The sequence below is a fragment of the Nostoc sphaeroides genome, from assembly GCF_003443655.1.
Lineage (GTDB): Bacteria > Cyanobacteriota > Cyanobacteriia > Cyanobacteriales > Nostocaceae > Nostoc > Nostoc sphaeroides.
Genome location: NZ_CP031941.1, coordinates 3258528 through 3316198, shown reverse-complemented (window position 1 = coordinate 3316198; position 57671 = coordinate 3258528). Strand labels below are relative to the sequence as shown.

54 protein-coding genes and 4 tRNA genes (2 of these 58 cut by a window edge) are annotated in these 57671 nt (G+C 40.4%); 36 read left to right on the top strand and 22 right to left on the bottom strand.

Going from position 1 to position 57671, the window contains the following annotated elements:
- A protein-coding gene (locus tag D1367_RS14620) for an aldo/keto reductase (RefSeq protein WP_118167090.1) crosses the window boundary here: on the top strand, nt 1–565 show its 3' portion. The gene continues 302 nt to the left of window position 1, outside the view; only the last 565 of its 867 coding nucleotides appear in the window; its start codon lies beyond the left edge, outside the window; it ends in the stop codon at nt 563–565.
- Nucleotides 566–693: 128 nt separating this feature from the next.
- On the opposite strand, the gene D1367_RS14615 is transcribed toward D1367_RS14620, so the two are convergent.
- Nucleotides 694–1152 (bottom strand): type II toxin-antitoxin system VapC family toxin, encoded by a 459-nt coding sequence (locus D1367_RS14615; RefSeq protein ID WP_118167089.1) that lies wholly within the window; start codon nt 1150–1152, stop codon nt 694–696.
- The gene (locus D1367_RS14610) at nt 1149–1415 is read right to left on the bottom strand and encodes a FitA-like ribbon-helix-helix domain-containing protein (protein WP_118167088.1); all 267 of its coding nucleotides are present in this window, start codon (nt 1413–1415) and stop codon (nt 1149–1151) included. Before D1367_RS14610 ends, D1367_RS14615 begins: the two co-directional genes overlap by 4 nt.
- Before the next feature lie 296 nt (nt 1416–1711).
- Here D1367_RS14610 and D1367_RS14605 point away from each other — a divergent pair, with 296 nt between their 5' ends.
- Nucleotides 1712–3052 (top strand): tetratricopeptide repeat protein, encoded by a 1341-nt coding sequence (locus tag D1367_RS14605; protein WP_118167087.1) that lies wholly within the window; start codon nt 1712–1714, stop codon nt 3050–3052.
- 39 nt (nt 3053–3091) lie between these two features.
- Here the strand turns inward: D1367_RS14605 and D1367_RS14600 are convergent, their stop codons facing one another.
- From D1367_RS14600 to D1367_RS14585, 4 genes are all read right to left on the bottom strand, one after another.
- The gene (locus D1367_RS14600) at nt 3092–3337 is read right to left on the bottom strand and encodes a type II toxin-antitoxin system RelE/ParE family toxin (protein WP_244945020.1); all 246 of its coding nucleotides are present in this window, start codon (nt 3335–3337) and stop codon (nt 3092–3094) included.
- Nucleotides 3338–3390: 53 nt separating this feature from the next.
- Entirely contained in the window at nt 3391–3579 is a 189-nt protein-coding gene (locus tag D1367_RS14595; RefSeq protein WP_118167086.1) for a hypothetical protein, read from the bottom strand.
- Nucleotides 3580–3667: 88 nt separating this feature from the next.
- Nucleotides 3668–3752 (bottom strand) — tRNA-Ser (locus D1367_RS14590).
- A 131-nt stretch (nt 3753–3883) separates the two neighbouring features.
- The gene (locus D1367_RS14585) at nt 3884–4804 is read right to left on the bottom strand and encodes a TIGR04168 family protein (protein ID WP_114084788.1); all 921 of its coding nucleotides are present in this window, start codon (nt 4802–4804) and stop codon (nt 3884–3886) included.
- Nucleotides 4805–4953: 149 nt separating this feature from the next.
- On the opposite strand from D1367_RS14585, the gene nadA reads away from it, so the two are divergent.
- From nadA to D1367_RS32225, 5 genes are all read left to right on the top strand, one after another.
- Nucleotides 4954–5928, top strand: a complete 975-nt coding sequence (gene nadA, locus D1367_RS14580) for a quinolinate synthase NadA (protein ID WP_118167085.1) — start codon at nt 4954–4956, stop codon at nt 5926–5928.
- Nucleotides 5929–6053: 125 nt separating this feature from the next.
- Nucleotides 6054–6139: transfer RNA gene (locus D1367_RS14575), tRNA-Tyr, on the top strand.
- A gap of 88 nt (nt 6140–6227) precedes the next feature.
- Nucleotides 6228–6299: transfer RNA gene (locus tag D1367_RS14570), tRNA-Thr, on the top strand.
- 153 nt (nt 6300–6452) lie between these two features.
- Nucleotides 6453–7358 carry a DNA-methyltransferase gene (locus D1367_RS32230; protein WP_118167084.1) on the top strand — a complete coding sequence of 302 codons (906 nt, stop codon included), beginning with the start codon at nt 6453–6455 and terminating at the stop codon, nt 7356–7358.
- Nucleotides 7355–8146: a PmeII family type II restriction endonuclease gene (locus D1367_RS32225; protein WP_118167083.1), complete on the top strand. Its 792-nt coding sequence runs from the start codon at nt 7355–7357 to the stop codon at nt 8144–8146. Before D1367_RS32230 ends, D1367_RS32225 begins: the two co-directional genes overlap by 4 nt.
- Nucleotides 8147–8201: 55 nt before the next feature.
- On the opposite strand, the gene D1367_RS14555 is transcribed toward D1367_RS32225, so the two are convergent.
- Together D1367_RS14555 and D1367_RS14550 are read right to left on the bottom strand one after the other, a co-directional pair.
- Nucleotides 8202–8855, bottom strand: a complete 654-nt coding sequence (locus tag D1367_RS14555) for a group I intron-associated PD-(D/E)XK endonuclease (protein WP_118167082.1) — start codon at nt 8853–8855, stop codon at nt 8202–8204.
- A gap of 72 nt (nt 8856–8927) precedes the next feature.
- Nucleotides 8928–9000: transfer RNA gene (locus D1367_RS14550), tRNA-Arg, on the bottom strand.
- 357 nt (nt 9001–9357) lie between these two features.
- Here D1367_RS14550 and D1367_RS14545 point away from each other — a divergent pair.
- From D1367_RS14545 to D1367_RS30850, 3 genes are all read left to right on the top strand, one after another.
- A complete protein-coding gene (locus D1367_RS14545; RefSeq protein ID WP_118167081.1) occupies nt 9358–10017 on the top strand; it encodes an Npun_F0813 family protein in 660 nt (219 codons plus the stop codon).
- Nucleotides 10018–10142: 125 nt separating this feature from the next.
- Nucleotides 10143–10994 carry a hypothetical protein gene (locus D1367_RS14540; protein WP_118167080.1) on the top strand — a complete coding sequence of 284 codons (852 nt, stop codon included), beginning with the start codon at nt 10143–10145 and terminating at the stop codon, nt 10992–10994.
- A gap of 21 nt (nt 10995–11015) precedes the next feature.
- A complete protein-coding gene (locus D1367_RS30850) occupies nt 11016–12017 on the top strand; it encodes a helix-turn-helix domain-containing protein (RefSeq protein ID WP_181984839.1) in 1002 nt (333 codons plus the stop codon).
- A 69-nt stretch (nt 12018–12086) separates the two neighbouring features.
- On the opposite strand, the gene D1367_RS14525 is transcribed toward D1367_RS30850, so the two are convergent.
- Complete coding sequence (locus D1367_RS14525) at nt 12087–13028, bottom strand: ADP-ribosylglycohydrolase family protein (RefSeq protein ID WP_118167077.1); 942 nt, start codon at nt 13026–13028, stop codon at nt 12087–12089.
- Between the two features lie 393 nt (nt 13029–13421).
- Here D1367_RS14525 and D1367_RS14520 point away from each other — a divergent pair, with 393 nt between their 5' ends.
- The 5 genes from D1367_RS14520 (at nt 13422) to D1367_RS14500 (ending at nt 19116) form a co-directional block, all read left to right on the top strand.
- On the top strand, nt 13422–13961 hold the full coding sequence (locus tag D1367_RS14520; protein ID WP_118167076.1) for an outer membrane beta-barrel protein: 540 nt from the start codon (nt 13422–13424) through the stop codon (nt 13959–13961).
- A 239-nt stretch (nt 13962–14200) separates the two neighbouring features.
- Entirely contained in the window at nt 14201–16117 is a 1917-nt protein-coding gene (sir, locus tag D1367_RS14515; RefSeq protein ID WP_118167075.1) for a sulfite reductase, ferredoxin dependent, read from the top strand.
- A 466-nt stretch (nt 16118–16583) separates the two neighbouring features.
- A complete protein-coding gene (locus D1367_RS14510) occupies nt 16584–17228 on the top strand; it encodes a Uma2 family endonuclease (RefSeq protein WP_118167074.1) in 645 nt (214 codons plus the stop codon).
- 13 nt (nt 17229–17241) lie between these two features.
- Nucleotides 17242–17991 (top strand): 16S rRNA (uracil(1498)-N(3))-methyltransferase, encoded by a 750-nt coding sequence (locus D1367_RS14505; protein WP_118167073.1) that lies wholly within the window; start codon nt 17242–17244, stop codon nt 17989–17991.
- A gap of 60 nt (nt 17992–18051) precedes the next feature.
- Nucleotides 18052–19116 carry a tetratricopeptide repeat protein gene (locus D1367_RS14500; protein ID WP_118167072.1) on the top strand — a complete coding sequence of 355 codons (1065 nt, stop codon included), beginning with the start codon at nt 18052–18054 and terminating at the stop codon, nt 19114–19116.
- Nucleotides 19117–19439: 323 nt separating this feature from the next.
- Here the strand turns inward: D1367_RS14500 and D1367_RS14495 are convergent, their stop codons facing one another.
- Nucleotides 19440–19973 (bottom strand): hypothetical protein, encoded by a 534-nt coding sequence (locus D1367_RS14495; protein WP_118167071.1) that lies wholly within the window; start codon nt 19971–19973, stop codon nt 19440–19442.
- A gap of 496 nt (nt 19974–20469) precedes the next feature.
- Here D1367_RS14495 and D1367_RS14490 point away from each other — a divergent pair, with 496 nt between their 5' ends.
- The gene (locus D1367_RS14490; RefSeq protein ID WP_118167070.1) at nt 20470–21105 is read left to right on the top strand and encodes an esterase/lipase family protein; all 636 of its coding nucleotides are present in this window, start codon (nt 20470–20472) and stop codon (nt 21103–21105) included.
- A gap of 167 nt (nt 21106–21272) precedes the next feature.
- On the opposite strand, the gene D1367_RS14485 is transcribed toward D1367_RS14490, so the two are convergent.
- On the bottom strand, nt 21273–21704 hold the full coding sequence (locus tag D1367_RS14485) for a VOC family protein (protein ID WP_118167069.1): 432 nt from the start codon (nt 21702–21704) through the stop codon (nt 21273–21275).
- A 550-nt stretch (nt 21705–22254) separates the two neighbouring features.
- Here D1367_RS14485 and D1367_RS14480 point away from each other — a divergent pair.
- The 4 genes from D1367_RS14480 (at nt 22255) to D1367_RS14465 (ending at nt 29593) form a co-directional block, all read left to right on the top strand.
- Nucleotides 22255–23052, top strand: coding sequence for a TIGR00297 family protein (locus D1367_RS14480; RefSeq protein ID WP_118167068.1), 798 nt, complete (start codon nt 22255–22257; stop codon nt 23050–23052).
- 669 nt (nt 23053–23721) lie between these two features.
- Nucleotides 23722–24504 carry a peptidylprolyl isomerase gene (locus D1367_RS14475; RefSeq protein WP_118167067.1) on the top strand — a complete coding sequence of 261 codons (783 nt, stop codon included), beginning with the start codon at nt 23722–23724 and terminating at the stop codon, nt 24502–24504.
- Entirely contained in the window at nt 24453–27155 is a 2703-nt protein-coding gene (locus D1367_RS14470) for a type I secretion system permease/ATPase (RefSeq protein ID WP_118167066.1), read from the top strand. Before D1367_RS14475 ends, D1367_RS14470 begins: the two co-directional genes overlap by 52 nt.
- 608 nt (nt 27156–27763) lie before the next feature.
- Nucleotides 27764–29593: a S8 family peptidase gene (locus D1367_RS14465; protein ID WP_118167065.1), complete on the top strand. Its 1830-nt coding sequence runs from the start codon at nt 27764–27766 to the stop codon at nt 29591–29593.
- A gap of 398 nt (nt 29594–29991) precedes the next feature.
- On the opposite strand, the gene lysS is transcribed toward D1367_RS14465, so the two are convergent.
- Entirely contained in the window at nt 29992–31677 is a 1686-nt protein-coding gene (gene lysS / locus D1367_RS14460; protein WP_118167064.1) for a lysine--tRNA ligase, read from the bottom strand.
- A gap of 233 nt (nt 31678–31910) precedes the next feature.
- Between lysS and D1367_RS14455 the strand changes: the two genes are divergently transcribed.
- Nucleotides 31911–32468, top strand: coding sequence for a Uma2 family endonuclease (locus tag D1367_RS14455; RefSeq protein WP_118171442.1), 558 nt, complete (start codon nt 31911–31913; stop codon nt 32466–32468).
- A gap of 309 nt (nt 32469–32777) precedes the next feature.
- Here the strand turns inward: D1367_RS14455 and D1367_RS14450 are convergent, their stop codons facing one another.
- On the bottom strand, nt 32778–33203 hold the full coding sequence (locus tag D1367_RS14450) for a hypothetical protein (protein WP_118167063.1): 426 nt from the start codon (nt 33201–33203) through the stop codon (nt 32778–32780).
- Between the two features lie 387 nt (nt 33204–33590).
- Nucleotides 33591–34553 carry a M48 family metallopeptidase gene (locus tag D1367_RS14445; RefSeq protein ID WP_118167062.1) on the bottom strand — a complete coding sequence of 321 codons (963 nt, stop codon included), beginning with the start codon at nt 34551–34553 and terminating at the stop codon, nt 33591–33593.
- A 153-nt stretch (nt 34554–34706) separates the two neighbouring features.
- On the opposite strand from D1367_RS14445, the gene D1367_RS14435 reads away from it, so the two are divergent.
- From D1367_RS14435 to D1367_RS14420, 4 genes are all read left to right on the top strand, one after another.
- Entirely contained in the window at nt 34707–36278 is a 1572-nt protein-coding gene (locus D1367_RS14435) for a helicase C-terminal domain-containing protein (protein WP_118167060.1), read from the top strand.
- A gap of 166 nt (nt 36279–36444) precedes the next feature.
- Nucleotides 36445–36666: a DUF2839 domain-containing protein gene (locus D1367_RS14430; protein WP_118167059.1), complete on the top strand. Its 222-nt coding sequence runs from the start codon at nt 36445–36447 to the stop codon at nt 36664–36666.
- Between the two features lie 343 nt (nt 36667–37009).
- Nucleotides 37010–39103, top strand: a complete 2094-nt coding sequence (locus D1367_RS14425; protein WP_118167058.1) for a prolyl oligopeptidase family serine peptidase — start codon at nt 37010–37012, stop codon at nt 39101–39103.
- Between the two features lie 169 nt (nt 39104–39272).
- Nucleotides 39273–39749 (top strand): Uma2 family endonuclease, encoded by a 477-nt coding sequence (locus D1367_RS14420; protein WP_118167057.1) that lies wholly within the window; start codon nt 39273–39275, stop codon nt 39747–39749.
- Between the two features lie 56 nt (nt 39750–39805).
- Here the strand turns inward: D1367_RS14420 and D1367_RS14415 are convergent, their stop codons facing one another.
- The gene (locus tag D1367_RS14415) at nt 39806–40078 is read right to left on the bottom strand and encodes a YlcI/YnfO family protein (protein WP_338042120.1); all 273 of its coding nucleotides are present in this window, start codon (nt 40076–40078) and stop codon (nt 39806–39808) included.
- A gap of 587 nt (nt 40079–40665) precedes the next feature.
- Between D1367_RS14415 and D1367_RS14410 the strand changes: the two genes are divergently transcribed.
- Entirely contained in the window at nt 40666–43467 is a 2802-nt protein-coding gene (locus tag D1367_RS14410) for a M16 family metallopeptidase (protein ID WP_118167055.1), read from the top strand.
- A 100-nt stretch (nt 43468–43567) separates the two neighbouring features.
- On the opposite strand, the gene D1367_RS14405 is transcribed toward D1367_RS14410, so the two are convergent.
- The gene (locus D1367_RS14405) at nt 43568–44659 is read right to left on the bottom strand and encodes an exostosin domain-containing protein (protein ID WP_118167054.1); all 1092 of its coding nucleotides are present in this window, start codon (nt 44657–44659) and stop codon (nt 43568–43570) included.
- Between the two features lie 1211 nt (nt 44660–45870).
- Here D1367_RS14405 and glyA point away from each other — a divergent pair.
- From glyA to D1367_RS33335, 6 genes are all read left to right on the top strand, one after another.
- A complete protein-coding gene (gene glyA / locus D1367_RS14400; protein WP_118167053.1) occupies nt 45871–47154 on the top strand; it encodes a serine hydroxymethyltransferase in 1284 nt (427 codons plus the stop codon).
- A gap of 132 nt (nt 47155–47286) precedes the next feature.
- A complete protein-coding gene (locus D1367_RS14395; RefSeq protein ID WP_118167052.1) occupies nt 47287–48537 on the top strand; it encodes a competence/damage-inducible protein A in 1251 nt (416 codons plus the stop codon).
- 47 nt (nt 48538–48584) lie between these two features.
- The gene (locus D1367_RS14390; RefSeq protein ID WP_118167051.1) at nt 48585–48845 is read left to right on the top strand and encodes a CopG family transcriptional regulator; all 261 of its coding nucleotides are present in this window, start codon (nt 48585–48587) and stop codon (nt 48843–48845) included.
- A complete protein-coding gene (locus D1367_RS14385) occupies nt 48832–49248 on the top strand; it encodes a type II toxin-antitoxin system VapC family toxin (protein ID WP_118167050.1) in 417 nt (138 codons plus the stop codon). The genes D1367_RS14390 and D1367_RS14385 overlap by 14 nt, the downstream gene beginning before the upstream one ends.
- 26 nt (nt 49249–49274) lie before the next feature.
- Nucleotides 49275–49886 (top strand): hypothetical protein, encoded by a 612-nt coding sequence (locus tag D1367_RS14380; RefSeq protein ID WP_118171439.1) that lies wholly within the window; start codon nt 49275–49277, stop codon nt 49884–49886.
- Nucleotides 49887–49888: 2 nt separating this feature from the next.
- Entirely contained in the window at nt 49889–49984 is a 96-nt protein-coding gene (locus tag D1367_RS33335; RefSeq protein WP_410477579.1) for a type II toxin-antitoxin system HicB family antitoxin, read from the top strand.
- A 201-nt stretch (nt 49985–50185) separates the two neighbouring features.
- Here the strand turns inward: D1367_RS33335 and D1367_RS14370 are convergent, their stop codons facing one another.
- Together D1367_RS14370 and D1367_RS14365 are read right to left on the bottom strand one after the other, a co-directional pair.
- Nucleotides 50186–50833 carry a hypothetical protein gene (locus D1367_RS14370; RefSeq protein ID WP_118167049.1) on the bottom strand — a complete coding sequence of 216 codons (648 nt, stop codon included), beginning with the start codon at nt 50831–50833 and terminating at the stop codon, nt 50186–50188.
- Nucleotides 50833–51618, bottom strand: coding sequence for a tetratricopeptide repeat protein (locus D1367_RS14365; RefSeq protein ID WP_118167048.1), 786 nt, complete (start codon nt 51616–51618; stop codon nt 50833–50835). The genes D1367_RS14370 and D1367_RS14365 overlap by 1 nt, the downstream gene beginning before the upstream one ends.
- Before the next feature lie 60 nt (nt 51619–51678).
- Between D1367_RS14365 and D1367_RS14360 the strand changes: the two genes are divergently transcribed.
- The 4 genes from D1367_RS14360 (at nt 51679) to D1367_RS14350 (ending at nt 54778) form a co-directional block, all read left to right on the top strand.
- Nucleotides 51679–52602: a transposase family protein gene (locus D1367_RS14360; protein ID WP_118167047.1), complete on the top strand. Its 924-nt coding sequence runs from the start codon at nt 51679–51681 to the stop codon at nt 52600–52602.
- 399 nt (nt 52603–53001) lie between these two features.
- Complete coding sequence (locus D1367_RS30845; RefSeq protein ID WP_181985181.1) at nt 53002–53175, top strand: hypothetical protein; 174 nt, start codon at nt 53002–53004, stop codon at nt 53173–53175.
- Nucleotides 53172–54149 carry a DUF4351 domain-containing protein gene (locus D1367_RS14355; protein WP_118167046.1) on the top strand — a complete coding sequence of 326 codons (978 nt, stop codon included), beginning with the start codon at nt 53172–53174 and terminating at the stop codon, nt 54147–54149. Before D1367_RS30845 ends, D1367_RS14355 begins: the two co-directional genes overlap by 4 nt.
- 275 nt (nt 54150–54424) lie before the next feature.
- Nucleotides 54425–54778 carry a hypothetical protein gene (locus tag D1367_RS14350; RefSeq protein WP_118167045.1) on the top strand — a complete coding sequence of 118 codons (354 nt, stop codon included), beginning with the start codon at nt 54425–54427 and terminating at the stop codon, nt 54776–54778.
- A 60-nt stretch (nt 54779–54838) separates the two neighbouring features.
- On the opposite strand, the gene D1367_RS14345 is transcribed toward D1367_RS14350, so the two are convergent.
- The 4 genes from D1367_RS14345 to D1367_RS14330 all read right to left on the bottom strand — a co-directional run.
- Nucleotides 54839–56479 (bottom strand): hypothetical protein, encoded by a 1641-nt coding sequence (locus tag D1367_RS14345; RefSeq protein ID WP_118167044.1) that lies wholly within the window; start codon nt 56477–56479, stop codon nt 54839–54841.
- A complete protein-coding gene (locus D1367_RS14340) occupies nt 56479–57201 on the bottom strand; it encodes a hypothetical protein (RefSeq protein WP_147337369.1) in 723 nt (240 codons plus the stop codon). The genes D1367_RS14345 and D1367_RS14340 overlap by 1 nt, the downstream gene beginning before the upstream one ends.
- A gap of 72 nt (nt 57202–57273) precedes the next feature.
- Nucleotides 57274–57639: a hypothetical protein gene (locus D1367_RS14335; RefSeq protein ID WP_118167042.1), complete on the bottom strand. Its 366-nt coding sequence runs from the start codon at nt 57637–57639 to the stop codon at nt 57274–57276.
- Nucleotides 57639–57671, bottom strand: the end of a protein-coding gene (locus tag D1367_RS14330; protein WP_118167041.1) for a hypothetical protein. Its footprint extends 240 nt past the window's final position; the window shows 33 of its 273 coding nt (coding positions 241–273); its start codon lies off the right edge, out of view; it ends in the stop codon at nt 57639–57641. Before D1367_RS14330 ends, D1367_RS14335 begins: the two co-directional genes overlap by 1 nt.

The following is a 57671-nucleotide window of genomic DNA, read 5'->3' as shown; positions in this document are numbered from 1 at the left end:
CGGCAACCCAGAACATTTACGCGAAACAATTCGAGTTAGCTTTGAGGCGTTGGGTGGTGCTAAACCCATCGATGTTTGGCAATACCATTCACCAGATTCTAAGTACACAATCGAAGAATCCCTTGCACCAGTTAAAGAAGCAGTGGAGGCTGGTTTGATTCGATTTGTAGGAGTTTCTAACTTTTCCGTTGAACAAATTAAACGGGCGCGGGATATCGTAGATATTATCTCGGTGCAGAATCAATACAGCCCTTGGCAACGACAGCCAGAAAATGACGGCGTGTTGAAGTATTGCGAAGAACAAGGATTGACCTTTTTGCCTTGGAGTCCCTTTGGTGGTAGGCGTCGCCATCAAGACTTACAAGATATCCCTGCGATCGCTAACTTAGCTAAAGAAAAAGGCGTCTCAGTATATAATATCGTCTTGGCGTGGTTGCGTTCCAAGTCACCCGCTATTTTGCCAATTCCTGGTGCTAGCAAGGTTTCTAGCATTGAAGACTCAGCACAAGCTATCAATGTAAAATTATCTGATGAAGAAGTGCAAAAAATTGATCGCGCAACTTAATCATTCCAAGCGATTCTTACTTCGCTGTAATACAGTCTGAACCTCATCCCCAACCCTGATGTATCGAGATGTTTAGTCTCATCCAATACTTTGGGGTTGAATATTATAGTGAGGAAAAGCGATCGCTTCTACATTGACTCCAACGGCGGAACCTCGAAGTCATTAAACGAGCAAACATTGTAAGACGAAGCAGCTATTGCCTTTACCAGCTTACCGTCGATAGTCAGCAAACTAGCACCTATTTGCTGTGAAAGTGCTACATAAGAGCCATCGTAGGCAGAGATTCCATAATTTAATGCGATCGCAACTGCATCCGCCATCAAATCAGCCGTGGAGACAACACGCAAAGGGAAAGCTTTGAGACTAGCTAAATTCCCCTGAATCAGAGAAACATCGTAACTACCTGCACGAGCATACTTCCACAAAACGTTTGCACACTCAATGTAAAACAGGTCAGGTACAAAGATTTCTGTCTGGGGATAGGCAAGGTGAGCAAACAGTTGATTAACCTTAGCTGTTAGCGGATCGGGAATAAATTGCTTAACGGACACACTGGCATCCACGACGCACGTAAGAGGAATTGTCATCTGTCCCGATCTTCTCTAATCATGGCAGTGCTATCAGGCCATTCGATATCAGTTGGTAGCTTTTCACGGCGAAGACGGATTTCCTCTAAAAGTTTTGGGACATTCTTTCGTCTTTCTTCTTCTATTTGCTGTGTTTCAGTTTTTAAAGCTTGTTCTAACAGAGTTATAACTTGGGCGTTAATGGAACGGTGTTCAGATGCCGCTAACTCTTGCAGTTTTGCATACAAATCATCGGGTAAATTTCTTACATAAAGGGTAGCCATCGCTTTACCTCAAAGTAGAATTTATCATTATGCTAGCATGATGCAAGCATAAAGGGGGAGTGGGGTTGTAAGTTTTGTAAGTGCGTACAGCAATTTTGGCATAAAACTTTATTTTTTTTACTATCTTTAACCTAGTTATTACTTAGTTAAACTGAAAAAATTATTTTAATAGAATTCCGAGTTTTTACAAATGTAAAAAAATAACCAGTGCAGCTACTATTTCTAAAGTAGAGGCGTATTGTCAATAGTAACAGTCTAATTTTAAATAATATTTACTTTCATAAAATAGAGGACAAATGAGCATAGAAGACTTTGTTTTTGATGTTGCGGAAGAAGCTGTATTCAATGACTTTACGGGGAAAAATAAAGCAGGGGCTATTGCAGGTGGTGTGGGAGCATTATTTACAATAGGTGCTTTGGGTTTGACTGGCCCAATTGCTATCCCTATAGCTATAGCCACAGGAGTTTTAGCTGGTGCAAAAGGTGAATCTTCAGTCAAGAAGACAGCAAAAAATATAGGTTCTGTAGTCGAAAATGTAGCTAATGAAGCAGGTTCTCTTGCTGGCTATGTATCTAAGGGAATAACAGGAGGAATTTCCGGTTTACTTGATGTATTTAAAAGTGATGATGATTTTTTCAAGCGAGGTGTTGAAAGACTTGAAAATAAACAGTACATGGAAGCTATTGAGGATTTTTCTAAAGTTATCGCAATGAATCCTAAATATGCTGAAGCTTATTTTTTAAGAGGTTGCATCTATTCTGACAGGCGAGATTATCAAAGAGCAATTGAAGATTATACTCAGACAATTAAAATTAATCCAGATCATCTTGTGGCTTACCGTAATAGGGGACACATTCTATCTGGACAAAAAAATTATAAACGAGCAATCTTAGATTACACACAGAGCATCAGAATTGAACATAGCAACGACGATATTTACTACAGGCGTGGTATGCTATATATTCAAGTCGCTGATTATACAAGAGCATTAGCAGACTTTTGCCAAGCTATCAATATTAATCCTCAAAATATTGATGCTTGCTTAAACAGAGGTTATATCCGTTCGGGATTTAAAGACTACAAAGGTGCAATAGAAGACTATACTCAAGTACTTGCACTAAGACCTAATGAATGCAATATTTACTTGCATCGTGGCAATGCTTGTTTAGAGATCAAGGACTATGAAGGTGCAATTCAAGACTTTAATCAAGTGATTAACATAAATCCAAATGATCTAATCACTATAATGAATCGAGCAAATGCTTACACACATATCAAAGAATATAATCACGCTATTTCAGATTATAGTCAAGTCATCAATAAAAACTCGCAAAATACTGAAGCATACTTTAAAAGAGGATGTGTTCGTAGCCTAATACAAGATTTTAAAGGCGCTATAGCGGATTATAATCAAGTAATTAAATTAGATTCAGATTACGTTTTTGCCTATGTAAAACGGGGTTGTATTCGCAAAAAGAATGGACAAAAGAAAGAGGCAATAGCAGATTTCAAGCAAGCCTCTGCTATTTTTTCTAAACAATCGATGGTGAGTGAAGTGCAAACTCTTCAACAAGAAATCCAAAATTTAGAAAAGGAAGTTAAAAATACTCCTTGGTGGCAAACACGGCTATTTTAGTTAGATTGGAACTTGCATCAAGTAAAGTGAAACCCAACATTACTCATCCGCATCCGCAGAACTCAATGTAATTTGCTGCGAACCATGTATGACAGCCAGTACATCAACTTGCTCTGGTTTAATGTAATAAATAATTCTATATGAACCTTCAAGAACTTCTCGGATTTGCTCGGTTTCAAATTCTGATACAATTCGACCTGACAAAGGAAAATTAGCAATTTGCTCAGAACGCTTAGTAATCCGGTCAACTATCCTAGCTGCATATTGTGGAGAAGTTTGAGCAATATAAGCATAAATATCTGATAGATGTTCTACTGCCGTTGCTGTTCAGTAAACGTTCACTCTGGTAGCTCAAATTTTTTCCGCACTTCTTGTACAGAAATAACATTACTAGCTTTGCTATCCTCTAGTCCAGCTTCAACAGTTTGTCGAACATAAATTTGGTACATCAAATCATCCCATGTGGAATTATCTGGCAATTTGTCAATCAATTTCCGGGCTTCTTCTTTAATATTTAGATTTTTCATCAGTAGTTAATCAAATACTGTTTTTGCATCTATTTGGATATATTGTAGATGCAAAAAAGGTGCAGTATTTGATAACAACATTCCTAAACGGAGAGGGGGAGATTCGAACTCCCGGAGGTTTTAGCCTCATCCGATTTCAAGTCGGACGCAATCGACCACTCTGCCACCTCTCCAGTAAATCTGTCAAACTTGTGCTTATCCTAGTTTCAGACGCTATTCAGGCGCTTTTGTTGGTTAGCACTAAACTTGACAGATAATACTATACCCTATTATCTACGCAGATTGCACTACTGGATGCGAATGTCTACGACACAATCCGCGATCGCTCGTACAAAATTTCCCCCTTAGCCACCTGAAAGTCATTCCCCACCCAAACTAGGGAAACTTGCGAAACTACACCCGCCTCTAGGGTGACAATGGAAAAATTACGCAACTTCTCGCCATCATTTTCCACAATCCTGGGGACACTAGCCGCATTTAAGTAAATTGTCCCCTCTGGACTTCTAAAGATGGGTTTGCGCTGCACCTTCTTGGTATGGCGTAAATCTCGGTGCATGTGACCAAATGTCACCAGAGGAATGGTTTTACCAGCAGTCAAGGCTTGAGAAATCGCCTCGCCCAAATCTGGATCGCCAAAATCGCCGCCAATTGGATGCCAGTCTTTGCCGCAGGGGTCTTCGGGGCGATCGCCTAACCCACTAGGCCCATTGTGACCCAAAAATATAATTGTCTCGTAAGCGGCGCTTTTAACAGCTTTGAAGATGCGATCGGCGGATTCTTCCAAACTCGTCACACCGTAACGTTCTTTACAGATTTCCGCGAATTTCCACTCTGGGCCACCCCAGGTAAAGGGACGACCCCCCACGACAGTTAAATTCCAAGCGGGAAAATCCAACTTACCGTAACCGACATGGGACGAACCTAATAAATCGAGTTGTTCCTGTACCCAGTCTTCCTTAGAGCGGTCATAAGGAGCCTTTTTGCGTCCCCATTCGGTGGCGGTGTACCAGGCATCGTGGTTGCCCATCACGGCTGCTTTGGGAATATCGAGAGAAGCGATCGCTCTGACCACTTCCACCGACTCGTTGCCAAAATCCCCGACAAACAGCACTAAGTCAACACCCAAATGCTTGAGTGCAACGCCATCTTCCACTTCCCATTGGTCGTGAATATCTCCAACTACAGCAATTTTGAGGTTTATCGATTGAGTTTTCTGACTGGTCATGCCACTTTCCTTGCCGTCTATCTCCAGGATATGAAACTCAGCCCGATTTGGACACAACCCCAAAATATCAACCGTCCACTATTTTTGGTAAAAACTACTATAATTGAATCCACAGCATATACATTTGCAACATAAAGCACCCCTAAACTGTGTTTACTACTGCACTAGCTCAACGAGAAAAAACCCAACTGGGTGAACTACCACTCTTATTATTTGCCGCGATTCAGAGTCTCAAAAAAGAACTCAACGCCGTTATCCTGGCGCATTATTATCAAGAGCCAGATATTCAGGATATTGCCGACTTTATTGGGGATTCATTACAACTAGCAAGAGCCGCCGAAAAAACCAATGCGGATGTAATTGTCTTTGCTGGTGTTCACTTCATGGCAGAAACAGCAAAGATACTGAATCCCGATAAATTAGTAATTTTACCAGATTTGGATGCTGGTTGTTCTTTAGCAGACAGTTGTCCACCAGACGAATTTGCAGCTTTTAAGGCAGCGCATCCAGATCATTTGGTGGTATCTTACATCAACTGCTCTGCTGATATCAAGGCGATGAGCGATATTATTTGTACTAGCTCCAACGCTGTGAAGATTGTAGAACAGATACCGAAGGAACAGCCGATTATTTTTGCCCCAGATCGCAATTTGGGGCGGTACGTCATGGAACAAACTGGGCGAGATTTGGTGCTATGGCAAGGTAGCTGTGTTGTCCATGAAACCTTCTCGGAAAAGAAAATTGTCCAGTTAAAAATTGCCCATCCCGAAGCAGAGGCGATCGCACATCCAGAATGTGAAAGTAGTGTATTGCGCCACGCCAGCTTTATTGGCTCTACAGCCGCTTTACTCAAGTATTGTCAAAGCAGCCCTACGAAGGAATTTATCGTTGCGACAGAGCCGGGAATCATTCACCAAATGCAAAAATTAGCTCCTGACAAGCATTTTATTCCTGCACCGCCGATAAATAACTGTGCTTGTAACGAATGTCCGTTTATGCGGTTAAACACCCTAGAAAAGCTCTACTGGGCAATGAAAAATCGCACTCCTGAAATTACTATGTCAGAGGATATTCGTCTGGCTGCACTGCGACCAATGCAACGAATGCTGGAGATGAGCGTGTAACCAGTATTTTTTATCCCGATGGTAGAGACGCAGTTTTGTTGCGATCTCTACCCACAAAGTTATTTTTTCTAACCACTTGCTAATTATAAAAGGTGGTGCTAAGATTTTAAATCGTGAGACAAATCGGGTCGGTGTCCGAGTGGTTAATGGAGACGGACTGTAAATCCGTTGGCTAGCGCCTACGCTGGTTCAAATCCAGCCCGGCCCACCACTTACGAAGTTATAAGTTATAATGTCTGGGTAAACATCAAAACTCCCAGCATTTTAACTTCTAGCTGAAAAATCGGAATTATAATTTCGCCCGTGTGGCTCAGTGGTAGAGCACACCCTTGGTAAGGGTGAGGTCACGAGTTCAATCCTCGTCACGGGCTTTGATTATTGAAAATCAAACTTTTTGTTCAATAGCGGCTTAAAAGCTCCTAATATTTTTAATAGCTTACAAAATTTTGTTGCTTTATTTTCATGCATTGAGTTTAAAAATCATGCTATTAATAAGTTTCTAAGATTTTGTATGTACTACAAAAATGAGTTTAAGTATTTCCTCAGAAATATCTACAATTTCAGACCAAAATGAATCTGCTCCAAATTTAGAGGAGTGGCGTAATAAAATTATTCTTGGCGACTGTTTGGATATTCTACAATCTATTCCGTCTAATATTGTTGATCTTATTGTCACCTCGCCTCCTTATGCTGATAGTAGAAAAAATACGTATGGAGGGGTTCATCCTGATAAATATGTGGAGTGGTTTTTACCCATATCTCAAGAATTGAAGCGAGTTTTGAAGGATGATGGAACATTTATATTGAACATCAAAGAAAGAGTAGTTAATAGCGAACGCCACACGTATGTTTTAGAACTCATATTGGAGATGAAAAAACAAGGTTGGTTATGGACAGAAGAATTTATGTGGCATAAGAAAAATTGTTTTCCTGGTAAATGGTCAAATCGTTTTCGTGATTCTTGGGAGAGATGTTTACAATTCAATAAGCAAAAAAAATTTAATATGTACCAAGAGGCAGTAATGGTTCCAATGGGTGATTGGGCTAAGTCACGACTGAAAAACTTGAGTGAAACAGATAAAAGGCGGGATAACTCAAAAGTTGGTAGTCCTTTTGGTAAGAAAGTTGCAAATTGGGTAGGTCGTGATTTGGTATATCCCACAAATGTTTTGCATCTTGCAACAGAATGTAACAACAAAAGTCACAGTGCTGCTTTTCCTAAAGAACTTCCTTCATGGTTCATAAAATTATTTACTAAAGAGGGGGATTTAGTGCTTGATCCGTTTGTGGGATCTGGTACTACGTGTGTAGTTGCAACAGAGTTAAACAGAGAATATATTGGTATAGAAATAAAACCAGATTACTATGAGTTAGCCATAGCGGAGGTAAATGCTGTCAATAAGAGTGCTACCCAACTGAAATTATTATGAATAATTCTCTTTATCATAATTATTATGACTATCTTTCAGAGGAAGTTGTTACTCCCTTCTATAACAATAGACTTAATAGCCTAAACAAATTACGTTTAAAAGATGTTCTAAAGCGGAAAAACCCTTATTTATTTAAAGCTAAAAATATTGAATTAGCTGGAGATTTGGTAAAAAGTATTGTCGATGCCTTCCTCTCTTCACAAGAAGAAACAATGTTTGGCAATTTACTAGAAGGATTTGCTATCTATATATCTCAAAGTTTACATAATGGTTTCAAATCTAATTTTAAAAGTGTAGACTTAGAATTTGAAAGAGACGGAATTTATTATATAGTAGGAATTAAATCTGGAACTAGCTGGGCTAATTCTGACCAGATAACCGCTATGAGAAATAATTTTAAAATTGCAAAACAAAATTTAAGACAGAATGGTATTACCAGTGAAATTATTGCGGTAAATGGCTGTATGTATGGAAGAGAAACTGTACATTTAAAAACTAATATAGATATTGATAAAATTTACTACAAATATGCTGGTCAGGATTTTTGGTATTTTATATCTAATGATGATAATCTTTATCAAGAAATAATTGTGCCAATTGATGAAAAAGCAAAAGAGAGAGATGAAAAATTTAAATCTGCATATTTTGCAAAACTTAACGAAATGACTCAAGACTTTATACTCAATTTTATGAAAAACAATCAAATTGATTGGGTTAAATTAATTGATTATGTATCCAAAAGAGGAAAATTTGAACTAGATAACTCTATACAAACCAGTTTATTTTGATTTTGTGGTAAAAGTAGTGAGACTTCTGTACTCTATTTGGGATTTGGGTTTCTTTTCAAGACTCCACTTTTCCATAAACCTTTTTCACCCAATACCCTCTAGGTGGCTTTTCTATCCCATAGACTTTACACCACTTTTCTACAGCCTTGTCAGACACGCCAAAATCTCTCCCAATTTGCGCTGTTGGCTTTTCCCAAACTAGTTTTTCTAGTTCTTCTTTTGATGGTCTTTCTACTTTTCTAGTATGAATTCTAGAATCTGGGTTAACCTTTCTAGTTGTTAAGTCAACCCCAAACTCCTTGTAGGTTCGCTTAAGTGCTACTTCAGTTAAATCTGTAAAATCTTCCCACCAATAAAAAGGATTGGGTGATTTAGGTGGCGTTGTCCTAATACCGCAACCGCCAAACGTGATTGATGGATATACTACTTTGTTTATATCTGGCAAATAAAGACCATAGAAATCAAAGTCATCAGATTTATATTTTTTTTCATGACAACCATTCTTGTCTGCCCAATTGCTTTTATTTTTCAGTGTGCCATCACAACTGTATTTAGCTTGAATTCTATAACATTTGCCATTTTTGTAGGCAATCAAATCAAAGGGTGCATGTTCAGTTACTACTGGTACAAAAACCGAATATTCTTTCTCGACTAAATCTGCTATCACTTTAGCAGCTGCTAGATCACCCTTATCTTTTGTGTGGTGCATTTATATGAACTCTCAAGCCTATTTGGTAAATTACCATGAAAAGGCTTCTTTAAGGTTCGTATTAAGTTAAAACGAGCGCGGCAGGGTTCGAACCTGCGACCAACGGATTAGAAATCCGTGGCTCTATCCACTGAGCTACGCGCCCAACATAAATTAATGGCTCCTTATGGAGTCACCTACACTATTATATCGTCTTTTCTTACCAAGAAGCAATCAAAAATTGCAGATTTACCACTAGCAAGGCTAAGATGCTAGTCGCTAGCTAGTCAATTTACACTAAAAACGAAACAGATGGAGTATTGGTTTAGATATATTGAGTTGTCAAGGGGTTATTTGCCTGTTAACGCCAACGCCCTCTGGGTGGCTACCTTCGGGAAGAATCTGGCGATCGCTAGGCTCATTTCCACAGTATGCTAGGTAATTTCAGCCTTGGCGATGCTGCCAAATGCCATTATATATTCCATATTAAGAGTGCCCCTGTGAGGAGTTATTTGCTAGTGCCATGTTTATTCTCAAACGGCAGGATGTTGAAATATCAAGCATTCAGCACCCAAAAAAGGATCAGCAGGTGCCGATTCTCAGTTATCAAGGGCAGACTTTTCGCTTGATTAGCGTATTTAAAGCTAGTCAAGAAGAAGAAGCTAGAGCCTTATGGAGAGAATTAACGGATAACCGAGGTAAAGCCTGTGTTTTACTCGAAGAACCCGAACGTTTTAGTGTTTGGGGTAAAATCCGTTTAGAGCAACTGGATAATGATACAGGTGGTCATGGCAAAACGGCGATTTTAATCCAAGCCAGTATTTTGCTGTTGCAGGGTGTTTCTATCGACATTGAAGAGTTTTTAGGTGCTAAACAAGCTGCATTATTTGAAAAAGATATTGCCGAAGTATTACAGCAGAAGCAATTTCCCCAAGCATCAACCCTTGAAGCAGTTAAATATTTGGTATCTACTAATCCGTTACCGACAGCCAAAATACCTGATTGGCAAGAAAATCATGTAGTTATCCTGTTACAAGAACTGCATCGATTAGGAAAGGGCTATTTTGGCAATGCTAATTTTACCAAACAAGTGATTTATAAGCTAGAAGATATGCCAGAAGCCGAGCGATCGCTGTTTATCACTTGGCTAAATCAATCGCCACTGGGTAAACTATGGCAGTAACAAAATTATTACCAATGGCACTTGCTTTTGGTGTACGATTGTGCATCACTTAGCAGACACACTGCTAGATATACAGTCCTTTAACTCAAAATACTGCCAGAGAGCATCTACATAAGTCTTGTTTTATGAATAACTCTTACGAAAATTCGTTCCTTTCTAAATCAATTTTCACCACTCAGAACATTGTCTTAGCTAATATTGGCTGGGCCGTACTAGCACTGCTATACTTTTTGTTATTTAGTGCCAAAGTTCCCGGAGCAGATGGCATAGAAAGCCGCGCCGAGTGGTATGTGATTGGCACAAATATTTTTGAAGCTTTCGCTTATTTGGCTGCCGGTATCTTATGCTTGAGGAACTGGCTGAGTCCGCAAATCGTCAGTGGTCGAAATGTTTGGCTCTTGATTGGCTTAGGTATGCTTTCCTATTTCGTCGGGGGGATAATTTTCGGCTATACGGAAATAGTTTTAAAAGATGAACCGGATGTGTCTGTAGGCGATATATTTTTTGTACTGACTTATCTATTACTTGGCGCAGGCATGATTTTAGCTGTGGCTTCCAGGCGAATCAATCTGGAAAAATGGCAGTGGCTAATTGTGTTAGCAATTGCAGTTTTCGGTAGTTTGTTAGCATGGTGGATTTCTATGCAGCAGGGAACACCCTCAGAACTGCTAGTCGCTATTTTGAATTGGTTTTACGTAGTTAGCGATGTGGTTTTGTTAATTATTGCTACCACTCTGCTACTAGCCTTTTGGGGGGGAAGAGTTTCCCAGTCTTGGCGAATGATTGCAGCCGCGGCCTTTTCGCTTTACATTGCAGATATGTGGTTTAAATATGCCCAAGGCCCCAATTATCAAAGTGGAGAGATATTAGAAGTGTTTTGGGTGTTTAGTGGAGTGTTATTTGGTTTGGGCGCTGTCTTAGAATATGACGCATCACTAAGACGAACGCGCCGTACCAGTGGACGAAAACGAGCTTAGTAAAGATTTTTGGTATCTACCGTGAGAAAATTAACAGACTCTGACAAGCAAGAAATTCTGAAGTTATATCGAGAGACTGCCGAAACAACCTCAACTTTGGCAGACCGCTATGGTGTGAGTAACTCGACAATTAGTCGTCTGCTCAAAAGCACTTTGCCAGAAGATGAGTATGAATACTTAGTCTCCTTAAAGCGGGCTGCGAGAACTCCTGAGGGTAGGGCGCAGGTAAGCTACGAGCAGTTACCTCTGCTGACTCAACCAGAGCCGGAGATAGAAGTTCCACCCATCATTGAGAGCCACCCTGTGGAAGTGCCAAAGGTTGAGCCACTACCACGTCGGGTAATTCATGTAGAGCAGGAACTTTACTCAGAGGAAACGGCGGAGTCACTCGCTGCTAGTAGACGGGTGCGGCGACGCCCCTCGGCGACGGAAAAACCAAAGCTGCGAGTTACAGAGAAATTAGAAACTCCAGAGCCAAAGCTGCCAGAAATAGTCAGCATCCCCATCCCACCGCTAAAGGATAAACATCCAGGAGCAGCAGTCATCGCGCAGATGCTGGGTGAAGATTTACTAGACGAATCGGAGGATTTGGACGATTTAGAAGATGATGATTTAGAAGATGATGACTTTGAGGAAGAAGATTTTGATGATGATGACTTGGATGAGGAAAGACCTTTAGTCACAAAACGAAGACCAGGTGAAGCATCAGTTCAAGTTTTACCTCTGTCGATAGCCAATTTGCCAAAAACTTGCTATTTGGTGATTGACCGTTCCTCGGAATTAATTACCCGTCCTCTCAAGGACTTTGGTGATTTGGGGCAAATTCCCAGCCTGGAAACCCAGCAAAGAACTCTACCAGTGTTTGATAACCATCGTGTAGCCAAGCGCTTTTCTACCAAGCGCGATCGCGTGATTAAAGTTCCTGATAGTAAAATGCTCCATAAGGCTCGGACTCATTTGCAAGCTAAGGGCATTACACGACTGCTAATTGATGGTCAGGTCTATTCCTTGTCTACGGTTTAAGAGTTAGGAGTTAGGAGTTAGGAGTTAGGAGTTTCATAATTCTTAACTCTTAACTTATAACTCCTAACTCTAACTGTAGACAGCCCTTGCAAAACGCTCTGCCAAGTAGATAATGTCCTGTCTACGAGCAATTTGATTTATCCATTGTTTGGGAATATTTTCCACGCCGTAATAAATTCCCGCTAACCCACCGGTGACAGCAGCAGTAGTATCAGTATCTCCACCTAAGTTAACAGCTTTCAACACCGCTTCAGAATAAGACGAGCTATTTAATAAACACCACAGGGATGATTCTAAGGTATCAATCACATAGCCACCAGAATTAATCTCTTCTACTGGTACCTTGGCAATCTCACCACTCAAAATTCTGCCAAAATGCGGCTTCTCTAATAAAAATTCCCGCACAGAATAAATTGGTTGGATATCTTGCAACCCTTGTAAATAAGCTGTTTGGGGGTCAGCCCCTTCCAAGAGCGCCACTGCAATACTAATATAAATGCCACAGGCCATCTGCGATCGCGCATGAGCATGAGTAATCGCCGAAACATCATGTACCCGTGCCAACAATTCGCCTAAAGTTAAGTTTCTGTGACAATAAGCCATCGGCAAGATTCTCATCAAGGAACCATTGCCATTACTATTTTCAACCTTACCACCCGCCTGATGGGGAACAACTCCCTGTTTCAGGCGCATAATTGCTGTGTGGGTAGTTTGACCAATATCAAAGACATCGCCACGGGGAGTCCAGTAAGCCTCCTTGTACCAACGCCAGAAGGAATTGGCTATAGCATCCAACGAATACCCCCTGCAAAGGCATTCTGCCAAGCAAAAGCTTAAGGAACTATCATCCGACCAAGTTCCTGGTGGTTGATTCCATGTGCCATAACCCTGCATCGTTGTCACTGGAGATTTTACTCGTTCAGCGCGGCTAGTAAACTCCACCGGCACACCCAACGCATCACCGACACATAAACCCATCAAACCAGACAACGTTTTTGTAGCGGTTAGCATTATTCATTCTCCACAAGAATTGCTCAAAATTAACTTTATAGATTCCCTCTATAGCTTGTTGCAACAGATGCTACAGCCTACTTTTCATCATCTATGAAAAGCTCGGCAAAAAATTGTTAATCGGGTATTTTATTTACCATTTCCCGACTTAGTTTTAGTTCCAAATATTGTGCCAGTTTTAAAAGCGTCTATTTTTGGAACAAATAACCCAGATGAGAAGACATTGAATGTAATTATAACAGCTTATTTATGATTTTTAGGGATAGTTAACCTGTAAGGGTTATGCATCAATAGCAACATTCATTTAATAAAATTTAGGAAACATTTGGAACATTCTCATACAACTTTCGACTTGGAATATACAAGGAAAAAATACAAAATTTGGTAAAAATTATGAACCGCTTACTCAAGTCTTTCATGACAATTTCTGCATTGTCTTCTTTACTAATTGCTCCTCTTGTTCTCTCAGCTAGTCAAGCTTCTGCTGAAACCAAAAAAGGTACTGATGCTAGCTATGTTGGTGCTGGTGTTGCAGCTGGTGTTACCAGTGGCGGACAAGGTATCAATGATGATGCCACATTTGGTGGTAATGTCACAGGTCGCGTGAAATTAGGAACTACGCCATTTTCTGCACGCGGTAATGTCCTCTGGAGTGATAAGACAAGTGCTATTATCCCAGAACTTTCTGTGGATGTGCCTATCGCTAATAGAACTAATGCCTATTTAACTGGTGGTTATTCTTTTGTAGAAAAAGATGGCTCGCCAACTCCCATAGGTAACAAAGATTCAGTAGTGGTAGGTGCTGGTGTTGAATCGGAAGTTGCTAACAATTTCCTCGTCTACACTAACGCCAAAGTCGGACTTCGTGCTTACCAAAATAGCGATACTCCTGCTGTTAGCATCAATGGCGGTTTTGGCTATCGCTTCAAATAAATGATTATTGAGTCCTCAGTCAGTTTATAATTTACTTAAGTACTCAGGACTCAGCACTTAAAACTCACTACTTCAAAAAGCTGGTTTTGTTAAGTGTGACATCACTGACAAAGCCTGCTTTTGTCGTGGTAAAATTAAACTATTCCTCATTATTCCGGCCGGATTACCGGGGATAAAATAGCCGAAGGGTGCTGATTCGGCGTCTACTAATGCTTTATTGAGAATACTATACAAGTCTAATGGTTAAATCTGCTCCTTCCCCGATCGCAACCCGTAAGCCTTCCAAAGTCGAAGGAATCAAGGAAAATAGTAATTTTTTGCGTGAACCTGTAGCTACTGAGATCCTTCAAGACACTACTCATTTTACCGAAAATGCGGTGCAGCTTTTGAAGTATCACGGTTCTTACCAGCAGGATAACCGCGATAACCGCACCAAGGGACAGGAAAAAGATTACCAGTTTATGCTGCGGACAAAAAATCCGGGTGGTTTAGTACCGCCGGAGCTATATCTGGCTTTAGATAAAATAGCTGATGAGTATGGCAACCACACCTTACGAGCGACTACCCGTCAAGGTTTCCAACTGCACGGAATTTTAAAGAAGAATCTTAAATCAGCGATCGCCACAATTGTCAAGAACCTGGGTTCGACTTTGGGAGCTTGCGGCGACATTAATCGCAATGTGATGGCACCACCAGCCCCCTTTAAGAATCGCCCAGAGTACCAGTATGCTTGGGAGTATGCCCAAAATATTGCTGACTTGCTGACAGCGCAAACAGGCGCTTATTACGAAATTTGGTTAGATGGGGAAAAAGCAATTAGTGCTGAAGAAGCCCCAGAGGTTAAGGCGGCGCGACAACGCAATGGAAATGGCACAATTATCCATGACAACGAAGAACCGATTTATGGCACTTACTATATGCCCCGCAAGTTTAAAATTTGCGTGACGGTGCCAGGGGATAATTCGATTGATTTATATTCCCAAGACCTGACGTTGGTAGTGATTACCAATAAGAAGAAGCAATTAGAAGGATTTAATATTTTTGCTGGTGGTGGTTTAGGTAGAACCCACGGTAAAGAAGAAACTTTTGCTAGGTTAGCAGACCCCATCGGTTATGTGGCGAAAGATGACGTTTACGACATAGTGAAAGCGATTGTTGCTACCCAAAGAGATTATGGCGATCGCACTGATCGTCGTCATGCCAGATTAAAATATTTAATCAACGATTGGGGTGTAGATAAATTCCGCACCCAAGTTGAAGAATATTTCGGTAAACCAGTGGAAGCCTTCAAACCACTGCCAGAGTTCAAATATTACGACTTCCTTGGCTGGAATGAACAAGGTGATGGCAAGCTATTCTTAGGTATTTCCATTGACAATGGTCGAATCAAAGATGAAGGTTCGTTTCAACTGAAAACCGCTTTGCGGGAAATTGTCGAGCAGTTCAACTTGTCCATCCGTCTAACAGCGAACCACAACCTGATTTTTTACGATATCGAACCAGATAGCAAGGAAGCGATTCAAGACATTCTCAGCCGTCACGGTATCGTAGACGACCCTAGTAAAATCGAACCGTTAGTGCGGTATGCAATGGCTTGTCCGGCTTTGCCCACTTGCGGCTTGGCAATCACGGAATCAGAACGAGCAATACCAGGTATTTTGGAAAGAGTTCGCGCCCTTTTAGATAAAGTTGGTTTACAAAATGAGCATTTTGTGGTAAGGATGACAGGATGCCCCAACGGTTGCGCTCGTCCCTACTTAGCAGAATTGGGCTTTGTCGGTAGCGCTCCAGAATCTTACCAATTATGGTTAGGGGGTTCGCCAAATCAGACTCGATTGGCACAACCTTACACAGAGAAGCTGCACCATAATGATTTAGACACCTTCCTAGAGCCGATTTTTGTTTACTTTAAAAAATCTCGGAAATCGAAGGAAAAATTCGGTGATTTTTGCGATCGCGTTGGTTTTGATGCCATCCGCGAATTTGCTGCTAGCTACGATCCTAATACCGCTAATGGTGCAAACAAATCGCGCCATCGGGTGAATTTGAAAGAAGAGGTTTATGGCAAGTTGAAGGAAGTAGCAGAAAGTCAAGGTAAGCCGATGACTCAGTTGGTGACTGAAGCGCTAGAGGCTTATTTCCAGAATCTTTCGTAAGCCGAAAAATTGAAGATAATGAAATCAAAGAGAGACACAGATAAATCCATCTGTGTCTTTCTCGCGTAAATCCTAATACAGTTATATTAATAGGACTTACGCATTGACAGAAAAGCCAAAATAGCAGGTATAATTTTCAAGGCTTATAGCTAGATTTTTCAATGATATTTTGGCGATCGCGCCCAATCAAGGGTGATAGACAAAAGCCTGAAACAACGTATTTACGTTGGTACACAAGATAGTTATTTTGTACAGTGCGTAAGTCCTGATTAATTCTGTATGAAGATGCGCTAAACCATATTTAACTACAAAGAAGAAGAACGAACCGCAAAGGACGCAAAGGACACAAAGAAAGAAAGAAAGAAAGAAAGAAAGAAAGAAAGAAAGAAAGAAAGAAGTTAAAAGGGTTTGGCGCAGCCTCACAAAGAAATGGTATTAGGTAACACATCCACAGGAAAACTCAACTATGGTAACGACAGCAAAATTCGCAGAAACTAGGGATGTGCTGCAAAACATCAGCTGGCAGACATTCAAAGCTATGCTGGCAGATATGGGATGTGAGCGAAATAAAAGGCTAGCTTATGACAACGGAATAGTAGAAATTATGACTCCGCTAATGCCGCACGAGAATTCAAACCGTCTCATTGAAGGTTTTGTTCTTGTGCTGTGTGAAGAATTTGGTTTAGAAGTTAAAAGCGCTGGTTCGTTGACTATGACGCGGGATGATTTGGAACGAGGAGCCGAGCCGGACAGTAGCTACTATATCCAAAATGAATTCTTAGTCCGCAACAAAGAAAATATTGACCTGAATACAGACCCGCCACCAGACTTAGTATTGGAAGTAGAATATTCCAGATCCAAGATAGACAAGTTAGCTCTTTATGCTTCAATGGGAGTCCCAGAATTCTGGCGTTATAACGGAAATGTTTTGAGAATCTACGCCCTTAATAATGGACAATACTCGCAAAGCGATCGCAGTCCAACTTTTGCGCCTTTGCTGGTGACGGAGATTCCCCGATTTATCCAAGAAAGCAAGAAAGTTGGACAAATAGCAGTAACTCGTGCTTTTCGTACTTGGGTTAGACAGCAGATATCTACAGCAGGGCAATAATTTATTAAGAAAAATGTCTCAACTGCAACGAATAGCGATCGCACCCTCCCAATTCCAACAAGGGCAAATTTTGCTCACCAAAGAACAGCAACATTATTTGGGGCGCGTGTTGCGCTTGCGTGAAGGCGATCGCTTTATTGCAATGGATGGTAAAGGAAAATGGTGGTTGGCGCAGCTAGTAGGGGAACAAGCACAGGTTTTAGAAGCGCTTTTGGTAGAAACAGAATTACCTGTATCAATTACGCTGATGGTGGCGTTGCCCAAAGGCAATGGATTTGATGAAGTAGTGCGGTGTTGTACGGAGTTGGGAGTAACTTGTATTGCACCAGTATTGAGCGATCGCACTTTGCTTCATCCTAGTCCTCAAAAGCTCGAACGCTGGCGGCGCATCGCTGCGGAAGCCGCCGAGCAATCAGAGCGCTCTTTTGTACCAACAATTTTAGAGCCTGTTACTTTTAATACTGGTTTGTCATTGGTCATTAGTCATCTGTCATTTGCAAACAGCCAGCAATATATCTGTGTGGCGCGTGGTCAATTTCCCCATTTAAAAGATTGCTTACAGCCCAAAGGACAAATGACAAATGACATAGGACAAGAAACAATTGTTATTGCTACCGGGCCAGAGGGAGGATGGACAACACAAGAAGTAGAGAATGCGATCGCATTTGGATTTGAGCCTGTTTCCCTTGGTCGTCGCATCCTGAGAGCAGTTACAGCCCCAGTAGTAGCATTATCCTTAATTACCGCAGCTTGTGAAGTATAAATGATTTATAGCTCACGCAAAAGTGATTTTGCGCGAGACATTGATCCAGTGGGTTGAAACATGATTGAGCAAGTTGCGATCGCCTTTGAGCGTAAAGATTATCAAACAGCTGCTAAATTACTGAAACAGTTGCTAGTAGAATCGCCAGAACATCCTTGGGTACAATTTTATCTCGGTCGTCTACATGAAGTATCTGGAAAGCTCCAGGATGCGGAAAAAGTTTATCGGCAACTGTTGCGAGATACGAGGAATAGTAGAGTAGTGACCCTCGCACGTCAAGGTTTGGGACGGCTACAAGAAATCGAACTAGAAGAAAGACAAAGAGCCATTTCTCAAGCAACAGCCGAAGGGAATAACAGCGAACTGGGCGTACTAGTTTTAGAGCCACTCAGTAACGAACTCAAAACAAAAGCGTCTCGCAAATTTGCCCAGATTATGCAGCTAGACCCCTATACTGCAAGGCTGCTACTACCAAGCCGTGGCTGGAGGTTGTACCGCATTGGCCCAGTGGGAGAACTAAAATTTTACGGGAAACAGTTACAGCAGGCTGGTATTCCTTGCTTTTGGGCAACAATAGCTCAAATTCAACAAATTCAAGTTTATCAAGTCAAATATTTCCAAGAATCTACCCCACAAGCTACAGTTGTTTGCCGTAATGAGACAAATCAACTCGGTTCTCTTACCTTTGACTGGTCAGAAGTTACAGCAAGAGTAGTGGGACTGTTACCTATTTTTGAACAAGTTGTAGATGTTAATGCCCGCCGTAAACTGGAATGGAAAACTCAAACACAAGACTATGCTCAGTTTTGTGATTTACACATACCTGGTAGACGTTGCATTCTCCGACTTTATGATAACGGCTATGAATTTCAGCAAAATTTAGAAATTATTCCCCAGGCTAGCCAAAATACAATCAGAATTAATTGGAATAGTTTATCAAGTTGGATTGACCAGCAACTACCTAAAGTCAAAATTTGGTCAGATTTCACATCTTTTGCAGATACAACATTAGATCAAACAGAAATGCTGGGTCATATTAAGTCTCACATTCATTTGTTGCGTAGGGAACATACTAATTGGGACTCAGCTTTTCATTTATATAGTGGACTGGTATTTGTTAAATAATTCATAATTCGTAATTAATTTACTTATTAAGTAAGCAAGTATAATTAAACATAAAATAAAATCCTAGTTCGTAGTGAGCGATTCATCGCTCAAAACAAGCATTATCAGGACTAAAGTCCTTACTACAAACTTTTATTTATGCCGAGCTACTTACCTAGTTTAAGAAAAACCCAAAAAGATTGCAGTTGTAGTGGAGAAAATTAAGCGATCGCTCCTACTTTGGAGAGTTCTTCCATCTACAACTGGTAAACTTGTCTTAATATTGCGTATTCACAATTAACTCATCGGTAGTATAGAGACGCGAAATTTCGCGTCTCTATGATTTAACCAGGGGTTTTAACCTGACGTGCCATGTCTAAGAAAGCGCTCATATTTGCCCCTGGACGCCGACGGCCATTAGAGCTAGTAGCCGAAGGAGCGAGATATTTAGGCGCAAAGGTAGTTTCTTTTGGCTCCTCTTTGAGGACTTTGGCTGCTGCTGCTTTTGCATTTTTGCCAGGTTCAATTTTAAGACCCTCAGCAGTCTGCACTAGCGTAACATCGGCTGGTTTAGGATTTTTCGCTGATTTTTCCTTAGTTTTAGCTGCGGCGGTTTTTGTTCCGTTCAAAGAAGCTGGCTTGGATGCTTCTGGTGCTTCTGGTGCTTCTGGTGCTTCTGTTGCCGTTACTTTCTTAACATTTGATGCAACTGTCTCTGCTACTTTCTTTACGTTTGATGCTACTTCTTGAGCAGCATCTTTAGCAGCATCTTTGGCTTCGTCCAATTCCAAAAAGTAGCCGTTGCTTTTCTTCTTGCCTGGTAACAGTCCGGTAATGAAACCCAGAATACCCGAAATTAACTTTTTGATAAAATCCATTACAATTACTCCTGCCTTTTACCTTTTATATTTGAAACTCGACCGTAATTGTTAAAAATTACGACAAAATGTTACATTTTCTACTTTGCGTCACCCCATTCTGGTGACAACCCTTATAGGTTTGTGCTTAATCAACATTGTAGTAAAACTATTGGGCAAATGTTCTTTTGCAAGCACTTGCGGCCTGTATACACCGAGAACTAATTATTAAATTTTACTGTAACTAAGAGCAAGATTCTGAAAGCAGGCTTTACAAAAATTAACATTTCTTTGTTTTAAAATTGCTGATTGAAGAAAACAACCAGAGGGGGGAGTGTCATAGTCTGTTGGCAAATAGCGCTGGCTATAAGTTAAATTTTATACGAACTATCTTTGGGAGCATTTCAGTTTTGCAAAAATGTCTTTTAAAGAATCCGAAAAGCAACAGCTTCAGTTTGTAGAGCAGTATGTACCTACAAAAGTGAAATACACCCTAAAATTGAGCCAGATTTTGTAAATGAACATTGAAAATCAACAACGCAATCCTGTTTTGTTAATACATGGAATTGACGACACAGAGGCAGTTTTTCATAAAATGGCGGGTCACTTAGGATTACAGGGTTGGTCTGTATATTCCCTCGATCTCGTACCTAATAATGGTGATGTGGGTCTTGATGAGTTGGCAAAGCAAGTAGCAGATTATGTTACAGCCACCTTTGCACCAGAACAATGCCTAGATTTAGTAGGCTTCAGCATGGGAGGAATTGTCAGCCGTTACTATGTCCAGCGATTGGGAGGAATTAACCGCGTTCAGAGATTTATCACAATATCTTCACCCCATCATGGAACTGTGGTTGCTTATGGTTCCTGGCGTCCTGGTTGCGTGCAAATGCGCCCGGACAGCGTTTTTCTCAAGGATTTAAATTCTGATGCTGTAATGTTGGGGCAGCTAGATTTTACGTCTATCTGGACACCTTATGATTTGATGATTGTCCCAGCCAATAGTTCACAAATGTCCGTAGGAAGCGAAGTCATAGTACCAGTTGCTCTACACCCTTGGATGCTGACAGACCCTAGAAGTCTAGCAGCAGTAAAAGCAGCTTTAACAGAACCGATTAAGTTACCCTTACTGAATAAAAAATCCAGTCAGTAGCTAGTACCGCAAGGCGAAAGTCACGCATTCACGCATAATAATATTTTGAGCTTCTTACGCGATTTGAAATGGTATATTTATTTCCGCGATCGCTCTACTAGAATGCTTGCCACACTGAATTTATTCCTCTTTAAATTACGAATTACGAATTACGAATTACGAATTACTTAACCCCTATCCCCAATTTGCGTATGTTCGTAACTCCCAAAAATCGCCTCTGGGTGACGATAATACTTGAACTCCATGAGGTTATAAAAAGGATCTTCTAAAAAGAAAGTGCGATGCTCAAGAGGAGAACCAACAAAGCGGTTTTTGGTTTCCTCACGAAAAGGTAGCTGTTGTTGTTGTGCCCTTTCTAGTAAGTCTTGCCAGTCACGTTCTTGGGTAAAAATTAGCCCAAAGTGTCTAGGATATATACTGTGTTGCGGTGTCAAGGGTTCTTTGGTAACGTGAGCTACTAATTGATGACCGTAGAGATTAAGAATCAGGGCGTGATGGTTTTCACGACCAGGAATGCAGCCCAAGCCATCCACGTAATATGCTTTTGTTTGGGCAATGTCAGTCACAGGGAAAGCAAGATGAAATAAAGTTTGGCTCATAGGTTGTGTGGAAAAGACTAGTACCGCAAGGCGGAAGTCACCCTTCGGCTGCGCTCAGGGTAAAAAAGTCAAAAGTCAAAAGTCAAAAGTTTTGTATATTAAGACATTTGCAAGTTTTAAAATTGTAGCTTTATTTACGCCGCGCTGTACTAGTAGTTGATGCTATCTACAATTTATGCTGTTAAATCTTAATTGTGGTCAACTTGAACACAATTTTAATTGACATTAACTTATATCCTTTATCCTTATAACTAAGATTGGAGATTGAGTACCACTTCATCTGCTGCACCCTAGAACTGTAGACTTCGCCCTGCATCTACATAATTTACACATAATTATTTAGTTAATAATACAAACATATTACTTTAGCTGCGGAGGTGTCATAAATTAAGTACTAGTACAGCACGACGTAAATAAAACACTCATTCCAAATCAACGAAACTCTTACGTTGTATAATTTTGATTTTTGACTTCCCCCTTACGCTACTAAGGGTAACAAATTAGTTATTCTGTTGATATTCAGACAAAATTACTCATTGATTAATTGCTGATGTCATCCTTAATTAATTCTGTTAATCCCTGGTTGGTGGCGGTAGTATTAAACACAATTCTATTGGGTTTAGCTTGGATTGCTCCGAAAAAGCTGCTTACCCCTGCTGGATTATTCCATGCTTGGTTTCTGGCCATCCTAATTTGGGTAACTTTAGGCTGGCAAGGATATGCAGTAGTAATGTTCTATTTTCTTGTTGGTTCTGGCGTTACCCGCATCGGAATGGCGCAGAAGGAGGCTGAAGGAATTGCCGAAAAGCGTTCTGGGGCAAGAGGCCCAGAAAATGTTTGGGGTTCGGCTTTGACTGGGGCGCTTTGTGCTTTGGGAGTAGGGATAATAAATTCGGGATTTATTGTACCTAGTTCCCAATCTCTAGTCCCCAATCCCCAGTCCCTATTATTGTTAGCCTATGTAGCGAGTTTCAGTACCAAGCTGGCTGATACCACTGCTAGTGAAGTTGGTAAGGCTTATGGTAAAAGCACCTTTCTAATTACCACACTCCAACCAGTGCCTCGCGGTACAGAAGGGGCGGTAAGTTTAGAGGGGACTTTAGCTGGGATTGTGGCTTCTGTAGCGATCGCATTTGTTGGTTGGGGAGTTGGTTTAATTGATCTATTAGGAGTAGCTTGGTGTGTACTGGCAGCATTTATTGCCACTAACTTAGAAAGTGTGATTGGGGCAACATTGCAATCTAAGTATACTTGGCTGACTAATGAGGTAGTAAACATTTTTAATACATTGATCGGTGCGATCGCGGCTGTGCTACTTGCCTGGACATGGATCAGTATAATTAAGTAGACAGATGAGAATAAAGGATTACTTATTAAGGTTACGCCTTCAGATGCTACAACTTTGGTTATATAAGCAACTGGCAAGAAACAATTCTTAATATGTTTTACTTTATTTTCGCCTATCTAACCTAGTCATCATTCATTTTTCCAGAATAATTAGCTTGAAGTAAGCGGCTCCAGTACTGCTTTTATACAACTAATACCAATTCTGTATGAAGATGCATAGAATATTAAACGAACCGCCCTTCGGGTTCAGCAGTTCCTCATGGGGGAAACCCCCAAGACCGGACTGCTTCACCAAGTACGCCAACGCGTAGCGTCTCGTTAGAGAAGAGCGCCAAGAATAGAGAGTTACTCATTTAGTGCAGCTTCACATTAAATTGGTATAAATGCTTATTAGCTGATCTACCTGATTATTTCTCTGAATTTATAAAGATTTGGTTACACGACTGGTTTTGGCTTATAACTGATATTTTAAATCCTGTTCTGTCCCCACTAGACCGTAAAAGTAATTATGGGAAATTATTTTATTTACTAGTTATATAATGTTTTGACCATTTAGATGTAATTAGTTCATAAAATCTTTATCATATTTAATCATCAATGACCAAATACTTTTTATATGATTTAATTTAAAAGTCTTATAAGTTCTTAATCATTTTCACATAGTTAGTTCATGGAATCTTCATCATTTTTGACAATCAATGACAAAATAATTTCTATTGAGTCAGCAGTAAAGTACCTGCAAGCCTCTGGAAAATTGGGACAGTTCATTGGGGATATTCTCCGCCAGTACGTAATTGAGGAAGAAATCCGAACACGAGACGATATTGAGATTGGTACAGCAATAACTGAACAGGCAATTATTGACTTTAGGCTGAAAAACCAACTGATTGACCCCCAAAGTTTTCAAGAATGGTTAAAAGCCAACAACACAGATTACGCTACCTTTCACACATCGGTGGCTTTTGGCTACAAGTTAGAAAAGCTAAAAACTGTAGTGACTCAAGCAAAAGTCCCAGAATATTTTATTGAACGCAAAATTTTTTTAGATCGGGTGGTACTTTCTCGGATCGTTGTTGATAATCGAGAATTAGCAGACGAACTACACACCCAAATTGAAGAAGGAGGTAGTTTTGAGCAACTAGCTAAAGAGTATTCCCTTTCAGATGACCGAATTGTGAACGGGATGATGGGAATAGTCAGCCGAGGAAGTATGCCGGATATATTACGGGCAGCTATTGATGTGGCCAGTCCTGGACAATTGATCGGGCCAATAGAAATCGTTGGCAAAGACTCTCCCCAAGGAGAAGTACCTTATGGTTTGTTTCGAGTAGAACAATTTCTGCCAGCGTCTTTAGAAGATACTCAACTAAATCTTGCACTACAAAATGAGTTGTTTGAGAAATGGCTAGCAGAGAAAATTCAAAAACTGACAGTCAAATTACAAGTGAGTTAAATATTCTGGATAATGAATCTTTACGATTAAAAGTGCTAGCTTCTTTGCCTTGGAATCAGCCACCGTTATGTTGGCTGACTCCCGAACAACAATCCCGATTGGAAAAGGAGTCTCAAACTCGTCAGTATCGTCTTGGAGAGAAAATCTGGTCAAACGATGTTGGCGGTTACCAATTCTTAATTGTAGCTGGGAAAGTTCGTTTACGAGAAGAAGGCGTTGGTAAACCAATAGCCGCCCTAGATGTGGGGGATTGGTTTGGTGACTTCCAAAAGCTATCTGCGGATTTTAAAGCTGTAGCTGCTAGTAAAGAAGTAGTAGTAGTATGTTGGCATACAGCGCTGTGGGCAGAATTTTCTAACCCACAAATTCAGGAATTCTGGCAAGTGTTACCAGTGGACATGGAGAGAGAGAAAGACACATTTTCCTTCTCTTCCACTCCTTCACTAGCGCCAGTCTCACAGGGAACTTCCAGCCCCCACAGCATCCAACCCCAAAGAGGACTTCCGCCTGCCAATCTGATCGTCTCAAATTATCCCTTTGTTGCTAGCTGGAACACTGCTGCTGCTTGTTTAACAATGGTGGCGCAACAGTTAGAAAATTCTGTGCAACTGGAATGGGTGCAGCGCCAACTCAGAGGACAACGCCCAAAACAGGTTGTGGAAGCAGGAGAAAAGTTAGGGTTAGTGTTGCGGCGCTTACAAGTAAGTTGGGGTGAGTTGCGACAATTGTCATTTCCAGCTTTACTGCTGTGGAATTCTGATTCACCCCAGAGTCCATCCTGGGTAGTGGCTTATGGAGTTAAAGGCGATCGCTTAATTATCGCTAACCCTCTAAATCCCGATCGCATTTGTGAAAGCTTACCGCAGTCGATAGTTGAAGCGTGTTGGGATGGGCGATTGTGGCAAGTAGAACTCATATCCCAGCAAGAAAAATTTAACCTCAGTTGGTTTACTCCAGCAGTTTGGAAATATAAGGGATTGCTCACAGAAGTATTGTTAGCATCTTTTACCTTGCAGCTTTTGGGGTTAACAACACCACTAATTACGCAAGTCGTCATTGATAAAGTGATGGTGCAGGAGAGTTTGCCAACTCTCGATGTCATGGCGATCGCACTTTTGTTCGTAGCCATATTTGAGTCCATACTTGGCATTCTGCGCCTATTCATCTTTACCCATACAGCTCGTCGTCTCGATTTGAGTTTATCTGCACAGCTATTTCGCCATCTGATGCGTCTGCCTTTGGCTTATTTTGAGTCGAGGCGCGTCGGAGACACAGTAGCACGAGTCCAGGAACTCGAACAAATCCGTCAGTTTCTCACAGGTACAGCATTAACTGTGATTCTGGATAGCATCTTTGCTGTGGTGTACCTAGCATTGATGTTTTACTATAATATCCCACTCACCTTTGTAGCCTTAGCAGTACTGCCACTGTTTGCCACATTGACGATAGTTGCAACACCAATTCTGCGTAACTGGCTCAACGAGACTTTTAACCGGAGTGCCGATAGTCAATCGTTTCTAGTAGAGACAATCACCGGAATTCACTCCGTTAAAGCCCATGCAGCCGAACCAGTAGCCCGCGATCGCTGGGAAGGCTTATTTGCTCGCTTCATTCGCACAGGTTTTAAAGCTTCTACTACCTCAAATATCAGCAGCAATATTGGTGACTTTCTTACCAATTTGTCTACCATACTGATTCTCTGGTTTGGCGCAAAATTAGTCATCGAACAAAAGCTTACAATCGGACAACTAGTTGCCTTTCAAATGCTCTCTGGTAGAGTCACAGGCCCGCTTTTGCGCTTAGTACAGTTGTGGCAAACCCTCCAACAAGTGCTACTTTCTGTAGATCGCATTGGTGATATTCTCAACGTCTCTCCAGAAGCTGAACTGGGAACTGGTCTAGTTTTACCACCCCTGAAAGGACAAATCACCTTCGAGCAAGTCTTTTTCCGTTATCGGCCGAACTTTGAAGCAATTCTGCGGGGAATATCTTTCAATGCCGAACCAGGGCAATTTGTTGGCATTGTCGGACGTAGCGGTTCTGGTAAAAGTACTCTGTCTAAGCTATTGCAACGCCTCTATCAAATTGAATCAGGACGCATCCTTATTGATGGTTTTGATATAAAAAGTGCCGATTTAGCCTCACTGCGGCAACAAGTTAGTGTAGTTCTCCAAGAAGACTTTTTATTCAACGGTACCATTTTGGAAAATATTACTCTCGGTAGTCCCGACATTACCGCAGAGCAAGTAGTAGAGGCGGCAAGACTAGCAGTAGCTCACGATTTCATCAGTCAATTACCCTACGGTTACGAAACCAATGTTGGTGAACGCGGTACAGCTTTATCTGGTGGACAGAGACAACGTATTGCTCTTGCAAGGTTATTTCTTTCTCAAGCGCCGATTTTAGTTTTAGATGAAGCTACCAGCGCTTTGGATAGTGAAACTGAACAACAAGTACTGCAAAACCTGCAAAAAATTTCTGCTAATCGTACCGTGTTTTTGATTGCTCACCGTTTTGCCCCTCTCAAACGTGCTGATTTGATTTTGGTATTGGAGCAAGGCGTGATTGCTGAACGTGGTACTCACTCAGAATTGTTGCAACAAAAGGGTTTGTATTGGTCATTATATCAACGGCAGCAAGCAAACATTTAGTTGATTTAACTAACTCAAAGTTTGTGGCTGCATAAAAGATAAACGTTTGGAAAGTGGCTTAAGGATAGCCTTTGGCGAATGGAGTTATGCTCCATTCGCCATTTTAATTTTGATGATTTGGTTAATTTCCTCTACTGGTCTGTCAAATTCATTTTGACGGTTAGGGAGACGCGATAAATCGCCGTCTCTACAAGGAATCTATCCGTCAATTATTTCTTAGCACTGACTATTACCCCCTTTTTAAGGGGGTAATAGTCAGGCGGGGGGATCTTCTTATCCAAACCGTATTCGCCTCGCTCCAGCCTGAGTGGTGTAAATACTTTTATAGCGATCGCAGTCGTTTTCAAATTAGTAGCAGTCATAACATTTTCTTATCATTGCGTTAGTCTCTATTAATACGCTTAAAAAATTTAATATTTGTTTGAGCAATTTGCTCTTAATAAAAACCACAGTTATCAGAATATTTTTGGTAATAAAATTAGCATTTTTTTCCGAAATTTCATAGTAATTATTGACAATGAGCTTATTCGCACATTGAAATCTTCTTATAAAGATTTTAAAGCTTTAAACTGTCAAAAACCGATTGCTATCTTTGAGAAAAAATACTTATGCTCATTGATGATGTTAATAACAATGTGTTGTCAACTCAACAGCTAAATATCACTTCAATCTCCTCATTAGATAGCTTTAATACGAAAGATGACTACAGCCTTAACTTCAGCAGACGTAGTAGCTACAACTCAGCCAATGCTGATGTGCAGTTGCTAAATAATGGTGACTCCGAAAATAGCAATAACGCTACTAATAATGGTTTTAGCGCTCAAAATTATAACTCCACTAATGGCTATGGCTTGATTAATGGAGCAGCAGCAGTGGCTAGAGCAATTGGTCAGAATGCCTTTGCTGATGTTCCTAACCTTGGTGGCAATAATTGGGGAGCAGACCTTGTGAAAGCACCTGAAGTCTGGGCACAGGGATACACAGGTAAAGGCGTTGTTGTTGCTGTTGTAGATACTGGGGTTGACTATAACCACGAGGATTTAAAAAATAATATCTGGACGAATACCAAGGAAATAGCAGGTAATGGTATTGATGATGATGGCAATGGCTATATTGATGATAATTACGGCTGGAACTTCTCTGATAAAAACAACAACACTTTAGATAACAACGGTCATGGCACTCATGTTTCCGGCACGATCGCAGGAGAAAATAATAACTACGGTGTCACTGGTATTGCATACAATGCCAAAATTATGCCCGTCAAAGTTTTAGATAGCTCTGGCGCTGGTTCCTATAGTTCCATATCTAAAGGTATTCGCTACGCTGTGGATAATGGAGCTAATGTGATTAACCTTAGTTTAGGAGGCACATCTTCCAATCGTACTTTAGAGTCAGCCATTAACTACGCCAGCAGCAAAGGAGTGATTGTCGTCATGGCAGCAGGTAATAATGGTGACTCATCACCAGCCTATCCCGCCCGCTATGCATCCAAGTCGGGAATTGCCGTTGGGGCTGTGGATAAGAATAATAATTTGGCCGACTTCTCTAACCGCTCTGGAACAAATGAAATTTCTTATGTCACAGCCCCAGGAGTCGAGGTGTACTCCTCAGTTCCGAATAATCAATATGCCACTTATAGCGGTACGTCTATGGCTGCTCCTCATGTTGCTGGTATAGTTGCCTTGATGCTTAGTGCTAACCCCAACTTGACTGATGCCCAAGTCCGTCAGATTGTCACAGAAACCGCAGAAAATAGTACACAAAGTACAAATTCTAACGTCAGTTCTGTGGCGAGTCAGGCGATGTCTACGACGGGCTACGCCAAAGTAGACACAGCAGAAAATAGTTCACAAGCTAGAATCTCTAGTTTCTCTAATTTTAATATTTCCAATGTTAGTTCTCTGGCAAGGCAGGTGATTTCTGGCAACAATTCACTAGCTATAAACACACAAATCGGAAGTTTTCTCACACCAGAGACTATTTCTAGTTTTAAAAGTTATGATGTCGGTTCTTTAATAGGTCAGGCGATTACAAAAACAGCAGAATATCTCACACCAGAGACTATTGCTAGTTTTAAGAGTTATGATGTCGGTTCTTTAATAGGTCAGGCGATTACAAAAACAGCAGAATATCTCACACCAGAGACTATTGCTAGTTTTAAGAGTTATGATGTCGGTTCTTTAATAGGTCAGGCGATTACAAAAACAGCAGAATATCTCACACCAGAGACTATTGCTAGTTTTAAGAGTTATGATGTCGCTTCTCTAATAGGTCAAGCTATGTCTACGACGGGCTACGTCTACACAGAAACGGCAAAATATCTGATACCAGCCGAAACTAATAACGGATTAGCCAATTCAGAATTATGGTTGCAATTCCAAAACTATGAGAATCTTCTGGGCATCATCAATGTAGATAGCAATAATGAAGATTAGAATAATCTTGATTTTGGGCCACTGCTAGAGGGAATCCAATAAAATTTACAAGCAATAGCACCCTTCATTTTCTAATCATTCTATTTCAATTAATGATTGCAACACATCCTTGGGTAAAGACGCGATGAATCGCGTCTCTACAAATGGTCTATTTGTCGCATTCTTTTTTCAAATTGGTATCATTCTGGATTCTGACTGCTGACTCCTGAATTCTTCCACTTTTACGTTTAGGTAAAAATTAGCGATCGCCTTTCTATTATAGGTAATCATAGAGAGCGATCGCTCGTCTATAGTTCTACTTTAAAGGAATATAATATAGAATAAGTGAGTGCAAATTAGGTAATAAAAATGGTGCGTTAGGCAAACCCATAACGCACCCGACTGTTGAATAGTACTTACTAGCTCAACTGTTCAAACTTAAATTTCCCTTTAATAAACTTGTTAAAGTGTTGACCTTTAGACGGTGCATTGTCTAAGTCATCCTTGATACTGGGAGGTACTTTGAAATACTCGTAAACACTTCCACTATCAAATTCAATAGTCAGTGTTTGAGTTTTTGGCTCATAGGTAAATTGCTTAATAACGCTGCCTTCAGGCTTGAGTAGCGGGAAGGCGATCGCATCCCGAATACTGGCACAATCAGTTAATAACATTACCAACCGATCAATCCCAATCCCTAAACCACCCGTAGGCGGCATACCGTATTCTAAAGCTGTCAAAAAGTCTTCATCAACACCTTGGGCTTCTAAGTCACCAGCAGCTTTTCTTTCAGCTTGGGCTTCTAAGCGTTCTCTTTGATCAATGGGATCTGTAAGTTCTGAGAAGCTGTTCCCAGTTTCTCGGCCTACGATAAATAACTCAAATCTTTCCACTAAACCAGGTTGATAACGGTGGGGTTTTGCTAAAGGCGAAATTTCTACTGGGTAATCAATTACAAAGGTAGGTTGAATTAAATTAGCTTCTACTTTCTCTTCAAAAGCTAAATTCAGTAACTTTCCAATTGATTTGGCTTCATCTACACCAGGAATACCAGCATTTTTACTTGCTGTTTTTGCTTCTTCCAATGTTTGGAAAGAATTGAAATCCAAGCCAGTAAATTCTTTAACTAAATCGTGCATTGTCACCCGCCGCCAAGGTGGTGTTAAATCTATAGGTTCCCCTTGGTAGGTGATTTGCAATGTGCCGAGTACGTCTTGGGCGACAGTGGTAATAATCCCCTCAGTCAGCGCCATCATATCGTTGTAATCGGCGTAGGCTTGGTAAATTTCAATTGTCGTAAATTCGGGATTGTGTCGAGTCGAAATTCCCTCATTACGGAAAATCCGTCCCAATTCAAACACCTTTTCAAAACCACCCACAATCAACCGCTTGAGATGGAGTTCTGTGGCAATTCGCAGATACAATTCCATTTCTAAAGTGTTGTGGTGAGTGATAAATGGACGCGCATCTGCACCTCCAGCTTCACTTTGCAAAACTGGCGTTTCAATTTCTAGAAAGTCTCGCTGTTCCAAATAACGGCGAATACCGGCAGTAATTTGGGCGCGACGGCGGAAAGTTTGCCGTACTTCCGGGTTAACAATCAAATCAACGTAGCGCTGACGGTAACGTTTGGCAACATCCGTTAATCCATGCCACTTGTCGGGTAGCGGCAACAGGGATTTAGTCAGGATAGTATATTGTTTAACGTAGACAGATAACTCGCCCTTTTCAGTCCGTTTAATAGTACCTTTAACTCCCAGAATATCGCCTGCATCTGTGAGTTGTTTTAAATGATTGAAAGCATCAGCATCAATATCTGCCATGCTTTCTTGGATGCGATTTTTATCCAAATAAAGCTGAATTGTGCCAGTTTCATCTTGCAAGGTGAAGAAAGCTAGTTTACCAAAAACGCGACGCGCCATAATGCGTCCAGCGATCGCAACTTCTAAATCAACTTCTTCACCACTGGCTAAATCGGCAAACTGTTCTTGCAACTGCGTTGCATGATGGGTAGATTCCCAACGATAGGCGTAGGGATTAGTCCCTAGCTGCTTGAGTTGTTCTACTTTCTCCAGCCTTGCGGCTCGGATATCTTCTTCCGACATGGTAACGAACTAAATAGGGCAAGATTAATTATAGATGCTGCAAAAGTTGAGAGTAAGAAATAAGCTGATATGCGTCTAAATTATATAAACATTCTTTATAATCGTTGACGGTTGACGGTTGACGGTTATCGGTCATCAGTCAACCGTCAACAGTCATCAGGTAAATGTACAATGTTATTTGCGTAACAGGTTATTTGCACTTTGCAGATGATAATATCGCCAAACCAAATACAATGACACAAACTAGAGTGCGCTTGTGGAATGTAGATGAATATCACCGGATGCTTAAGACGGGTATTATCACAGCCGATGAACGGGTAGAACTGATTGATGGGCAAGTTATCCCCATGAGTGCTAAAAATCCCCCCCATGCAGCGACAACGCTGTGTGCGTCTGATTATCTCAAGCGGCTGCTAGCAGAAGTTGCTTTAGTTCGGGTGCAAGATCCGATTCAATTAAGCCAATACTCGGAACCTGAACCAGATATCGCTGTTGTCCGCATTGATGCGCGAAAGTACATTAATCATCATCCTGCACCCAATGAAATCTTTTTATTGATTGAGGTAGCAGATACAACGCTAGACACCGATCGCAAACAGAAAGCACCTTTATATGCTAAGGCAGGAATTGCTGATTACTGGATTTTGGATGTAAATCAGCGTCAGGTTTATGTTTTCCGTGAACCGGGTTTGGAAGGCTACAATCTTAAATTTATTTTGCCGGAGGATGCAACTTTATCTTTGATGGCATTTCCAGAAATTGAAGTCCAGATTAGCCAATTGTTTCCATAAGTTAGGTTACAGAATTGGAGGATGAAATTTTTTAAATAAAAAGTGCGTAGGCGTAGCCCGTCGTAGACATCGCTTGATCCCATTTTATCCAAAAGACTGTCATAGAAAATATTATTTATATCTTCTATGACAACGATTCAATAATCTAATGTACAAGTCAAACCTTTAGGGACTTCCAAGTAAAAAAATATTCCATTGCTATTGTTGACTGTTCACTGTTGACCGTTGACGGTTCACGAGTTTTCAGTCAACAATCAACAGTCAACAGTCAACGACTTTAAGTGGAATAATTTATTTTTTGGAGTTCCCTTATTTATGATCTGCTGTTAGCGAATGCCTAGATGAAATAGCTTTCATTTTCAAGTTAGTAAATTGCACGATCGCCTTTACAAAATCTTGCTGCTCTGGTTGCAAATGCACTTTTTCTAGGGCTTGATTCATATTATTACCAGCCCGGATATGGTGATTAAGTTGGGCACGTTGCGATGTGTTTAAGACTCCCTCAATTTCCCTATTTCTTCTCTGACGCACAGCCTGGAGTTCTTGGCGCTGTAGGGGAGTCAGGTTAATCTCCGATGAGGTGGAGTAGGTTGCACTTTTGGTAGTTTGGGCAGAAATAACACCAAAAGCAGTATGGAGTTGAACGGGTGCAGCTAAGGCAATTCCCGGCATGGAAAGGACAAGAGTTAGAATAGCAGCGAACACAGAAAGCCGTTTTGTCAAGTGAATTGCCATATTCAGAAATGCCTACATCTAATTTAATGCTGAGATATAGTTAAGCAATCTTCAAACCTTAATTTTGAATCTTGAATTTATCCACCCCCAAGAGGATGGTAGTTCAGCTAGAAAATATTATCCGCTTTAAGGGAATACAAAAAAACTAGAATGGCAAACTTAACTGTAGCAATCACCGAACAAAGGTAGTGTTACGGAGCGTATAACCTATTAGGGAACTCCAAAAAATAAATTATTCCACATTCAAGTCGTTGACTGTTGACTAAAAACTCGTGAACCGTCAACGGTCAACAGTGAACAATAGCAATGGAATATTTTTTTACTTGGAAGTCCCTTAGATAGAATGAATGTGGTGCGTTAGGCTTGTCTAACGCACCCTAAAACAATTTACTCAGGTCTTCTCATTCTGTCGATTTCCCGTTGTAATTCTTCAATTTGACGGCGTAAAGTTTCTGTTTCATTCGCGGAAGACTCTGCTGCAACATTTACTGATCCTGAAGCAGGCGATCGCTGATAATTTCCTCGGCGAATTTGCTGGTATTCTTCGGATACTGCCCACGCCCGTAAGTAATGCAAGCGTTCCACAGGGAAAGGATGGGTCAACATCGTACCCTGAGCGCCATTGTAGATCAAAAATTTATACACCTGATTTAGTCCATCTTCATCCAGTGCCTGATAATTTTCTGACTGCTTGATAAACTCTTGTAAACTACATTCATTGGCATATTTGTTACTACCGCCAGAAAGTTTCATCATCGTTGACATTACCGGATTCAAGTCATCCATGACTAGTAGTGCGGCGCGATCTGACGATAACTCGGCTTTCCGCCGCCACTCAAAAAAGGCGTAAATCAAACCTTGTGTGACAATATTACCGATGCCGAAGGTCAATTCTCCCAAGGCGGAAGCAGCACTCATCGCCCACATCGCCATTTGAATTAAAATAGTATGACCACATTTAATATGCCCCAGTTCATGGGCTAGCACCGCCCGAATCTCGGCTTCGTCGAGTAAGTCTAGTATCCCTGTATTTATGACTATGTAAGGATTCTCTTGCCCCAGTGCATAGCTATTTGCTTGGGGATCTTGCGAGACAAACAGTGTCGGTTCTGGGTAAATGTCCAAATCTCGGACGCATTCCCGAAACATCTGGTAAATAGTGGAATATTGACGCGGCCCGACTTGGATGGTGTTACCCATTAGATAGACTAACTGAGGGCGTTCGTAGATAAATTCCACAAATTTACGAGCGATTAAATCAAATCCTGGTAAATTTCGTAAAGCTTGCTCGGCTTGGCGATCTAGTGGATGCCTAAAGGCTTCGCTGGAAATTCCTGTGTAAGTTGGCATAATTTAGGGTATTGGGTGATTGGTCATTGGTCATTGGTCATTAGTCATTGGTCATTAGCAAAGGACAAAGGACAAATGACAAATGACAAAGGACAACATAATAGACATGGGGCAATTGGAAGTAAAAGTCACTTTGTATGGAATTAAAAGCGTGTGATTGAAGCAGAAGTTCATTTTTCACTACATAACTTTTTGCGATCGCAGGCGGGGTTCCCTTCCTGGCCCCATCATTTGACGATGGCACGGTTGGTAGCACGCGCCTTGCGATTGGGACGTAGCGCCCTAATTCAAGTAGGGGCGGTTTGTGGCTATCAAGGGCGATATCGCACCAGTTTCGTAGCATCAGCCCTGATGTGGCATGGCCCTGTAATTATTGTTGCTCAAGAAGCGGTACAGCAACTTCTGCTGCGGGTGGAAATTCCCCGTCTACAGCAGTGGCTACCAGCCAACAAAGCGATTAGAACAGGTGACGCTTGGCCTAGTGCTGAGTTCCAAGGGCTACTGTTAACCTCCCCAGAAGCTTGGTTAAAAGGACAATTTGCTGGTGGCTCTTGCTTTCCCCAAGGCATCCCCACAATTATTGATGGAGTAGATGATCTAGAAGATTGGGTGCGCGATCAACTTACCCAAGATATTCAACCCCATGATTGGGAGCAACTCATACTGGCTTGCCCAAATCAAGCTGAGGCAATTCGTGAAGTAAGGATACAACTTACACACCAACTTTTTCAGCATCCTGTCAATCCATATCAGTGCTACCTAATTTCCCAGCCAGAAATAGAAATTTTAAGCCGTCTGTATTTAGCTTTAGATCAAGCCAACCTCCCAGATAATTGGAAAAATTTCTGGCAGCAATTTCAAACCCTTAATGAAAATCTTTCCTCCCTTGCTCCCTCATCTCCCCCTGCCCCCCCTGCCCTCTTCTGGGCGACTATTGCCCATCGACAAGGTTTATTTTCTTTACACTACGCCCCAATGGAATTAGGGGAAATCCTCTCACCCTTATGGCAGCGACAACCAGTAGTTTTAATTGGCAGCGCCATCGAACCAGAAACTGAGGCTCCTCTTTTCCGACAGCGCCTTGGTTTGGACGATTTAACTTGCCTGAAGTTCTCTGCGGATCAAGCAGAAGCAATTCAACTGTATGTACCTTATAAGTTGCCCCTACCTAACACGCCAGAATTTCAAGCGGCATTTATTCACAAAGTCCGCACACTGGTTTGTCTAAGTGCTACAGCACCAGGATTAACGGTTGTCTTGGTGGGGGATGTACCACTCAAATCTCAAGTTGCAACAATTCTGGCTTCAGAATTTGGTTCGCGGGTGCAAGTAGAAAAAACTTGTTTAGATGAAAATGGTATTTTGATTAGCGGTTGGGAATTTTGGCGAGAACATCAACGAGTTTTGCCAGCACCCCATTTGTTAATTATTGCTACTTTACCTTTACCATCTTTAGAAAATCCGCTAGTAGCTGGTAGGGTAGCTCGTTATAAGCGATCGCATCAAGATTGGTTCCGTTTATATTTATTGCCAACTGCTTTGAGTGAATTACAAAGAGCGATCGCTCCAGTCCGAGAAAGTCAAGGTATTGTTGCTTTACTTGACAGTCGTGTAGTTAATCGCAGCTACGGCGCTCAAATTCTCGCTGCCTTAAGCCCCCTGGCCCGCATTAACTATCTCGACCCCAGTCTGTTTTCTAATACCGATGAAGAAAATTCTGCTTAAAGTTCAGTTATCAATGCCCCATGCCCAATGCCTAATTTAAATTTTGTCAACCAAAGCGCGATCGTCTAAAAGCAAGCACTATTATCAGTTTATTGCCTCTCTATAGCTATGAATCCTGGCAAGATAAATTTAGATAGAACCTAAGTAAAAATTTGAGTTGCTGATTATGGGTGAAGCAAAGCGTCGTAAAACCACATTAGGGGAAACATACGGTCAAGAGAAAGAGACTCGCATCTTGCCTTGGCTTCCCATCACAAAAAAGCAAGCCGAATTATTTGTCAGTTGGACAAGTCGTGGTGCCTGGATAGGTATTATCCTTATGGTTGTAGCATGGGCAACTATCCGTTTTATCGGCCCAGCCTTCGGTTGGTGGCAATTAGCCTCCTAAATACTGCTGTAGACCCGCGCTGTAGGGGTTTAGCAATGCGCTTTACCTCTACCACAGATGTGATTATTTCAAAATCAACATATTTTGTATTTACTGTCAATGGGCAACTCCTAAAATCTCTTTTCTTCTCTCTGCGCCCTCCGCGTCTCTGCGGTTTAAAAGTAATTTCTAGAACCACAGAGGCGCAGAGAACACAGAGAAAAGAGGAATCATTGTCTAAAAATTTCACCACCTTGAAAGGGCTGGTCTTAAATTGGAATTTTCCCGCAGGTTTATTCAGTACATGCTCTACGTCTTGGGTCTATCTTTGTAGTATGTAAAGAAGCACTTTTGACCTGAGATTATGCCCTCCTCTAAAAAACCCCTCACCTACCCATCCAGCCACAAAAGCAATCAAGTCGATAACTACCACGGTACTTTAGTCGCAGATCCTTACCGTTGGCTAGAAGATCCTGACTCTGAAGAAACAAGGGCTTGGATTGAGGCACAAAATCAAGTTACTTTTGGTTACTTGAACGAAATTCCTAGCAGGGAAAAAATTAAACAGCGCCTCACCAAACTTTGGGATTATGAAAAATATGGCATCCCTTTTAAAGAAGGCGAATCTCTGCAAGACGGTTCCACCGAACGCTACTTTTATTTCAAAAATGACGGACTGCAAAATCAAAGTGTCCTCTACACTCTGAAAACCCTCGACGACGAACCCAAAGTTTTACTCGACCCTAATAAACTTTCGGAAGATGGTACTGTTGCTCTTTCGGGATTATCTATTAGCGAGGATGGTAAACTTTTAGCATACGGTCTATCCGCCTCTGGTTCTGATTGGCAAGAATGGAAAGTACGCGATGTCGAAACTGGTGAAGACTTGCAAGACCATCTGAAGTGGATTAAATTTTCTGGCGCATCGTGGACACATGATCATCAAGGTTTCTTTTACAGTCGCTATGATGAACCGAATGAAAAAACTCAATTAGAAGATGTTAACTATTATCAAAAGCTCTACTATCATGAACTAGGTAAACCCCAATCAGAAGATGTGCTAATTTACCATCGTCCTGACCAAAAGGAATGGGGTTTTAGTGGCGGCGTTACTGAAGATGGACGCTATTTAATAATTTCAATTTGGCTGGGAACTGACTCCAAAAATTTGGTTTTCTTTAAAGATTTGACTAACCCTAATGCTGAAGTCATTGAACTAATTAACCAATTTGAGGCAGATTACAGCTTTATTGATAATGATGATAGCGTGTTTTATTTCCGCACGGATTTAAATGCACCACGAGGAAGAGTTATTGGAATTGACACCAAAAGCCCTGCATCAGAAAATTGGCGAGAAATCATTCCCCAATCAGCAGAAACGTTGGAAAGTGTCGGGATACTCAATAACCAATTTGTTGCTGATTACCTCAAAGATGCTCACAGCCAAATTAAAATATTTGACCTCAAAGGTGCATTTATTCGTGAGGTAGAATTACCTGGACTCGGTTCAGCCGGAGGTTTTGGAGGGAAGCGTCATGATACCGAAACTTTTTATAGTTTCACCAGTTTCACCACACCAGGAACTATCTATCGCTACGATATGGTAACTGGTAAAAGTAGTATTTTCCGCCAGCCACAGGTAGATTTTCATCCTGATGATTATGAAACTAAACAAGTCTTTTATCATAGCAAAGATGGTACTAAAATACCAATGTTTATTACTCATAAAAAGGGCATAAAGTTAGATGGAAATAACCCGACTTATCTCTATGCCTATGGTGGTTTTAATGCCTCAATGACACCTAGTTTTTCTGTGAGTCTTTTGGTGTGGATGGAGATGGGTGGTGTCTATGCTATGCCCAATATACGCGGCGGTGGAGAATATGGTGAAGAATGGCATCAAGCAGGAATCAAGGATAAAAAGCAGAATGTCTTTGATGACTTTATTGGTGCAGCTGAATGGTTGATTGCTAATAAGTATACTAAGACAGATAAGCTAGCGATCGCAGGTGGTAGTAATGGCGGTTTATTAGTGGGTGCTTGTATAACGCAACGTCCCGATTTGTTTGGTGCAGCAATACCCGCCGTCGGCGTGATGGATATGTTGCGGTTCCACAAATTTACCATCGGCTGGGCTTGGACTTCCGAATATGGTTCAGCAGATAATTCAGAAGAGTTTCCAGCGCTATATGCTTATTCGCCACTACACAACATCAAACCAGATACAGCTTACCCAGCAACCTTAATTACCACAGCCGATCATGACGATCGCGTTGTCCCTGCTCATAGTTTCAAATTTGCCGCCGCTTTGCAAGAGGCTCACGCAGGTAATGCGCCAGTTCTAATTAGAATTGAGACAAAAGCAGGACATGGTGCGGGTAAACCCACGGCTAAGATTATTGAAGAAGCCTCAGATAAATGGGCTTTTTTGGTACGTACTTTGAATGTTGAAGTTTAGGGGTTAATTTATTTGTAGGGTGGAATGGCACTTACTTAAGCAAAAGTTACTGCTTAGATCCCCGATTCTTCAAGAAGTCGGGGATCTAAATCCAGTGGATTTCAAAAATAAAATCGGGTTGCTATAGATGAGTTAAAATCGAATCAATCACCCTAGACAAATATTAACTATGAGATGGGAAGAAGTTTGTGAACACAAACAATTACAAGATTTACCCTTCAAAATTGAATTAAATAAATGGGGTCAAATCGTAATGAGTCCAGTCAAAATTAAACATTCTTTTTATCAAGGAAGAATCCAACGTTTATTAGAATCTTTCTTGAATACAGGTGAAGTAATGCCAGAATGTGCCATCAACACATCAGACGGTGTGAAAGTTGCTGATGTTGTCTGGTGTTCAGAGGAACGATTTTCTAAAATTGAAAATGAAGTATCAGCATCTATTGCACCAGAAATTTGTGTAGAAGTCAAATCCAGTGGGAACACTTTGGAAGAAATGGAATTTAAAAGAAATTTATATTTAGAAGCTAAAGCTGTTGAAGTATGGTTATGTAATGAACAAGGTCAGATGAAATTCTATAATGAACAAGGTGAATTAGAGCAATCTTTGTTAGTTCCTAAGTTTCCTAAGCAAATTAAACGGTAATTGTAGACAAGATAGGAGAGATTCATAAAATTTTATTGGTATCTAAACACAAAACTCTAGTCACGTTGCCCTTCGTCCTCTCTGAGGCTGCGAATCAAATCTGTAGAGGCTGGTTGTATCCCCGTTTTAGCTTTCACGATTTCGCTGCGATCAATTATGCGTTGATGGGCTGCCCATCCCCTGCGGCGGCTTACCTCACGTTCCAAAGCCTCAACCACTAAATCATTCAAGGATTCACTACCCTCTTTAATCTTCTTAGCTTTGACAAGTAAATCAGCCGGAAACCGAATTGTTAGGGCTTCGCGTTCCATAGCGATAAGTGCAATCAAATATTGATACCATTTATTATAACCGCTCTATAAATTAAGAAAAGCCTGAAACAAGCTATTTTAGGTAACTCAGATCACGATGCATTTGTACAGTGCGAAAGTCCTGTTAGCATTAAATAATTTAAATAATTCAGAACTTAGGCAAAATAATGAAAAAACGAACCGCAAAGGACGCAAAGGACACAAAGGAATAAGAGTTTCAGAGAGTTATTGCGTAAGTCATATAATTATGTAAAAGCGATCGCTCATAAAAATAACAAGTTGGAAAATCTGTTGCAATAAGCCATTGTTCAAAAGATGTTATCACCCAGATGCGAAATTAAAAAGCAATCAAATTAAGTGTTTTGAAAATAGAGAATAAGTGGCAAGGAATAAGGAAAGGAATTTTTATACCATTGTTGTTGGTTATTGCTCGTAGATGTCTTGTAAATAGGTAGGTAAACTTTAAAACAGCCTATTACGGCATAGTGGAAATAAAGCTACCATTAAAAATGATAAAAAAGCCGAGAATGTAAGTCTTTTGACTTCCAGAAAGCGGGACTAAAGTTTTTGTTTTATAATTAGAAATTTTGCATTTCCCATTGCTTATGAAGCTACGCTCATATATGCTTATAGGGTTTTTTCTTAGCTTTATGCTAAGTATTGTGCCTCTTTGGGGCAATTTCACCAATGCTGTAACACCAACAGCAGTCGCACCTGTATCTGCTGTCTCATTCACTCAAGGGGTACAAAAAACGGTATTGGACAACGGCTTAACAGTGCTAACTAAAGAAGTCCATACCGCTCCAGTAGTGAGTGTACAAGTTTGGTATAAAGTAGGTTCACGTAACGAGGTTAAAGGACAGAATGGCATTTCTCACCAGCTAGAACATTTAATGTTCAAGGGTACAACTGACCGTCCTGTGCAGTTTGGCAGGTTATTTAGTGCCTTGGGTAGCCAGTTCAATGCTTTTACTAGTTATGACGAAACAGCTTACTTTGGCACAGTGCAACGAGACAAACTCGAAGCATTGTTGACATTGGAAGCCGATCGCATGGAAAATTCTTTAGTTGGCCCCGATCAACTCACAAGTGAAAAGCGGGTGGTAATCTCCGAGTTACAGGGGTATGAAAATTCACCAGGCTATCGTCTGAGTCGGGCAGTGATGCGAGATGCTTTCCCTAGCAGAGCATACGGCTTACCCGTAGGAGGCACAAAAGCTGATGTAGAGAAATTTACGGTAAAGCAGGTGCGGAATTATTACCAAACCTACTACAGCCCAGAAAATGCTACGTTGGTGATTACAGGGGATTTTGCCACAGAACCTGTACTCAAAGTTGTTAAAGAAACTTATGGGAAGTTGGCAAAACGAAGAAAAGAGGATACGGGGACGCAAGGACGAGGGGACGTGGTGAAGGGAAATATCACCGCGTCTTCTCCGGTTGCACCTACTACTAAAAAAGCGCCTATTGTTTTAAAGCAGCCTGGAAGTGCAGCACTATTACAAGCGGTGTATCCTCTGCCAGATATCAAGCATCCTGATGTTCCAGCAATTGATGTGATGGATGCCATCCTCACAGGTGGACGTAGTTCTAGGCTTTACCAAGCTTTGGTGGAATCTGGACTCGCTACTTCAGCGAATGGCAGTGCTGCCGAACTCATCGAACCAGGTTGGTATGAAATTAATGCGACAGCCGCTCCAGGTCAAGAGTTAGAGAAAATTGGCCAGGTGCTTCAGGAATCTTTAGCAAAATTGCAAGAACAGCCAGTTACTACAGAAGAATTAAACCGGGCGAAGACACAACTACAAGCCTCCTTTGTTTTGGGGAACCAAGACATCACTAGTCAGGCAACCCAACTGGGATATAACGAAACAGTGGCCGGCGATTATCGTTTTATTGAACAGTATCTAGCTGCGATCGCAAAAGTCACCCCAGCCCAAGTACAGAAAGTAGCGAAAACCTACCTTAATCCGGCTCAACAAACCATCGGCTTCTTTGAGCCAACTCAACCAGATGGTAAACCAGGGGCTTCCAGCGCTGGTTCTGGTCGCACAGTGGAAAATTTCAGCCCTGGTAAGCCTGTAGATCCAGCAGAACTGGCTAAATATCTGCCACCTGCCACATCAGCTACAGATTCAGCCAAACAATCATTACCAGAAGAGTTTACCTTAAATAATGGTCTGCGGGTTTTGCTATTGCGCGATCGCAATCTCCCCACAATTAACCTGAGTGGACAAATTGACGCTGGTACTGAATTTGACGGCAATCAAAAAGCTGGATTAGCGAATTTGACTGCGGCCAACTTAATGAATGGGACGCAGACTAAAAATGCTCTGACCCTAGCAAAAACCTTAGAAGACCGGGGAGCCGATTTGAGCTTCGGTGCCAGCCGCGAGGGAGTTAGCGTTAGCGGTGAGGGACTTTCAGCAGACTTGCCGATATTGATTCAAACTCTGGCAGATGTGTTAGAAAACGCCACTTTTCCAGCCGATCAGTTAGAACTGAGTCGCCAACGGGCACTGACAAGTCTTAAAGTCCAGCTAGATGACCCCAGAGGTTTAGGAAGGCAAGTATTTCAGCAAGCAATTTACCCAGAAAATCATCCATTCCATAGCTTTCCCACAGCCGAGAGTTTAAAGACCATTACTCGTGATGATTTGCTTGGCTTCTACCAGACACACTACCGACCAGATAGCACAACGATCGCCTTAGTGGGAGACTTTGATCCAGTTAAGGTAAAGGCTTTGCTAAATCAGGCGTTTGGCAAATGGTCAGCCACAGGTAAGCCACCTGTTCTGAAAATACCATCCGTGCCATTGCCACAAACTTTGACACGTCTAAACAAAGTGATACCTGGTAAGTCCGAAGCTGTTACCTACATCGGCTACAACGGTATTTCTCGGAAAGACCCACGTTATTATGCAGCACTGATACTGAATCAAATTTTGGGTGGTGATACCTTAGCGAGTCGCTTGGGTACGGAAGTGCGCGATCGCCAGGGTTTAACCTACGGTATCTATAGTGGTTTTGCCGCCGGAATCAATCCGGGGCCCTTCTTGATTCAGATGCAGACTGCTCCTCTTGATACCCAAAAAGCGATCGCTAGTACTCTCGCTTTACTCAAACAGTTGCGCGAGCAAGGAGTAACTGAGGCTGAATTCAACGCAGCAAAACGCTCAATTACTAATAGCTATCCTGTGGATTTAGCTAATCCTAGTGATGTATCAAGCATAATTTTGGATAATGCTGTCTTAGGACTTTCACGCTCAGAAATCCGAGACTTTCCCCAAAGAATACAAGCAGTCACAATGGCTCAGATGCAACAGGCAATTGAAGATTTAATTAAGCCGGAAAGTCTGATAATTGTCACTGCTGGCCCTGAAGAGACTGTACCCAAGGGTAGCTAATTACCTCAAGCCAAAACACAAAGGCGTAAAGCAAATTTTAGCACCTTTGTGTTTTAGCTTAGGGCTATTTTGTTCTAGACATAATACTTATTTGAATGAATTATTTTGTCGAAAAATGATTATGGAAATTAGTATAAAATCCCTCAGCAGAAAGCCTATTTTTCCACAGATTTCGGCACTCATGCTGCAAATCTAAGAATTCTTGGTCTGAAATATTGCTATGGAATTCAGCTACTTTCTCTGCAATCTGTGGTATTTCCTTCTCATCTATCCATACGCAATATTTTTTCCAGTCAATTATAGAATCGTCAGGTAAAACGCAGTCTGTATCAATAAAAATTGGAATTCGACCACAACTGAGGATTTCATATAATCGAATAGAATAGTTTGCAGAACCACGACAACACAAAATGTAATCACTCTCAACTAGATTTTTCACATATTCAGCACGAACCTTCTGTCTTCGCTCTATATCTTGTGTATTTAGAAATACTGTTTCGTCTCTGATGATAAAGTTTGTATTTACTAAAAACGGGTTTTCTGTAAGTACTTTCACAGCCTGACTACGTAAAATTTGTCCTTTGTAAGGCGAAACCCCAAGCTCTAATGATTTGGTTAACATCGCCCCGTGGAATAAAACCGTTTTTAGTTTCTTTTCCCATGAATCTTTTACTGCTAGTCCACAAAATCCAACAATAGGTTTCTCAGATTTATGCCTGAGAGACATTTGCCCTCCTAAATATTCTTTAACAAAATCTTCAGTAAAAGAAGGCATAATAATATCGTTTTTCTTCCTTTTTGACCGATATCCTGCCATTCGCATTACTGTTGCATTCTTAACAGGAATTCCTTCGGCGCAACAATCCCCTGCGAAAAAAATAACTAATTCTTTGCCGATAGTAGCTACTTTTTCAGCAAATTCAATAGATAGACTTTCTGTTTCTTTATTAACTTTACTTCTCCAACTTTCTCCTCTGATTGCTCTCCAGTTTATAGGCATGATAACTAAGTCAGCTTCCTTTAAGGAAGTCATTTTAAAAAGGGAATTACTTACCTCTATATACTTGCCGTACAATTTAGACCAAGGATATTTTTCAGTAGGGATAAACTGTTTCCAAAAGGGATAAAGCATTGGAACTGGCTCTATTCCTTTCGGAAGATAATTATCATCAGAATAGATGTTTAATTGCATATTGAAACGTGAGTTTGACTAGTTGAATAAATAATTGACATATTTCACAAAAAGTTTAATTAATTTCAAACAATCTTTGGTAAAATTGCTTTTTATATTAATCCTTTGTGAAAATATACGTAATTCATGGAATTTAAAGCTAATTTAGTTATCCCGAATTTCTCATAAGTGATAAATCCGCGATAAGCATCACAATACTGCTCTACTACCGTGATGGTGGAAGTAGCCTTTCAAGAAACCAATCAAAGACTCCTCATAGGTTTTAAGGGAATATACTGATTATACTCTCTTCAGAGAAAAATACTAATCAGGGTAAAGGTATTTAATTTTTTTTGATCGCAACCAAGGTTAAGAACCAACGGAAAATCAGTATTTCTCGTTTGGTTTAGTTTCTCAGACTCAAAGCGATGTCTAGGACGGGCTATTACGCTCAATAGCATCTGACTCGCTACCGCTTCTCTATAAGACGCTACGCGAACGCTATCGGCGTCGCTAAAACTGTTTCAATAAGCAGCTATTAAGCCGACTATTTTTGATAATATCTAGCTCATAGCGATGGCTGGATTTTTGCTAGCCAACGCAGATGAGAGTCCTTTTAAATCAATACGTTTAGATTAATTCTTCATCCACTCTAACCCTCCTTTTTAAGGAGGGAACTAGAGCAAATCTTACTCCTAACTCCTGCTGTATATTAAACCTCTTGCAAAAGTCTCATTAGCGTGGGACAAGTAGGTTATACCAATTTAATGCGAAGCTGCACTAAATGAGCAACTCTCTATTATTGGCGATCTTGGCAGTTCGTTTAATATTCTGTGCATCTTCATACAGAATTGGTATTAGAGCTTTCTTGACATCTATGACCTACGAAAAAGTAAAGAACCTCGCAAATGCTGTATTACGCACAGTCGATTACCGAAGCGTTCAGCTTTTTGTCTCGCAGAGGGCCGATGTCTCCGACGGGCTATTCGGCGTCGCAACAAGCTTTATTTAGCGCAGCCTCAACAAGCAACGTTATGATAATTAATCGTTTAATAATAAATAAGTTGGCACAAATAAACCTCAATAGTACGGAGACGATTAATCGCCTCTGTAGAGCAGTCAAAAATCATTGAACTCATAGACTTTGGGCTATAGACTCTTGAAAGTGGACTGTTAGGTGCTGCGCCCAACCAAAATCAGCCGTTGTACAAATTTCCACAAGGATAATTGAAGTGACTAAGACTAACTCAGACTTTCTTACCTCCACCGATCCAGCGATCGCGGAGTTAATCAACGACGAACTACAGCGTCAGCGAGATCACTTGGAGTTGATTGCTAGTGAAAACTTTACCTCTGCTGCGGTACTGGCGGCTCAAGGTTCAGTACTGACAAATAAATATGCCGAGGGATTACCTGGTAAACGCTACTATGGCGGTTGTGAGTATATCGACAAAATCGAGCAACTAGCAATTAATCGTGCTAAACAGATATTTGGTGCTGCTCATGCGAATGTGCAACCTCATTCTGGCGCACAAGCCAATTTTGCAGTGTTCCTGTCGCTGTTGTCACCAGGAGACAAAATTATGGGGATGGATTTGTCTCATGGGGGACATCTCACCCACGGTTCCCCTGTAAATGTCTCAGGTAAGTGGTTCCAAGTTAGCCACTACGGTGTCAGCCAACAAACAGAACAACTTGACTACGATCAAATTCGAGAGCTGGCGCTGAGGGAGCGTCCTAAGCTCTTGATTTGTGGTTATTCGGCTTATCCCCGGATAATTGATTTTGAAAAGTTCCGTAGTATTGCTGATGAAATCGGCGCTTACTTACTTGCCGATATTGCCCATATTGCTGGTTTAGTTGCTAGTGGTCTTCATCCCGATCCCATTCCTCATTGTCATGTGGTGACAACAACTACACATAAGACTCTACGCGGCCCTAGAGGTGGTTTAATTTTGACCAGCGACGCAGAACTAGGTAAAAAGCTAGATAAATCTGTTTTTCCTGGCAGTCAAGGCGGGCCATTAGAACACGTCATTGCCGGTAAAGCAGTAGCTTTTGGAGAAGCCCTGAAGCCTGAGTTTAAAACCTATTCTGCCCAAGTGATTGAAAATGCTCGTGCTTTGGCAGAACAATTACAAAACCGGGGTTTAAAGTTAGTCTCAAATGGCACTGACAACCATTTAATTTTGGTAGATTTACGTTCTGTCGGTCTAACTGGTAAGCAGGCAGATCAGCTAGTTAGTACCGTGAATATTACTGCTAACAAGAATACTATTCCCTTTGATCCGCAATCGCCATTTGTTACCAGTGGTTTAAGGTTAGGTTCGCCAGCAATGACCACGCGAGGTTTAGGAGTAGCAGAATTTACCGAGATTGCAAATATTATTAGCGATCGCCTGCTTTCTCCAGATTCCGACGTAGTAACCCAAGATTGTCGGCAAAGGGTAGCAGCATTGTGCGATCGCTTCCCCTTATATCCTCACCTGGAAATTCCTGTACCAGCACTAGCATAATTGGGCATGGGGCAATTCAATTTTAGATTTTAGATTGAAATTTAATCCAAAATCCAAAATCTAAAATCTAAAATTCTTAATCCCTTGCCCCCACTCCCCACTCCCCACTCCCTACTCCCCTTCCCCAATCCAATGAGTGCAGAAATTATTTGTGTTGGTACTGAACTGCTGTTAGGAGATATCCTCAACGGCAATGCTCAATTTTTGGCGCAACAATTAGCGCAGCTAGGAATTCCCCACTACTATCAAACAGTGGTTGGGGATAATCCAGAACGGTTAAAGCAAGTTATAGAAATTGCTATTTCCAGAGCGCAAATTCTCATTTTCACTGGTGGACTCGGCCCAACACCAGATGATCTCACCTGCGAAACCATCGCCGATTTTTTTAAAGTCCCGTTGATAGAACGTTCTGACATCATCGAAGACATAACCCAAAAATTCGCCCAACGTGGTCGGGTTATGTCACCAAGTAACCGCAAGCAGGCTTTGATTCCCCAAGGTGCAGAAATTCTCCCCAACCCTACTGGAACAGCACCCGGTATCATTTGGCAACCCCGTCCTGAAATCACGATTTTTACCTTTCCCGGTGTTCCCAGTGAAATGTATCCGATGTGGGAAGAAACAGCCGTACCATTTCTCAAAAGTCAAGGTTGGGGTAAAGAAATTATTTACAGTCGGAGTTTAAAGTTTTGGGGTATTGGTGAATCTGCTTTAGCGGAAAAAGTTTCTTCCTATTTGAAGTTGCCAAATCCGACAGTAGCCCCTTATGCAGGTAAGGGGGAAGTAAGATTGCGAGTTTCTGCTAAAGCCACTTCAGAAGCAGCCGCAGAAGAACTAATTGCGCCCATTGAGAAACAACTTAAAGAAATTGCCGGACTGGATTTCTACGGCGTTAATAATGATACTCTTGCTTCTGTAGTTGGTCAGTTGTTGCGGGCATCAAAAGAAACGCTTTCGGTGGCAGAATCTTGCACTGGTGGCGGTTTAGGGCAAATGTTGACTGAGATTTCTGGGAGTTCTGATTACTTTTGGGGTGGCGTAATTTCTTATGACAATTCCGTGAAGGTTGGGCTGCTGGGAGTTAACCAGGAAGATTTAGATAAATTTGGGGCGGTAAGTGCAACTGTTGCAGAGCAAATGGCTGTTGGAGTCAAAACTCGCCTTGCAACAACTTGGGGATTGAGTATTACTGGTATTGCTGGCCCAACTGGAGGGACAGATACTAAGCCGGTGGGTTTAGTTTACATTGGTTTAGCTGGGCCAAAGGATGAAGTGGCAAGTTTTGAGTATCAGTTTGGCACAGTAAGAGGTCGAGCTTTAATTCGTCATGTCAGCGCGAATGCAGCGTTGGATAATCTGCGGCGGAAGTTGTTGACGAGGTAGAAGTATGTTATCTTTGTCATACAAATGTATGACAAACTAACTTAACCATGCGAATTAATGCGCGATTAGATGACGAGTATGCTGACAAACTAGCCTTTATTCAACAGCAGACTAATCAAGCAGTAACAGATGTAATTAAATCTGCCCTCGAATTGTACTACCAACAGCTTCAGCAGGAGCAAAAGAATCCTTTGTCAATGCTGACCCAAACAGGCTTTATTGGTTGTGGTGAGACAGATTCGGATCTATCTGTAAATTACAAATTATTTTTGAGAGATGGCTTGAAAACTAAGTATGATTATCGTTGATACTGGCTTTTGGTTAGCCTTAGCAAATCGAAATGACTTGTACCACACTCAAGCAATAACAGTACTTGCCAATGTCAACAAACCTCTGATTACGACTTGGGCTGTCGTTACAGAGACTTGCTATCTACTGCTAACAAAGATGGGCAACCACGCCCAAGTAAGTTTCATTAATAACTTATTTTTAGGGGCCTTTACGGTTTTTGATTTGCAACCCCATCATGGTAAACGCATTTGTGAACTGATGGAAAAATATGCGAACTTACCAATGGATCTGGGCGATGCTTCGTTAGTAATTTTGGCAGAACATCTGGGGCATGGAAAAATTTTGTCTATAGATTTCAGAGATTTTAATGCTTACCGTTGGAAAAATCAGTATCCGTTTGAAAATCTGATGGTATGTTAAAAAACTCAATTATCAATTATGCAGCTATGAGCAAAATTCCTATTCTTAAACCAAATCAATCATACACTTTCAGAAACTATTTCGAGATGTCATTTGAGCCAGAAGATATACTGGCTGAATTTGGATATTCTTTAAAACGTTCCTCTCTCAATCGACAAAAGTCCAACATTGAATTAGACAGGCTTGCAAATCTCAAATCTAGGATTGAGGAGAGTTTGCCATATATTAGTTTGACTAGTGAGGCAGCCCGCAGAGAGTTACTAATTGCGCCAATTTTATTGGATGTTGTTCATTACACTCACGCCCAACTTAGAATCGAATATCCTTTAATTGTTACAGAACAGTTAAAAGGTTCCCTTGACTATTATCTCCATGCAGACCATAAACTTTTGGTTGTGGAAGCTAAAAATGCTGATTTAGCAAGAGGTTTTACCCAGCTTGCGGTAGAACTGATTGCTATCGATGCATGGACTGACTCTCAAGAGACAAATCTACAGGGGGCTGTTTCTACAGGGGATATTTGGCAATTTGCTCTATTAAATCGAGAAACTAAACAAATAACTCAAGACCTCAATTTATATCGTGTTCCTGCTGATATAGAAGACTTGCTTCGGATTTTGGTGGCGATACTGAGCTAAGAATGAAACACTATCACATTAATATTTTCTATAGTGAAGAAGATGATGGCTACATTGCTGATATTCCTGATTTGAAATACTGTTCAGCATTTGGTTAAACTGAAGAAGAAGCACTTAATGAAGTTTTGAAAGCAAAAAAAGCATGGTTAGATGCTGCGAAAAAGGAGGGAAAACTAATTCCTGAACCGAGATATCCTCCTGCAATTTACCAGATAGCCTCATGATTAATGGATCTGGTAGGATCGCATCTCCAATCGTCAGGCTTTTTACAGGTGTCAAACACCTCAGATAGCTGAATATTATCTAGAGATAATGTCTATCCATTCAATATTATTTACCTCTACTGCTACTCTGATGTCTCGCCATTGAACTTGTATAGTAGGCTCTAGTTCAGATGTAGTTATCTCCTCTTGAGTTACTAAAGCTTCTGGTTGGCTGATGGATTCAGATATGCTTGCTTCAATATCTATTAACATTTCTGGTTGTAACCAAGACTCGCCACTGGTTGACAATTCTTCTAAGTTTGCAATTTCAAAATTTAGATAACGGCATTTTCTAATAATTTCGGGAGTTGAGGCTATAAAAATTATCTTAGCTTCAAGAATTGCAGACAGTTTTATTAAGCTTAATAGGTAGGGATCAAGTGGATTTCTGATATCTATATTTTCATAGCAGTTATCAATATCTATATACTGAGTTGCTTCGTCAATAAAATAAACTGTTCCCCCAGTAATTGTTTTAAATGTCAATATATCTGATTCTACCAACTTTATTAATGAATTTAAAATTGTATTTGCAGCATCACTGGCAGACTGAAAGTTTCCTTGACTAAGAAATATGAGTTGATTATAAAAATATTTTGGTAAAATAACATCCTTAGAGAAATTAACCAGTCTTTCAGGAGTGATAATAAATAAATCTGGTTCTGTAGCATACAATCGTTTCATTACTCTGCATCCTTCAACTGCGAACTATTATTTAATGCCATTCGAGGCCGTTTATTTTTATTAAGGCTTATTTTTCCAGAAATAATTACAGTTTTACCTGAATACTTGGTTGGATGTGGGAATTTATGCCCACTACTTGTAGGCACATAAGCATAGAATCCTTGGTAAGTATTTTCAGCAAAGTTAAAGTAAATGATATTATTATATTTATCCACATTTACGCTGGCGACTTGTCCTTTGACAGTAACTATCTGATCAATTTTTCTATGAATATCACTTAAGTTTAAGGCATCGATATATTCCTGGCTAACGTCAGTTGTAGTAGAAGTTTCAGAGTTTGTGGTATGGCTAACTTTTGGTTTCTGTATCTTCTCAAGTTTGGAACGTGCAATATCTAAGTTGGTTTTAGCTTCGGTATAGTTGGGTTTGAGGCGAATTGCCTGGTTATAGTCATTAATTGCTGTTTGATTATTGCCTAGCGTATGATGGGCTGTACCTCGGTTGTTGTAAGCTTCGGTATAGTTGGGTTTGAGGCGAATTGCCTGGTTATAGTCATTAATTGCTGTTTGATTATTGCCTAGCGTATGATGGGCTGTACCTCGGTTGTTGTAAGCTTCAGCAAAGTTAGGATTGAGACGAATTGCCTGGTTATAGTCATTAATTGCTGTTTGATTATTGCCTAGCGTATGATGGGCTGCACCTCGGTTGTTGTAAGCTTCAGCAAAGTTAGGATTGAGACGAATTGCCTGATTGTAATCCTCAATCGCTGCTTGATTATTAGACATCTCCAAAATAGTATCATTCTGTGATAAAAGAATATTAGAGAAGTTTTTTGACACATAAACATGAGTGATATACTGAAGCACATTGAAGAAAATCCTAAAGAAACACGGAGGTTAATTGGCCTGGAGTATGAACAGTTACAACAATTAATCGGAAATGCCGAACGATTAAATTATGAAAAACAAGCTTTCCGAGAATCAAAAAAAATTAGAATTATTGCTGGCGGTGGAGGTCGAAAACCAAAACTATCTGTTAAAGAACAAATAATTTTAACCTTGGTGTATCTCAGACAAATGACGACATTTCAATTTCTTGGTATCCAGTTTGGAGTGAGTGAATCGACAGCGAATGACACATTTAATTATTGGTTGCCAATACTGAGAGAATTGCTGCCATGTAGTTTAATTGAACAAGTAAAAAAAAACGAATCTGACTTGATGGTAGTTCAAGAAATACTTACAGATTATGAATTAATTGTAGACAGCTATGAACAAGTTAGGGAAAGACCCGGAGATAATGAGGAACAAGAAAAATATTTTTCAGGAAAAAAGAGTAATCACACATTTAAAAGCCAAATAATCATCATGCCAGATGGTAGAGACATCGTTGATGTTGTGGCAGGAGAACCAGGTACTAAAAGCGATATAACAATGTTTAGAGAAAATCGTGATAATTTTGACCCAAAACAAAGTTTTAAGGGAGATTTAGGTGATTTAGGAGAAGATTTAATTGATACTCCCATTAAGAAACCAAGAAATAAAGAGTTAACATCTGACCAGAAAAAATCAAACAAGGCATTCTCCTCTAAACGAATATTTGTCGAACATCGAATCCGTTCGGTAAAAATATTTCGAGTTGTTCAAGACAGATTTAGGTTAAATCCAAAAAAGTATGAACAAGTTATTTTGACAATTTGTGGATTAGTCAGATTACGAATTAGAGCGCTAATATTACCATTAGAAATATCCGCTATGTCATTAGGTTAAAATTAACGCACATAACTAGATGTTTTTGCCTGATTATCAACAGGAAATATCTCAAAGCCTTATTCTATCGTACAAACTAGCTAATTTAGGATGATTGCATTTACGGACTATAGCCTAGCCATATAAAGGCTTTGAACGTTTTCGGAGATGTCTCTCATAGCTTCAGGTAATCTTGATGCTGTCTGCTGGAACCGTTCAGGAAGTATACGAAATTAACAAGGTTTGAGGCACTATTAAGCCCATAAATTTGAGGAAATAAGGCTAAATAATTCAATTAAATTGTGTTTGTAACCCTCATTCTATCGTTACCCTCCCTGAACGATTACGTTTCAATTCAGAGTCTTACTCTTTTGTCCAATACTCGACCCAAACGCTGATCATTCCGAGCAGGAGCGTACCATGAGTGACATTACCACAGGCGATCGCATTAGCTACGAGCGAGGGAAGGAGGAAGGACAACAGGAACAAGCACAAACACTTGTACTTCTTGACCGAGGAACTTTTAACCTGCTGAAAAATATCGGTTGCTCCCATTTTATTATCAAGAACATTAATCTACCAATCAACTCATGAGCGAGGAACGAGAAAGAGCCGATAATGATTCCCCGTGGAAAGAAATCCTAGAAGCTTACTTCCCACAAGCAATGCAATTTTTCTTTCCGCAAACAGCAGCACTAATTAATTGGGAACGTCCCCACGAGTTTCTTGATAAGGAATTTCAACAAATAGATCGGGAAGCAGAACTTGGTAGAAGATATGCAGATAAATTGGTCAAAGTCTGGCAAATTCAAGGAGAGGAAATTTGGCTGTTGATTCATGTCGAAATTCAGGCAAAATCGGAAGATAATTTTGCTCAAAGGATGTTTTCCTACAACCTGCGAATTTTTGACAAATTTGCTAAACCAGCCATTAGCCTAGCAATTTTGTGCGATGCTGACTCGACTTGGAGACCAAATCAATATACTTATAATTATCCCGATTGTGGTCTGCATTTTAGATTTGGAACCGTCAAACTGCTCGATTATCAAAATCGATGGACAGAGTTAGAAAACAGCGATAATCCCTTTGCGACGGTGGTAATGGCACATTTGAAAACCCAACAAACTACTAAACAGTTGGGAGAAAGGAAAACGTGGAAATTTAGTTTAATTCGGCGATTGTATGAACAAGGGCTACAAGAAAGGGATATTCGTAACCTCTATCGTTTTATCGATTGGGTTATGATTTTACCAAAAGGATTAGAAGCAGAATTTTGGCAGGAGTTTAAACAATTCGAGCAGGAGCGTACCATGAGTTACATTACCACAGGCGAACGCATTGGCTACGAGCGAGGTAAGGAGGAAGGACAACAGGAACAAGCACAGACACTTGTACTACGACAGCTACAAAAACGGGTAGGAGAGTTACCACAAGAGGTTCGAGAACAAATTCAGGGTCTTTCTCTAGAACAACTGGAAGCACTGGGTGAGGCTTTGTTAGATTTTAGTGCGATCGCTGATTTGCTCAACTGGCTACAAACTCATCAAACAGTTAGTGCTGAATCCTAAGTATTAGAGGTCAAAGTTACTCTATCTTAATTTCACTTATCGCTCACTACTTATAACTTTTAAAATGGCTCAGGTTGGAATTGAACCAACGACCTCAGGCTTATGAGTCCCTATGGAAAGCCAACTATATAAGGAGCTTCAGCTCCGAATATCTTATTGCATAGTCAGGTAATAGTCAACACCTTTTTTATAATCTTATTATACTGGTTTCTCTTGACACTAACAAATTCACTGATTAGTATTGATACAACTTAAAAACCAGGATTAAAAACTTTATGAATATATACAAATCAGGCGATGGTTACAGTGACTACAAAGACATAACCCTTCAGGTAGTACTAAAATCAGGAAATACGTACCCAGAAATCAAGTGCCCTTGGTTTCGTATTTTCTCTCCTCCATTTAATGCTCTATTTGAAAACCCTTCTGTTTCGTATGATGCTAGTGTTTCGATTTATTATAGTGAAATAAATAGTGTAAGACTAGATCACAATAAAGTTGGCCCTGAAAATTATGTAAGTTTTATTGATGACGAAGGAGAAATTTGGAATATTCTTAGTTATGAAAAATTGAATAATATTCCAGATCCACCTGGGTTGGCTTTTCATTTAAAAAAACAAGAAAACTAAATAGAACATCTTTAGACAAAAAGGAAGGAATGTTATTTCCTTCCTTTTTGTCTACTTAGCTTAAGCAACTCTACCCATTAAATAATCTACACCCTCCTCTTCATCGTAGTAAGTATTGTTACTCTCCCTTCTCTTCCATGCATAAGCAGCCAAAGCTAAAGCCATTACAGTATCTGTGGCTAGACCCTTGTCATATAACTTATAAAATCTAAGCTCAGTCTTAAGCTGCTTTAATCTGTCGTGCTCATCATAAGGAATAACAAGTTTAGCTTTCTCTACAACTCCTGCTAAGTTAGACAGCATAAGAGTTTTATGATTGTGTTTATTAGTTTTAAGAGGCTTCTTAGTACTGTTAATTGGTGTACACAGCAATACATCCTTTGGGTCTAATTCCTTCTCTAATGCCTCACGCAGGTACTGACCAGATAATGCAGTGGCATCATAGTATAGTTCACCTGGAAATTGAGCCAACCTTCTCTTAACCCTTTCAATAGTTCCATTCTGGTCAAATAGTGGAGTTTTACTAATCCTTTCAAAAGCTACTATTCTCAATTCTCTATCAACATATTGAAGTGTAGTTAATACAGTTGAGTCACCATTAGTATCACCAGCTACATCTACTCCAGTAAAGAATAAAGAATTAGGTCCACCTTTAGGAAGGTAAGGGTAATCAGGGTGAGTACCATGTTCAGGTAAGCAGAAGCCTGTAACTGGGTCATCATAAGGGAAGAAACAAGTATGCCTCTCTCCTTTTTCAACAGCAATATCTAAATAATTACCAGCAAAGAAGGTAGACCCATAGTTAGCAAACTTACCATACACTTCTTCCCTTATCTGAGCCTGGGTCATATTAACCATGTTGGCTTGAATAGTTTCAGGTGGATTGACAGGGTTATCAAACTGACTAAACTCAGCTATGACAACTGAATTATCTTTTTTAAGTCTCCTTTCTTTAAACTCAGCCCATAACTTTCTAAAGTAAATAGCTCCCTGCCCAGCAGTTTCTCCTTCCCCTTGTGGTGTTGAGATAAAGTACTTGCGCCCACTAACTTCAGTTCCTCTGACATTAAGTATCTTCATCCTTAAATGTTCTAAGGCATACTCAGAAGCAGATTCATCTAGTGTGGCTATATCTAAATAGAAACCTAAAATGAATCTTCCTCTCTGAACAGTAGCTTGAAACCAAATAATACTATTTAGACAAGTTTCTATAAAAGGTTGCTGCCCATCAGAAATGTGCTTAATGAAGCCTATGCTGGTCAGGAAGGGGCTATCATTAACTAGGTTGATTATTTCATCCTTTACTAACTTTGCTTGCTTTAAAGAGGGCGCACAGTTAATAGACTGAAACCTTTTACTATAGTCACCATAGAAGACAGAAGTAGTAGGACGCTTTCTATAGAATAAAAACCACAAGTGCATAAGGGCAGTAACAAAAGTTTTACCACTTCTACTACCTGCTTTTAATATTCCCTCTTGAGCATTAACAGATTGCCTTAACCATTGCCTTTGTTTAGGATGTCCTTTAACTAGTTCACCTGTTTCAGGATGAATTCTTTCAACTTCATTTAAGTATAAGTTTACCTTTTCCCCTAAAAAGTATTTAACAAATAACACAGGGTCATTTGCTCCAGCTAAGAACTGTTGCTTTAAGGTTTCTGACTTTAATATGCCTTCTAAATCTGATGGGATAGCGCTCATTAGTCATCATCCCCTAATTCATATTCAACTTCTATATCAGCAGGTTTAAGGGCTAATAGGTCATCTAACCTAGCTTCAGGATTAGCAGATAAGTAACCTCTAACCATATCTTGAATTAACATTTTAGGGTCAACACTTATTTGTTCATATAAAGATTGAAGAATAGCTTCATTCTCATTCTTATCACGTAATTCTTTTCTAGTTTTTAAGGTGGAATTAATCTGAGCTTGATGAGTTTGAATAACTTTAGATATATCAGTAATAGCTTTACTTAAACCATTAATATTATTAGTTAAAACTTCTAGTTCCCTTGGTTCTCTATTCTCAGAACCAGATAGTAGAGTAACAGCATTGTCATATCTTTCTATTATATTTGATTGATGCTCAATTAGTCTGCTAAGCATAGCATCACTAAGCATTAAGCTATTATCTAATAAAGTTTCTTTATTATAATCAGTAGCTAATAGTTCTTTTTTCTCTTTACTTGATAGTGATTTAATAGCTCTCATATCTTGATATTTAATTAATTTAGAATTTAAACCATGTGTAATCTTAGCTTTAGCTGCTTTACCCCCATGAGCTTGACAACATTTATAACCAAGCATTACTTTATTCTTACACTGTGTACCATCTTTTTTAATAGTAGAACATCTAACTGGCTCCTCTCTTTTACCAGATAGATATCTATGCTTATAAACTGCACTTTCTTTATATGAAGACAAAAGATATCCTCCAACTATTTATAATTAAAGGATATCATATTAAAATTATACATAAATAGGATAATTACACCCTTACTTATTACCTATAATAATTTTAATTTCTTTGACATCTAATTCAATTGTGTCTAATTTACTAATTATCCTATTATGCTCATTATTTGTATCAGTTTCTAAAACTATAAGGTTTTTTTTAATCTCTTCAGAGTTAGAATTAATTGCTTTAATAAAAGTTTCTTGAGTAGATAAATAAGATTCTATTTTAGGAAGTATTTTAGCAGTAAAGAATTGTGAAAATTTACTAACAGTAATAGCTACTCCTGCTCCTACTGCCATTAGAGTTATAAGAACACTTAGTGAATTACTAGTAATGGAGTCTGTGGCTATTTGATAAGCATCATCTTGTAGTCTTTGTTGAATAGATAACGTTGTGTTTTTCATTAATAATTTGGTTCTTGAGTAGTCATTTGACT

Bases quoted from the DNA above. Each gene is read 5' to 3' on its own strand.
- D1367_RS14615 (WP_118167089.1), bottom strand. From the start codon at position 1,152: ATGACAATTCCTCTTACGTGCGTCGTGGATGCCAGTGTGTCCGTTAAG.
- D1367_RS14610 (WP_118167088.1), bottom strand. From the start codon at position 1,415: ATGGCTACCCTTTATGTAAGAAATTTACCCGATGATTTGTATGCAAAA.
- D1367_RS14605 (WP_118167087.1), top strand. From the start codon at position 1,712: ATGAGCATAGAAGACTTTGTTTTTGATGTTGCGGAAGAAGCTGTATTC.
- D1367_RS14595 (WP_118167086.1), bottom strand. From the start codon at position 3,579: ATGAAAAATCTAAATATTAAAGAAGAAGCCCGGAAATTGATTGACAAA.
- D1367_RS14585 (WP_114084788.1), bottom strand. From the start codon at position 4,804: ATGACCAGTCAGAAAACTCAATCGATAAACCTCAAAATTGCTGTAGTT.
- D1367_RS32230 (WP_118167084.1), top strand. From the start codon at position 6,453: ATGAGTTTAAGTATTTCCTCAGAAATATCTACAATTTCAGACCAAAAT.
- D1367_RS32225 (WP_118167083.1), top strand. From the start codon at position 7,355: ATGAATAATTCTCTTTATCATAATTATTATGACTATCTTTCAGAGGAA.
- D1367_RS14555 (WP_118167082.1), bottom strand. From the start codon at position 8,855: ATGCACCACACAAAAGATAAGGGTGATCTAGCAGCTGCTAAAGTGATA.
- D1367_RS14545 (WP_118167081.1), top strand. From the start codon at position 9,358: ATGTTTATTCTCAAACGGCAGGATGTTGAAATATCAAGCATTCAGCAC.
- D1367_RS14540 (WP_118167080.1), top strand. From the start codon at position 10,143: ATGAATAACTCTTACGAAAATTCGTTCCTTTCTAAATCAATTTTCACC.
- D1367_RS14525 (WP_118167077.1), bottom strand. From the start codon at position 13,028: ATGCTAACCGCTACAAAAACGTTGTCTGGTTTGATGGGTTTATGTGTC.
- D1367_RS14520 (WP_118167076.1), top strand. From the start codon at position 13,422: ATGAACCGCTTACTCAAGTCTTTCATGACAATTTCTGCATTGTCTTCT.
- sir (WP_118167075.1), top strand. From the start codon at position 14,201: ATGGTTAAATCTGCTCCTTCCCCGATCGCAACCCGTAAGCCTTCCAAA.
- D1367_RS14510 (WP_118167074.1), top strand. From the start codon at position 16,584: ATGGTAACGACAGCAAAATTCGCAGAAACTAGGGATGTGCTGCAAAAC.
- D1367_RS14505 (WP_118167073.1), top strand. From the start codon at position 17,242: ATGTCTCAACTGCAACGAATAGCGATCGCACCCTCCCAATTCCAACAA.
- D1367_RS14500 (WP_118167072.1), top strand. From the start codon at position 18,052: ATGATTGAGCAAGTTGCGATCGCCTTTGAGCGTAAAGATTATCAAACA.
- D1367_RS14495 (WP_118167071.1), bottom strand. From the start codon at position 19,973: ATGGATTTTATCAAAAAGTTAATTTCGGGTATTCTGGGTTTCATTACC.
- D1367_RS14490 (WP_118167070.1), top strand. From the start codon at position 20,470: ATGAACATTGAAAATCAACAACGCAATCCTGTTTTGTTAATACATGGA.
- D1367_RS14485 (WP_118167069.1), bottom strand. From the start codon at position 21,704: ATGAGCCAAACTTTATTTCATCTTGCTTTCCCTGTGACTGACATTGCC.
- D1367_RS14480 (WP_118167068.1), top strand. From the start codon at position 22,255: ATGTCATCCTTAATTAATTCTGTTAATCCCTGGTTGGTGGCGGTAGTA.
- D1367_RS14475 (WP_118167067.1), top strand. From the start codon at position 23,722: ATGGAATCTTCATCATTTTTGACAATCAATGACAAAATAATTTCTATT.
- D1367_RS14470 (WP_118167066.1), top strand. From the start codon at position 24,453: ATGGCTAGCAGAGAAAATTCAAAAACTGACAGTCAAATTACAAGTGAG.
- D1367_RS14465 (WP_118167065.1), top strand. From the start codon at position 27,764: ATGCTCATTGATGATGTTAATAACAATGTGTTGTCAACTCAACAGCTA.
- lysS (WP_118167064.1), bottom strand. From the start codon at position 31,677: ATGTCGGAAGAAGATATCCGAGCCGCAAGGCTGGAGAAAGTAGAACAA.
- D1367_RS14455 (WP_118171442.1), top strand. From the start codon at position 31,911: ATGACACAAACTAGAGTGCGCTTGTGGAATGTAGATGAATATCACCGG.
- D1367_RS14450 (WP_118167063.1), bottom strand. From the start codon at position 33,203: ATGGCAATTCACTTGACAAAACGGCTTTCTGTGTTCGCTGCTATTCTA.
- D1367_RS14445 (WP_118167062.1), bottom strand. From the start codon at position 34,553: ATGCCAACTTACACAGGAATTTCCAGCGAAGCCTTTAGGCATCCACTA.
- D1367_RS14430 (WP_118167059.1), top strand. From the start codon at position 36,445: ATGGGTGAAGCAAAGCGTCGTAAAACCACATTAGGGGAAACATACGGT.
- D1367_RS14425 (WP_118167058.1), top strand. From the start codon at position 37,010: ATGCCCTCCTCTAAAAAACCCCTCACCTACCCATCCAGCCACAAAAGC.
- D1367_RS14420 (WP_118167057.1), top strand. From the start codon at position 39,273: ATGAGATGGGAAGAAGTTTGTGAACACAAACAATTACAAGATTTACCC.
- D1367_RS14410 (WP_118167055.1), top strand. From the start codon at position 40,666: ATGAAGCTACGCTCATATATGCTTATAGGGTTTTTTCTTAGCTTTATG.
- D1367_RS14405 (WP_118167054.1), bottom strand. From the start codon at position 44,659: ATGCAATTAAACATCTATTCTGATGATAATTATCTTCCGAAAGGAATA.
- D1367_RS14395 (WP_118167052.1), top strand. From the start codon at position 47,287: ATGAGTGCAGAAATTATTTGTGTTGGTACTGAACTGCTGTTAGGAGAT.
- D1367_RS14390 (WP_118167051.1), top strand. From the start codon at position 48,585: ATGCGAATTAATGCGCGATTAGATGACGAGTATGCTGACAAACTAGCC.
- D1367_RS14385 (WP_118167050.1), top strand. From the start codon at position 48,832: ATGATTATCGTTGATACTGGCTTTTGGTTAGCCTTAGCAAATCGAAAT.
- D1367_RS14380 (WP_118171439.1), top strand. From the start codon at position 49,275: ATGAGCAAAATTCCTATTCTTAAACCAAATCAATCATACACTTTCAGA.
- D1367_RS33335 (WP_410477579.1), top strand. From the start codon at position 49,889: ATGAAACACTATCACATTAATATTTTCTATAGTGAAGAAGATGATGGC.
- D1367_RS14370 (WP_118167049.1), bottom strand. From the start codon at position 50,833: ATGAAACGATTGTATGCTACAGAACCAGATTTATTTATTATCACTCCT.
- D1367_RS14365 (WP_118167048.1), bottom strand. From the start codon at position 51,618: ATGTCTAATAATCAAGCAGCGATTGAGGATTACAATCAGGCAATTCGT.
- D1367_RS14360 (WP_118167047.1), top strand. From the start codon at position 51,679: ATGAGTGATATACTGAAGCACATTGAAGAAAATCCTAAAGAAACACGG.
- D1367_RS30845 (WP_181985181.1), top strand. From the start codon at position 53,002: ATGAGTGACATTACCACAGGCGATCGCATTAGCTACGAGCGAGGGAAG.
- D1367_RS14355 (WP_118167046.1), top strand. From the start codon at position 53,172: ATGAGCGAGGAACGAGAAAGAGCCGATAATGATTCCCCGTGGAAAGAA.
- D1367_RS14350 (WP_118167045.1), top strand. From the start codon at position 54,425: ATGAATATATACAAATCAGGCGATGGTTACAGTGACTACAAAGACATA.
- D1367_RS14345 (WP_118167044.1), bottom strand. From the start codon at position 56,479: ATGAGCGCTATCCCATCAGATTTAGAAGGCATATTAAAGTCAGAAACC.
- D1367_RS14335 (WP_118167042.1), bottom strand. From the start codon at position 57,639: ATGAAAAACACAACGTTATCTATTCAACAAAGACTACAAGATGATGCT.